At 69.9% G+C, this 57,671-nt stretch carries 47 protein-coding genes and 1 tRNA gene (2 of these 48 only partly in view); 35 read left to right on the top strand and 13 right to left on the bottom strand.

Annotation, left to right across the window (positions count from 1 at the left end; all coding sequences use genetic code 11):
• The 3 genes from AC0IYU_RS11230 to AC0IYU_RS11220 form a co-directional block, all read left to right on the top strand.
• On the top strand, positions 1–6,825 hold the 3' portion of the coding sequence (locus AC0IYU_RS11230) for a glycoside hydrolase family 94 protein (protein ID WP_472116521.1). 1,398 nt of this gene lie to the left of the window's left edge; 6,825 of the gene's 8,223 nt are visible here — the last part of the coding sequence; its start codon lies off the left edge, out of view; its stop codon occupies positions 6,823–6,825.
• Between the two features lie 95 nt (positions 6,826–6,920).
• Entirely contained in the window at positions 6,921–7,451 is a 531-nt protein-coding gene (locus AC0IYU_RS11225; protein ID WP_472116518.1) for a hypothetical protein, read from the top strand.
• Positions 7,452–7,628: 177 nt separating this feature from the next.
• Positions 7,629–8,879 carry an MFS transporter gene (locus tag AC0IYU_RS11220; protein WP_472116515.1) on the top strand — a complete coding sequence of 417 codons (1,251 nt, stop codon included), beginning with the start codon at positions 7,629–7,631 and terminating at the stop codon, positions 8,877–8,879.
• 15 nt (positions 8,880–8,894) lie between these two features.
• Here AC0IYU_RS11220 and AC0IYU_RS11215 read toward each other — a convergent pair whose 3' ends face one another.
• Positions 8,895–9,818 (bottom strand): LysR family transcriptional regulator, encoded by a 924-nt coding sequence (locus AC0IYU_RS11215; RefSeq protein ID WP_472116860.1) that lies wholly within the window; start codon positions 9,816–9,818, stop codon positions 8,895–8,897.
• Positions 9,819–9,867: 49 nt separating this feature from the next.
• Between AC0IYU_RS11215 and AC0IYU_RS11210 the strand changes: the two genes are divergently transcribed.
• Positions 9,868–10,404, top strand: coding sequence for a GNAT family N-acetyltransferase (locus AC0IYU_RS11210; protein WP_435483030.1), 537 nt, complete (start codon positions 9,868–9,870; stop codon positions 10,402–10,404).
• Here the strand turns inward: AC0IYU_RS11210 and AC0IYU_RS11205 are convergent.
• Both AC0IYU_RS11205 and AC0IYU_RS11200 read right to left on the bottom strand, forming a co-directional pair.
• On the bottom strand, positions 10,398–10,790 hold the full coding sequence (locus tag AC0IYU_RS11205) for a tautomerase family protein (protein ID WP_435483029.1): 393 nt from the start codon (positions 10,788–10,790) through the stop codon (positions 10,398–10,400). The genes AC0IYU_RS11210 and AC0IYU_RS11205 overlap by 7 nt on opposite strands.
• A 26-nt stretch (positions 10,791–10,816) precedes the next feature.
• Entirely contained in the window at positions 10,817–11,746 is a 930-nt protein-coding gene (locus AC0IYU_RS11200; protein WP_472116512.1) for a nitrilase family protein, read from the bottom strand.
• 125 nt (positions 11,747–11,871) lie between these two features.
• Here AC0IYU_RS11200 and AC0IYU_RS11195 point away from each other — a divergent pair, with 125 nt between their 5' ends.
• Entirely contained in the window at positions 11,872–12,372 is a 501-nt protein-coding gene (locus AC0IYU_RS11195) for a winged helix-turn-helix transcriptional regulator (protein ID WP_472116509.1), read from the top strand.
• On the opposite strand, the gene AC0IYU_RS11190 is transcribed toward AC0IYU_RS11195, so the two are convergent.
• The 6 genes from AC0IYU_RS11190 to AC0IYU_RS11165 form a co-directional block, all read right to left on the bottom strand.
• A complete protein-coding gene (locus AC0IYU_RS11190; protein WP_472116506.1) occupies positions 12,369–13,247 on the bottom strand; it encodes a hypothetical protein in 879 nt (292 codons plus the stop codon). The two genes, AC0IYU_RS11195 and AC0IYU_RS11190, sit on opposite strands and share 4 nt — an antisense overlap.
• On the bottom strand, positions 13,157–14,716 hold the full coding sequence (locus tag AC0IYU_RS11185; RefSeq protein ID WP_472116503.1) for a hypothetical protein: 1,560 nt from the start codon (positions 14,714–14,716) through the stop codon (positions 13,157–13,159). Before AC0IYU_RS11185 ends, AC0IYU_RS11190 begins: the two co-directional genes overlap by 91 nt.
• Positions 14,717–14,731: 15 nt before the next feature.
• Positions 14,732–14,804: transfer RNA gene (locus AC0IYU_RS11180), tRNA-Ser, on the bottom strand.
• 51 nt (positions 14,805–14,855) lie between these two features.
• Entirely contained in the window at positions 14,856–16,136 is a 1,281-nt protein-coding gene (locus tag AC0IYU_RS11175) for an AI-2E family transporter (protein WP_472116500.1), read from the bottom strand.
• Complete coding sequence (locus tag AC0IYU_RS11170; RefSeq protein ID WP_472116497.1) at positions 16,133–16,891, bottom strand: LytR/AlgR family response regulator transcription factor; 759 nt, start codon at positions 16,889–16,891, stop codon at positions 16,133–16,135. The genes AC0IYU_RS11175 and AC0IYU_RS11170 overlap by 4 nt, the downstream gene beginning before the upstream one ends.
• Positions 16,888–17,967 (bottom strand): sensor histidine kinase, encoded by a 1,080-nt coding sequence (locus AC0IYU_RS11165; protein ID WP_472116857.1) that lies wholly within the window; start codon positions 17,965–17,967, stop codon positions 16,888–16,890. The genes AC0IYU_RS11170 and AC0IYU_RS11165 overlap by 4 nt, the downstream gene beginning before the upstream one ends.
• Before the next feature lie 56 nt (positions 17,968–18,023).
• Here AC0IYU_RS11165 and argH point away from each other — a divergent pair, with 56 nt between their 5' ends.
• The 5 genes from argH to AC0IYU_RS11140 all read left to right on the top strand — a co-directional run bounded on the left by argH (position 18,024) and on the right by AC0IYU_RS11140 (position 26,987).
• Entirely contained in the window at positions 18,024–19,421 is a 1,398-nt protein-coding gene (gene argH / locus AC0IYU_RS11160) for an argininosuccinate lyase (RefSeq protein WP_472116494.1), read from the top strand.
• 22 nt (positions 19,422–19,443) lie between these two features.
• Positions 19,444–20,913 carry a rhomboid family intramembrane serine protease gene (locus AC0IYU_RS11155; protein WP_472116492.1) on the top strand — a complete coding sequence of 490 codons (1,470 nt, stop codon included), beginning with the start codon at positions 19,444–19,446 and terminating at the stop codon, positions 20,911–20,913.
• Positions 20,914–21,123: 210 nt separating this feature from the next.
• A complete protein-coding gene (locus AC0IYU_RS11150; RefSeq protein WP_472116489.1) occupies positions 21,124–22,356 on the top strand; it encodes an efflux RND transporter periplasmic adaptor subunit in 1,233 nt (410 codons plus the stop codon).
• Between the two features lie 12 nt (positions 22,357–22,368).
• Positions 22,369–25,539, top strand: coding sequence for an efflux RND transporter permease subunit (locus tag AC0IYU_RS11145; protein WP_472116487.1), 3,171 nt, complete (start codon positions 22,369–22,371; stop codon positions 25,537–25,539).
• Positions 25,539–26,987: an efflux transporter outer membrane subunit gene (locus AC0IYU_RS11140; protein WP_472116484.1), complete on the top strand. Its 1,449-nt coding sequence runs from the start codon at positions 25,539–25,541 to the stop codon at positions 26,985–26,987. The genes AC0IYU_RS11145 and AC0IYU_RS11140 overlap by 1 nt, the downstream gene beginning before the upstream one ends.
• On the opposite strand, the gene AC0IYU_RS11135 is transcribed toward AC0IYU_RS11140, so the two are convergent.
• Both AC0IYU_RS11135 and AC0IYU_RS11130 read right to left on the bottom strand, forming a co-directional pair.
• Complete coding sequence (locus AC0IYU_RS11135; protein ID WP_472116481.1) at positions 26,984–28,321, bottom strand: hypothetical protein; 1,338 nt, start codon at positions 28,319–28,321, stop codon at positions 26,984–26,986. The two genes, AC0IYU_RS11140 and AC0IYU_RS11135, sit on opposite strands and share 4 nt — an antisense overlap.
• Positions 28,322–28,356: 35 nt before the next feature.
• On the bottom strand, positions 28,357–28,896 hold the full coding sequence (locus tag AC0IYU_RS11130) for a hypothetical protein (protein WP_472116478.1): 540 nt from the start codon (positions 28,894–28,896) through the stop codon (positions 28,357–28,359).
• Positions 28,897–29,056: 160 nt separating this feature from the next.
• Here AC0IYU_RS11130 and AC0IYU_RS11125 point away from each other — a divergent pair, with 160 nt between their 5' ends.
• From AC0IYU_RS11125 to AC0IYU_RS11090, 8 genes are all read left to right on the top strand, one after another.
• Positions 29,057–29,632: an RNA polymerase sigma factor gene (locus tag AC0IYU_RS11125; RefSeq protein WP_435435218.1), complete on the top strand. Its 576-nt coding sequence runs from the start codon at positions 29,057–29,059 to the stop codon at positions 29,630–29,632.
• Between the two features lie 28 nt (positions 29,633–29,660).
• The gene (locus tag AC0IYU_RS11120; protein ID WP_472116475.1) at positions 29,661–30,422 is read left to right on the top strand and encodes an anti-sigma factor; all 762 of its coding nucleotides are present in this window, start codon (positions 29,661–29,663) and stop codon (positions 30,420–30,422) included.
• Between the two features lie 95 nt (positions 30,423–30,517).
• The gene (locus AC0IYU_RS11115; RefSeq protein WP_472116472.1) at positions 30,518–31,255 is read left to right on the top strand and encodes an SGNH/GDSL hydrolase family protein; all 738 of its coding nucleotides are present in this window, start codon (positions 30,518–30,520) and stop codon (positions 31,253–31,255) included.
• 305 nt (positions 31,256–31,560) lie between these two features.
• Positions 31,561–33,819, top strand: coding sequence for a type VI secretion system Vgr family protein (locus AC0IYU_RS11110; protein WP_472116470.1), 2,259 nt, complete (start codon positions 31,561–31,563; stop codon positions 33,817–33,819).
• Positions 33,819–34,940, top strand: coding sequence for a DUF2169 family type VI secretion system accessory protein (locus tag AC0IYU_RS11105; protein WP_472116467.1), 1,122 nt, complete (start codon positions 33,819–33,821; stop codon positions 34,938–34,940). The genes AC0IYU_RS11110 and AC0IYU_RS11105 overlap by 1 nt, the downstream gene beginning before the upstream one ends.
• A 2-nt stretch (positions 34,941–34,942) precedes the next feature.
• A complete protein-coding gene (locus tag AC0IYU_RS11100) occupies positions 34,943–35,284 on the top strand; it encodes a PAAR-like domain-containing protein (RefSeq protein WP_472116855.1) in 342 nt (113 codons plus the stop codon).
• On the top strand, positions 35,284–36,360 hold the full coding sequence (locus AC0IYU_RS11095) for a hypothetical protein (protein ID WP_472116465.1): 1,077 nt from the start codon (positions 35,284–35,286) through the stop codon (positions 36,358–36,360). Before AC0IYU_RS11100 ends, AC0IYU_RS11095 begins: the two co-directional genes overlap by 1 nt.
• Positions 36,357–36,617, top strand: a complete 261-nt coding sequence (locus AC0IYU_RS11090; RefSeq protein ID WP_472116462.1) for a hypothetical protein — start codon at positions 36,357–36,359, stop codon at positions 36,615–36,617. Before AC0IYU_RS11095 ends, AC0IYU_RS11090 begins: the two co-directional genes overlap by 4 nt.
• Before the next feature lie 9 nt (positions 36,618–36,626).
• On the opposite strand, the gene opgC is transcribed toward AC0IYU_RS11090, so the two are convergent.
• A complete protein-coding gene (gene opgC / locus AC0IYU_RS11085) occupies positions 36,627–37,769 on the bottom strand; it encodes an OpgC domain-containing protein (RefSeq protein WP_472116459.1) in 1,143 nt (380 codons plus the stop codon).
• Positions 37,770–37,941: 172 nt separating this feature from the next.
• Between opgC and AC0IYU_RS11080 the strand changes: the two genes are divergently transcribed.
• The 15 genes from AC0IYU_RS11080 to AC0IYU_RS11010 all read left to right on the top strand — a co-directional run bounded on the left by AC0IYU_RS11080 (position 37,942) and on the right by AC0IYU_RS11010 (position 53,837).
• Complete coding sequence (locus AC0IYU_RS11080) at positions 37,942–43,968, top strand: alpha-2-macroglobulin family protein (protein ID WP_472116456.1); 6,027 nt, start codon at positions 37,942–37,944, stop codon at positions 43,966–43,968.
• 51 nt (positions 43,969–44,019) lie between these two features.
• Entirely contained in the window at positions 44,020–44,670 is a 651-nt protein-coding gene (locus tag AC0IYU_RS11075; protein ID WP_472116454.1) for a hypothetical protein, read from the top strand.
• 14 nt (positions 44,671–44,684) lie between these two features.
• Positions 44,685–45,083: a VOC family protein gene (locus AC0IYU_RS11070; protein WP_472116451.1), complete on the top strand. Its 399-nt coding sequence runs from the start codon at positions 44,685–44,687 to the stop codon at positions 45,081–45,083.
• On the top strand, positions 45,080–45,637 hold the full coding sequence (locus AC0IYU_RS11065; RefSeq protein WP_472116448.1) for a hypothetical protein: 558 nt from the start codon (positions 45,080–45,082) through the stop codon (positions 45,635–45,637). Before AC0IYU_RS11070 ends, AC0IYU_RS11065 begins: the two co-directional genes overlap by 4 nt.
• Before the next feature lie 2 nt (positions 45,638–45,639).
• A complete protein-coding gene (locus AC0IYU_RS11060) occupies positions 45,640–46,023 on the top strand; it encodes a 2OG-Fe(II) oxygenase family protein (RefSeq protein WP_472116445.1) in 384 nt (127 codons plus the stop codon).
• A 16-nt stretch (positions 46,024–46,039) separates the two neighbouring features.
• Positions 46,040–46,264 (top strand): hypothetical protein, encoded by a 225-nt coding sequence (locus AC0IYU_RS11055; protein WP_472116442.1) that lies wholly within the window; start codon positions 46,040–46,042, stop codon positions 46,262–46,264.
• 80 nt (positions 46,265–46,344) lie between these two features.
• Positions 46,345–46,713: a SnoaL-like domain-containing protein gene (locus AC0IYU_RS11050; RefSeq protein ID WP_435483006.1), complete on the top strand. Its 369-nt coding sequence runs from the start codon at positions 46,345–46,347 to the stop codon at positions 46,711–46,713.
• A 104-nt stretch (positions 46,714–46,817) separates the two neighbouring features.
• Positions 46,818–47,735, top strand: coding sequence for a LysR family transcriptional regulator (locus tag AC0IYU_RS11045; RefSeq protein WP_435435204.1), 918 nt, complete (start codon positions 46,818–46,820; stop codon positions 47,733–47,735).
• A 144-nt stretch (positions 47,736–47,879) separates the two neighbouring features.
• Positions 47,880–48,587, top strand: coding sequence for a hypothetical protein (locus AC0IYU_RS11040; protein ID WP_472116439.1), 708 nt, complete (start codon positions 47,880–47,882; stop codon positions 48,585–48,587).
• A 63-nt stretch (positions 48,588–48,650) separates the two neighbouring features.
• Positions 48,651–49,976 carry an MFS transporter gene (locus AC0IYU_RS11035; protein WP_472116437.1) on the top strand — a complete coding sequence of 442 codons (1,326 nt, stop codon included), beginning with the start codon at positions 48,651–48,653 and terminating at the stop codon, positions 49,974–49,976.
• Position 49,977: 1 nt separating this feature from the next.
• Positions 49,978–50,700: a DUF2848 domain-containing protein gene (locus tag AC0IYU_RS11030; protein ID WP_472116434.1), complete on the top strand. Its 723-nt coding sequence runs from the start codon at positions 49,978–49,980 to the stop codon at positions 50,698–50,700.
• Positions 50,700–52,046, top strand: a complete 1,347-nt coding sequence (locus AC0IYU_RS11025) for an amidase (RefSeq protein WP_472116431.1) — start codon at positions 50,700–50,702, stop codon at positions 52,044–52,046. The genes AC0IYU_RS11030 and AC0IYU_RS11025 overlap by 1 nt, the downstream gene beginning before the upstream one ends.
• 63 nt (positions 52,047–52,109) lie before the next feature.
• Positions 52,110–52,691, top strand: coding sequence for a GNAT family N-acetyltransferase (locus AC0IYU_RS11020; RefSeq protein WP_472116429.1), 582 nt, complete (start codon positions 52,110–52,112; stop codon positions 52,689–52,691).
• Between the two features lie 49 nt (positions 52,692–52,740).
• Positions 52,741–53,019: a DUF2277 domain-containing protein gene (locus AC0IYU_RS11015; protein WP_472116426.1), complete on the top strand. Its 279-nt coding sequence runs from the start codon at positions 52,741–52,743 to the stop codon at positions 53,017–53,019.
• Between the two features lie 191 nt (positions 53,020–53,210).
• Complete coding sequence (locus tag AC0IYU_RS11010) at positions 53,211–53,837, top strand: LysE family translocator (RefSeq protein ID WP_472116423.1); 627 nt, start codon at positions 53,211–53,213, stop codon at positions 53,835–53,837.
• 76 nt (positions 53,838–53,913) lie between these two features.
• On the opposite strand, the gene AC0IYU_RS11005 is transcribed toward AC0IYU_RS11010, so the two are convergent.
• Positions 53,914–54,120 (bottom strand): hypothetical protein, encoded by a 207-nt coding sequence (locus AC0IYU_RS11005; RefSeq protein ID WP_435435199.1) that lies wholly within the window; start codon positions 54,118–54,120, stop codon positions 53,914–53,916.
• A 265-nt stretch (positions 54,121–54,385) separates the two neighbouring features.
• On the opposite strand from AC0IYU_RS11005, the gene pbpC reads away from it, so the two are divergent.
• Complete coding sequence (gene pbpC, locus AC0IYU_RS11000; RefSeq protein WP_472116420.1) at positions 54,386–56,656, top strand: penicillin-binding protein 1C; 2,271 nt, start codon at positions 54,386–54,388, stop codon at positions 56,654–56,656.
• Positions 56,657–56,690: 34 nt separating this feature from the next.
• On the top strand, positions 56,691–57,671 hold the 5' portion of the coding sequence (locus AC0IYU_RS10995; RefSeq protein WP_472116417.1) for a TPM domain-containing protein. It continues 462 nt past the right edge of the window; 981 of the gene's 1,443 nt are visible here — the first part of the coding sequence; it begins with the start codon at positions 56,691–56,693; its stop codon lies off the right edge, out of view.

Here is a 57,671-nt window from a genome sequence, read left to right as displayed (position 1 = left end):
GCATGGCCCGCGTCGGAAGCCCTGCTCTCGCTGGCCCAACGCATCATGGCCGAGTCGGTGCGCGTGCAGGCGCTGCCGCGGCTGGACTTTGCGAACGGCATCCCCGAGCGGCACCGCGCGCTGGTGGTCATGCCCACGCTGCTGGCTTCGGTGGCAAACAACGCGCAGCTGGTGCACCGGCTCGAACTGCACTGGCTCGCCAACCGCGAAGAGCATGCGCAGTTCGCGCTGCTGACCGACTGGGCCGACGCCGCGCAGGCCTCGCTGCCCGCCGACGGGCCGCTGCTCGACGATGCGCTGCAGCGCATCGCCGCGCTCAACGCGAAGTACCCGGTGGCGCCGGGGGCCGCGCCGCGCTTCTTGCTGCTGCACCGCCCGCGCAGCTGGAGCGACACCGAGCAGCGCTGGATGGGCTGGGAACGCAAGCGCGGCAAGCTCGAAATGCTGGTGCGCCTGCTCGCGTCCGGCGATGGCAGCGGCTTCTTGCCGCTGGCAGACGGCCTGCGCCTGGCCGCCGGCCGCACGCCCTATGTGTTGACGCTCGACAGCGACACGGGCCTGCCGCCCGGCGTCCTGCGCGACCTGGTGGCCATTGCCGCGCACCCGCTCAACGCACCCGAGATCGACCTGCAAAGCCGGCGCGTGGTCGCCGGCTTCGGCATCCTGCAGCCGCGCATCGTCACACCGTTTCCGATGCAGGACGAGCGCTCCTTCTTCCATTGGGTGTTCGCCGGCCAGTGCGGCCTCGACCCCTACGGCAGCGGCGCGTCCGACATCTACCAGGACGTGTTCGGCAGCGGCTCCTTCACCGGCAAGGGCCTGCTGAACGTGCGCGCGCTGCACGCCACGCTCGACCGCCGCCTGCCCGACGGCGCGGTGCTCAGCCACGACCTGCTCGAAGGCACCGTGGCGCGCTGCGCGATGGTGAGCGACGTGGTGCTGGTCGAAGACCATCCGCACCACGCCGGCGTGTCGGCCTCGCGCGTGCACCGCTGGGTGCGCGGCGACTGGCAGCTGCTGCCGCTGATGTGGCGCGCGCGCCGCTTCGGCCTCGACGCGCTGGGCCTGTGGAAGATGGCCGACAACCTGCGCCGCTCGCTGGTGGCGCCGGCCTCGCTCGCGCTGCTGGTGCTGGTGATCTTCACGCAGGCCATGCCGCTGGGCTGGGCGCTGGCGGCCGTGGCCTCGGCCCTCACGCTCGGGCCCATGCTCGGCGCGCTGGCCGGGCTGGTGCCCACGCGGCGCGCCATCGAGCTGCGCCACTTCTTCGACGTGGGCGCGGTCGAGCTGCTGCGCGCCATGGCCGGCGCGGCCTGGCAGTTCGTGCAGCTCGCGGCGCAGTCGCGGCTGCTGCTCGACGCCTGGTTTCGCGCGACGTGGCGGCTGGTCGTGAGCCGGCGCCACCTGCTCGAATGGACCACCGCGGCGCAGGCGCAGGCGCAATCGAGCCAGCGCCTGCTGCCCTTCCTGCGCAACGCCGCCGCCAGCAGCGTGTTGTGCCTGGCACTCGCCGTGGCGGCGCACTGGAGCGCGTACCCGGTCATCGGCGCGCTGCTGTTCGTGCTGTGGGCGCTGGCACCGGTCGCGGCCTGGTGGAGCAGCCGCGTCGAGGCGAAGCCGCCCGAACCGCTGAGCACCGCGCAGCGCACCTACCTGGAAACCGTTGCGCACGACACCTGGCGCTTCTTCGAGCACGTGGTGGGCCCCGACGACAACCACCTGCCGCCCGACAACCTGCAGCTGGAGCCACAGCCCACCATTGCACACCGCACCTCGCCGACCAACATCGGCATGTACCTGCTGGCGACCTGCTGCGCACGCGAGTTCGGCTGGATCGGCACCGACGCATTGCTCGCGCGCATCACGGCCACGCTCGACAGCGTGGACCGCATGCAGAAGCACCAGGGCCACCTGTTCAACTGGTACGACACGCAGACACTGAAGCCGCTGCCGCCCGACTACGTGTCCAGCGTGGACAGCGGCAACTTCGCGGGCCACCTGGTGGCCGTGGCACAGGCCTGCCGCGCCTTCGCCGCACAAGGGTGCGAGCCGCACGAGGCGCCCGCGCTCGAAACCCTGGCGCAACGCTGCGACGCGCTGCACGACGGCATGGACTTCAGCGGCCTGTACGACCCCAAGCGCCACCTGTTCCACATCGGCCTGCGGGTCGAGGAGAACGTGCTCGACGCCAGCTACTACGACCTGCTGGCCTCCGAGTCGCGCCTGCTGAGCTTCCTGGCCATCGCCAAGGGCGACGTGCCCCGCCGCCACTGGATGGCGCTGGGCCGGCCCTTCCTGCTGGTCGGCTTCGAGCCCAGCCTGAAGTCGTGGTCGGGCTCGATGTTCGAGTACGTGATGCCCGCGCTGGTGATGTCCGAGCCCACCAACGGCCTGCTGCAGGTGGCCAACACCGCCGCCATCGCCGAGCAGCAGGCCTTCGGCCGCGCGCAGAACCTGCCGTGGGGCGTTTCCGAATCGGCCTACTTCGCGCAGGACCACTCACTGGCCTACCAGTACTCGCCCTTCGGCGTGCCGCGCCTCGCGCTGCGGCGCACCCCGCCCACCGACCGCGTGGTGGCGCCCTATGCCAGCGCCATGGCCGCGCCGTTCGGCCCCGTGGCGGCGGTGGCCAACCTGGAGCGGCTCGAAGCGCTCGGCGCGCGCGGCGAGTTCGGCTTTCACGACGCGGTGGACTTCACCGCGTCGCGCCAGATCGAGGGCCAGGAATTCACCGTGGTGCGCAACTTCATGGCGCACCACCAGGGCATGTCGCTGGTGGCGCTGTGCAACGTGCTGTGCGCCGACGCGCCGCGCCGCTGGTTCGCCAGTGCCGCGCTGGTGCAGGCGCACGAGACGCTGCTGCACGAGCGCACGCCGCGCCAGATCATCGGCAGCGCCGACCCGCGCACGCCGCCCGAGCCCAGCCAGGCCGAGCTGGCGCCGCTGTTCCAGCCCCGCACGGTCGACCCGATGGCGGCGGGCTTCCAGCCCACGCACCTGCTGTCGAACGGCCGCTACACCGTGGCCCTCCGCGCCAACGGCGCCGGCGTGAGCCGCTGGCATTCGTTCAACGTGACGCGCTGGCGCGACGACCCGCTGCGCGACAGCTACGGCACCTTCTTCTTCGTGCGCGACGTCAAGGCCGAAGGCGAGGCCCAGGCCTTCACCTCGCTCACCGCCCTGCCCGCGCCGGGCGCCGACTGGCGCTACCGCACCCGCTTCCTGGCCGACCAGGTGCAGTTCGACGCCACCGGCCCCGGCCTGCAGGTGCGCACCACGGTGCTCATCAGCCCCGAGGACGACACCGAACTGCGCAACATCACGCTGCACAACTCGGGCGAACAGACGCGCACGCTGGAGCTGGTTTCGTACTTCGAGCCGGTGCTGTCGAACCCCAAGGCCGACGAGGCACACCCGGCCTTCGCCAACCTGTTCGTGGAGTCGCGCTGGGAACCCGCATGGCGCGCGCTGCTGCTGTCGCGCAAGCCGCGCCTGCACGGCGACGCGGTGGTGGCCGCCGCGCACTTCCTGGCCTCCGCGGACGCCACCGTGCTGTCGATCGACTGCATGACCGACCGGCGCGCCTTCATCGGGCGCAACCGCACGCTGGCCAACCCCGCGCTCGACGCCCAGCCGCTCACCGCCCGGGGCAAGCAGGTCAACGGGCTCGACCCCATCGCCTGCCTGCGCGTGCGGCTGTCGATTGCGCCGGGCACCACCGCACGGCTGAGCTTTGCCACGGCGGCCGACGACGACATCGAGGCGCTGATGCCCGGCATCGACCGCTACATGCAGCCGATGCACGTGGAGCGCGCCACCCGCATGGCCGCCACGCTGGCGCAGGTGCGCCTGCGCGACCTGAGCATCGCGCCCGCGCAGAACCTGGCGCTGCAGGACCTGACGACCATCCTCACGTACACCACGCCGCGCGTCATGAGCGACCGCGGGCTCATCGACCTGCGGCAGATCTGGCGCTTCGGCATCTCGGGCGACAAGCCCATCGTGCTGGTGCACATCCACTCGATGAACGGCATGGGGCTGATCAACACGCTGCTGCGCGCCCAGCCCTGGTGGGGCTTCGGCGGCGTGGCATGCGACCTGGTGGTGCTCAACAGCGAGCCCAACTCGTACCTGATGCCGCTGCAGCGCGAAATCGAAGTGCTGCGCGCACGCGTCACGCAGCAGACGCAGAACAGCTTTCCGCGCAACGACACGGCCGGCTTCTACCTGCTGCGCGACCAGGACGTGGTGCCCTCGGAGAAGGCCGCGCTCTCCAGCCTGGCGCGCGCGGTGTTCACGGCCGACGGGCGCCCGCTCGAAGTGCAGGTGGCTGCGCTGCACGAGGCCCGCAACAACGACGCGCCGGCCGCCGACGAGGCGTCTACGCCAAGGGGTGTTCCCCCGCTGCCGCGAGGCGTTCCCCTGCTGCCGCGTGCCGCCGCGGCGCCGCCGAACAGCGCACCCGAAGGCGACTTCGACGCAGACACCGGCGAGTACCGCTTCGAGGTCGGCATGGACCGGCGCACGCCGCGGCCCTGGATCAACGTCATCGCCAACGCGGCTTTCGGGTTCCAGGTGTCCGAATGGGGCACCGGCTTCACCTGGGCCGGCAACAGCCGCATGCACCAGGTCACGCCGTGGTCCAACGACCCGGTGCAGGACCCGGCCTTCGAGCACTACCTGCTGCAGGACCTGGCGTCGCGCGAGATGCTGCCGCTGACCCCCGCGGGCGGCACCACCGCCGGCGCGCGCCACCGCGTGCGCCACGGCCAGGGCTACACCGTGTTCGACCACCAGGCGGGCGCGCTCGCGCTGGAAACCACCTTCTTCGCGGACCGCGACGAGGCCGTCAAGCTGGTGCATGTGCGCGTGCACAACCAGGGCGCGGGCGCGCGCCGCCTGCGCGCACTGGCCATGGCGGAATGGCAGCTCGGCGACGCGCGCGGCACGCGGCGCACCGTGCGCTGCTGGAAGCCGGAAGACCAGCCGGCCGTGTTCGGCGAACAGCGCGAATCGGGCGCGGGCTTCGGCGGAACCACGGCCTTCCTGCTGCTGACGGGCCTGCAGGGCGCCACCACCGGCGCCACGCAATGGACCTGCGACCGCAATGAATTCTTCGGCGGGCGCGGCGGCGTCGAGGTGCCCGACACGCTCGCGCGCCGCGCCGGCAGCGGGCTGGACGCCTGCGCGGCCATCGGCGGCGAGTTCGTCGTGGCGGCCGGCGACACCGCCAGCTTCACCTTCATGCTGGGCCACGCGGACAGCGCCGAGGCCGCGCTGGACCTCGCGCAGCGCTGGCGCCAGCGCGACGTGCCCGCGGCGCTGGCGCAGGTGCGCGGCTTCTGGGACGAGCTGCTCGGCCGCCTGCAGGTGCGCACGCCCGACCCGCTGTTCGATGCGCTGGTCAACCGCTGGCTCGTGTACCAGACGCTGGCCTGCCGGCTCTGGTCGAAGGCCGGCTTCTACCAGGCCGGCGGCGCCTTCGGCTTTCGCGACCAGTTGCAGGACGCGATGGCTTTCGCCCTCACCGATCCGGCCCGGCTGCGCGATCAGATCCTGGTCAACGCCGCGCGGCAATTCCCCGAAGGCGACGTGCAGCACTGGTGGCACATGCCCGGCGGCGCCGGCGTGCGCACGCATTTCTCCGACGACCTGCTGTGGCTGCCGTATGCCGTGGCTCACTACGTCGAAGTGACGGGCGACGCCTCGCTGCTCGACGAGATGGCCGGCTTCATCGAAGGCCCGGCCATTCCCGACGGCGCGGAGGACGCCTACTACGCGCCGCAGCGCAGCGGCCAGATGGCCAACGTGTTCGAGCACGGCGCGCGCGCCATCGACCGCAGCCTGAAGACCGGCGTGCACGGCCTGCCGCTGATGGGCACCGGCGACTGGAACGACGGCATGAACCGCGTGGGCAACGAAGGCCGCGGCGAATCGGTGTGGCTCGCCTGGTTCTTGTGCAGCATGGTCGCGCAGTTCGCGCCGCTGGCGCAGGCGCGCGGCGAACACGAACGCGTGGCGCGCTGGACGGCCGCGCGCGCCGGCTGGATCGCCGCGCTGCACGACGCCGGCTGGGACGGCGAATGGTTCCGCCGCGCCTTCTTCGACAACGGCGCGCCGCTGGGCTCGTCGACCAACGACGAATGCCGCATCGACCTGATCGCGCAGGCGTGGTCGGTGCTGTCGGGTGCCTCGGACGATGCCCACACCGGCCCGGCGATGGCGTCGGTGAAGAAGCTGCTGCACGACGAACCGGCCGGCCTTCTGCGGCTGCTGACGCCGCCGTTCGCCAACTCGACCAACAACCCCGGCTACATCCAGGCCTACCCGCCCGGCGTGCGCGAGAACGGCGGGCAGTACTCGCACGGCGCGGTGTGGGCGCTGATGGCCCAGGCGCTGCAGGGCGACCATGACGCGGCGTGGCAGAGCTTCGAAGGGCTGAGCCCCGCGCACCGCGCGCGGCACCCCGAGCGCGGGCCGGTCTACGAGCTGGAGCCCTACGTGATGGCGGGCGACGTCTACGGCGCCGCGCCCTATGTGGGCCGCGGCGGCTGGAGCTGGTACACCGGCTCGGCCGCGTGGCTGCACCGCGCGGCGGTCGAGACCCTGCTGGGCCTGGCCGTGAAGGGCCGCCAGCTCTCGCTGACGCCCCGCGTGCCCGCGCACTGGCCGGGCTTCGAGATCGCGCTGCGGCTCGGCGCGCGCCAGTTCACGCTGCAATGGGGCAGCACGGAAGGCGCCGCCGCGCCCACGCACCACCTGGCGGTGGGCGAGTGGATCGACTGGCAGGCGCTGCCGGCCGATGCGGTGCTGCGGGTGGGATAAGAGGTGCGGGCCGCGGGGAGCGGGCTGGCCCTAGACTCGCAACCCCACCCGCCCCAGCAAGCTCGCACCGCAGCGCGGAGCGCGACCCCCCATTCATGAGCACCAAGATCCAGTTCCGCCGCAAGGTCATCGTCATCGTCCTGCTGTGCGTGGCCGTCGGCGGCGGCGTCGTGCGGCACTACGCCACGCCCGGCACCACCACGCGCGACATCGCCACGCTGCTGATGGTGCTGTGGGTGCCGATCATCGGCAACGTCATCGCCTGGCTCGTCAGCAAGCGCCCGCGCCGTGCGCCGCGCGCGGCGGCCGTCGCGCCGCCGAGCTTCGACACGGCCGGCGCCTTCACGCCGCACGCGCGCGTGGCGCTCACCTTCCGCAAGCCGGGCCTGCCCTCGCAGGACCTGCCGATCGCCCCGGGCGAATACCGCTGCGCGCTGGTGGTCGACAAGGAAGGCTTCTCGGCGCGCTGGGTGGTGCCTTTGGGCGAGGCGCTGGAGCGCGGCAAGCCCGCCGTGCTGGACGTGGAGTTCCTCTCCCCGGCGGTGGCACAGCCGAAGTTTGCGCAGGGCGCGCAATTTCGCGTGCTGATCGGCGAGGCCTTCATCGCCGACGGCCAGGTGCTTTGACGGCCATCGCCATCAATACCGACGGAAAAGGGGAACAAAGCCCCGATTGTTCGCAGCAGGGAAACTGACTACTGCTGGCGGACCCCTTTGTCGCCAAGGCGACGGCTCGCACACTCCAATGCCCTTTCACCGGCATCGGCGTGCACATGCATCGCCGACGCCCTTCAGGACAGTCCCATGATGAATTCACCCAGCAGCAACCCGTGCGCTGACGACCTGGCGGTGGCCTCGCCGGACGCCACGCCGTCGCCGGCCACGCGCTCCGCCTGGCTCGCCGTCGGCTCCATCGCCGTCGGCACCTTCGCGATGGTCTCCACCGAGTTCATGCCCATCGGCCTGCTGACCGACATCGCGCGCGGGCTCAACGTGTCCGACGGCACGGCCGGCCTGATGGTCACCATGCCCGGCGTGCTGGCGGCCTTTGCCGGCCCCGCGCTCATCGTGGCGTCGGGCCGGCTCGACCGGCGCACCGTGCTGATCGCGCTCACCACCTTGCTCATCGCGTCGAACGTGCTGGCCGCGTTCGCGCCCAACTTCGCCACCATGCTGGTCGCGCGCCTGCTGCTGGGCCTGTGCGTGGGCGGCTTCTGGACCTTTGCGCCGGCGGCCGCCACGCAGCTGGTGCCGCACGCCTCGCAGGCGCGCGCCATGTCGTACGTGCTGGCCGGCGTGTCGGCCGCCACCGTGCTGGGGGTGCCGGCCGGCTCGTTCCTGGGCACGCTGTTCGGCTGGCGCGCCTCGTTCGCCGTGACCGGCGCGCTGGCCGCGGTGGTGCTGCTGGTGCAGCTGTGGCTGCTGCCCGCGATGCCGCCGGCGCGCGCCATCGGCGCACGCGACCTGCTCACGCCGCTCACGCGCCGCATGGCGCAGGTGGGCCTGCTCGCGGTGCTGTTCTTCATTGCCGGCCACTTCGCGGCCTACACCTACCTCAAGCCGCTGCTGCAGCAGGTGTTCGGCCTGGCGCCGAATGCGGTGTCGACGCTGCTGCTGGTCTACGGCGCGGTGGGCTTCGTGGGCACCTTCCTCGGCGGCAGCCTGGTGGCGCGCAGCGTGCGCGGCACCACCCTGCTGGCGGCGCTGATGCTGGCCACGGCGCTGCTGCTGTCCACGCTGATCGGCACCGGCTTCGTGCCGGGCGCCGTGGTGGTCGTGATCTGGGGCGTGGCCTTCGGCCTGATCCCGGTGGCGCTCACCGGCTGGATGATGGAAGCCGTGCCCGATGCCCCCGAAGCCGGCCAGGCCCTGCTGGTGAGCGGCTTCCAGGTGGCGATTGCTTCCGGCGCACTGATCGGCGGCGTGACGGTCGACAGCTTCGGCATATCGAGTGCCATGGTGCTCAGCGGCGTGCTGGTGCTGATCGCAGCGCTGATCGTCGGCACGCTGGGCCGCGCGCGCGGCGGCGCACCGGTGGGCGTGATTCCGGAATGACCGCTCGGTGACGGGTCAGCGGCGGCCGGGCTTGCCGGCCGCCACGATCGCGTCGAGCACCACGCGCAAGGCCTTGTTGACCGGCTTGTCGCGCCGGATCACCACCGCCAGCGTGCGGTGCATGCGCGGGTTCAGGCGGCTGGTCTTCAGCCCCGGGTGGGCGCCGCGGCCCGCCATCGACATGCCGGGCACGATGGCGCAGCCGAGCCCCGCGGCCACCATCTCCTTCATCGCCTCCACGCTCCCCAGTTCCATCACCGGCTGCGGCTGAAGGCCGTCGGCGGCGAACCAGCGGTCGACCAGCTTGCGCGTGTTGGCTGCGGGCTCGAAGAGCACCAGCGGCACGCCGGCCAGGTCGCCCGGCGCGACCCTGGCCTTGAGCGGTGCGCGCTCCAGCGAGCTGATGGCGACGAACTCGTCATCGAGCACCGGCATCGCCGTCAACGAACGCCCCGCCGCCGGCAGCGTGACCAGCGCGAGGTCGAGGCTGTTCTCTTCCACCTTGCGCGCCTGGTCCTCGGTGTTGCCGGTGCTCACCACCACGCCCAGCCCCGGAAACTGCTCGCGCAGCGTGCGCAGCACACCCGGCAGGAAGTGCAGGCAGGCCGTCGCGCCCGTGCCCAGCCGCACGCGGCCGGTGACGCCGCTCGCATGGTCGGCCAGCGCATCGATGGCGTTCTCCACCGCGCTGTCGATGTGCGGCACATGGCGCAGCAACTCCATGCCCGCAGGCGTGGCCTTGGCGCGCTTGCCGACCCGCTCGATCAGCCGCACCGACAGCCGCCGCTCCAGCTGGCGCACCTGCAGGCTCACCGCCGGTTGCGACAGGCCGAGCCGGTCGGCCGCGGCCGAGAAGCTGCCCGTTTCGATGACCAGCCCGAAGGTGCGGAGCTGGTCGAGGTTGAGTGTCTTTTCCAAAGTATTTCTTATGCGGCGTATAGGTGAGCGAAGCTTCACTTATCAAAGGGGGATGGTCAAGATCGGGGCCATGTCATCACCAAGCCTCCAGCCTCCTGCCTCCACCGACGTCGAGATCGCCGACGCCGAGCCCCGCCACATGGCCGCCGTGCAGGCCATCTACAGCCACTACGTGCTGCACGACCTGTGCTCCTTCGAGGAACAGGTGCCCACGGTCGAACAGATGCAGGCGCGCCGCGACGAAGTGACGGCGCGCGGCATGCCCTACCTTGTGGCAACGAGAAACGGCGAGGTGGTCGGCTACGCCTATGCCACCGCGTACCGTGCCCGTTCCGCCTACCGGCACACGGTGGAAGACTCGGTCTATGTCGCGCAGGGCATGCACGGCCACGGCATCGGCCGGGCGCTGCTGCAGGGCGTGATCCGGCGCTGCACCGACAGCGGCTTCACGCAGATGGTGGCGTGCGTGGGCAACAGCGCCAACGCGGGCTCGCAGGGGTTGCACCGCAGCCTGGGGTTCGAACGGGTCGGCGTGCTGCGCGACGTGGGTTTCAAGTTCGGGCAGTGGGTGGACACGGTGCTGATGCAGCGCGCGCTGGCTCACTGAGCCTCGTTGTCCGACCACTCGGGGCTGTAGCCCCCGAGCGTCGGGTGGTACATCTCATCGCCCGAATGCTGCGTGAACTCGACATTGAGCCGGTCTTCGCGCAGCCCGAGGATGTCGATGCAATCGCGGCACAGCGCCTTGGCCACCTCGAGCCGCAGCTCGGCGGAACGGCCGCGGCGGATGTCGCACATCAGCACCGACACCGCTTCGGGTTCGCCGTCGACCATGCGCCATACGCCGCCCTCGCCCGTTTCGCGGATGGCGATGCTGATGCGGCGGATGTCCACGCTCATCAGCCGTGCGTAGGTTTCGCTGAGCTGCTTCGCGAGGCGCTTCTTGTCGGCCACCGGGTGCTGGCCGTTCACGTCGAGTTGAAGGTAGGGCATGTCGCAAGACTCCTGGTGTGGCTGCGCTATCTGGGAAGGGCCTGGCCGCCACGGTAACCCAGCATCGCGTCGTACAGGTCGGTGCGCCGGTCGCGGTGCAGGTCGTTGAACTGGTTCCAGATCGGCGCGCTGCGCGCGGCGCCAAGGTCCACGTCGGCGTAGAGGATGGTGTCTTCTTCGGGCCCGGCGATGCGGCCCACGGGCCAGCCATTGGTGCCGGCAATCAACGAGTTGCCCATGAAACCCGCGCCGCGTTCCTGCCCCACGCGGTCCGCCGTGGCGATGAACACGTTGTTCTGGTGCGCGGCCGCGATCGTCAGGTAGGCCGGCATGCAGGTGCCGCTGGCGTCGTACAGCGGCGGCGGCGTCCACACCCAGCCGGTCGGTATGCAGATGATGTCGGCGCCCAGTTGCGCGACGATGCGCGACGCCTCGGGAAACCAGATGTCCCAGCACACGAGCAGGCCGATGCGCCCGATCTTCGTTTCGAACACCGGGTAGCCCTCGTTGCCCGGCGTGAACCAGAGCTTCTCGTTGTTCCAGAGGTGCGTCTTGCGGTAGCGGCCGATGTAGCCCTCGGGACCGACGAGCACGGCGGTGTCGAACAGCTGCGGGCCATCCTGCTCGACCAGGCAGCCGACGATGTAGACCTTGTGCTGCGCCGCGAACGACACCCAGCCTTGCACGGTCGGCCCGCAGGGCACCGGCTGCGAATGCGCATAGGCCTCCTCCCGGGCGCTGAAGCAGTAGCCGGTGGTGGCGAGTTCGGGCAGCACGATGAGCATGGCGCCGCCCTCGACGGCGGCCGTCAGGCGTTGCTGCACGGCCTGCGCATTGCGCTCGAGGTTCTCCACGCCGACCTGCGGGTCGAACTGCACGACGGCCACGCGCACGGGGCTGGCGCGCAGGCCCGGGATGGCGTCGGGGCTGGTGGCGACGGTGGATGGCTGGGACACGGGTGGCTTCATGGAGATCGGGCTTTCAGGTTTCAATATAAAACCAGATCGATGCTAGTCATTTCAGTTTTACTTTGCAACCAAATGGCATTCAAGGTCTACACTCGCCCATCGAAGGAAAAGCCATGGCCCAGAGAAAAAGCCTGAAGAACGACGCGTGCCCGATGGCCCGCGCGCTCGACATCGTCGGCGACCAGTGGTCGCTGCTCATCGTGCGCGATGCCTTCGACGGCATGAAGCGCTTCGGCGAGTTCCAGCAGAGCCTGGGCATGGCGAAGAACATCCTGGCGGAGCGGCTGAAATGGCTGGTGCAGGAAGGCGTGCTCGACGTGGTGCCCGCCGCAGAAGGCTCGCTGTACCAGGCTTACGTGCTGTCGGCCAAGGGCAAGGCCCTGTTCCCGGTGGTGGTCGGGCTGCGCCAATGGGGCGAGGCGCACCTGTACGCCAAGGGCGAACCGCATTCGGTGCTGGTGGAGCGCGACAGCGGCAAGCCGGTGCCGAAGATCGTGCTGCGCACGCGCGACGGGCAGCCGCTGGATGCGGACCTGACCTTCGTGAAGAAGCTGCCGGCAAAGGCCGCGGCCCGGCCGGCCGCCAAGGCGGCCTCGAAAGCCAGTCCCGGCTAACGCGCCGCCAGGTCGTCCGGCATCAGCCAGTGCGTGTCCTGGCTCCAGCCGACGAAGGGCGGTGCCTGCTGGCCGTGTCCCTGCGCGGCAACCGCAAGGCCCGTCAACGCCGGCGCAAAGACGCGCCGGAAGTCTGAGCACTGCGCGTCCAGGTGCGCCGCCGCCCAGGCGAGGAACGCACCGACCTCCTGCACGCCACACTGCGAGAGAAAGAAGACCATCTGCCGCCAGGCATAGGCCGAATTCCTGATCTGGACCCGCCGCGCATGGCGGTGGTCGACGCGAATCTGCAACTGCGCGCACACCTGCGTGAAGCACCGGCGCGCCATGTCGGGCAACTGCGCCACAAGGCGCTCGCCCAGTCCGAGTTCTGCGAACAGCACGGCGAGGTTGTGGGTGGTAAGAATCTGCGCCTGCTCGATCACCATGCCGTTGCGCGCCGTGCCCCCACCGCCCGGTTGCACGCCCGCGCGCGCCGCACACAGGCGGGCCAGCGCATCGGGCTTGTCACCCGCGTCCTCGCGCGGCACGGGCATGGCGGCGAGCGCAGCGCAGTCGATGCCGTAGTACCTCGCGTACAGCTTGCCCTGCAGGAGGCCCGCCGACACTTTCGCCGCCGCCAGGAACCGGGGTGAGAAACGGCCCATGAAGATGTCGGCCGCCACCTCTTCGACCAGCGGCAGTTTCAAATCGGCTGCTTCGCCCAGGGTGCGCAGCTCCTGCAGCAGCTTGTTCGGAACGATGGCTTGAGGGAACGCGACCAGCGCCAGCTGCGATGCCTCGGTCAATGCCTGCAGCGCCGCACGGCGCGCGGCCTGGTCGTTCGCGCGGAAGCGCACGATGGCGGCAACCCACGGCAGCTCTTCGAACCGCACCTGTTTCTGCAGGTCGACGAGCAGCAGCGAGCGCCTGCGCCGGAACGCGCGGTCAACGGCGGCCTGGAGCCGGCGCAGCATCGGATCGGGCACGTCCGCAGCGCGCAACGCGGCGCTCCACGGGGGCAGCACCTGGCCAGCACCTCGCCCGAAGGGATGGTGCCGCGTTCGACCAATTCGGCCGCCGTTCCCTTGCGGGCGCGGCCGACCTTGCGCTGCAGCGTGGGCGGCAACCGCGTCCCCGCGCGCAAGCCGCTTGCGGCAGCTTCGCTCGCATCGATGGGCCGGATGACGGGCTCGATGTCCTCCAGCCCTTCATGGGACGGGAGGGCTTCGAGCCGCACGGCAACCTGGCGCGCGATCTGCTCGAAGGTGTCTGCGCTGGCGTGGCTGCGCTGCTGCCGCCATGCCGCGCGCTCGGCCGACGCCGGCGGCCCGCGCTTTGCGATGCAGCGCGCAAGGACGAGGCGAATGCGCCCCACCTGCTTGCCCGTCAACGACTCGGGCGCGTCGACGCAAAGCTGCAGGCCCGCGCGCAGCGTGGCGAAGCTGTCGCCTTCGCGCTCGGGCCTCGCGCACCGCGTGTGTGCGGCCCGCGCCTGCCGGCACTGCGCGAGCAGCGCCGACGCGCGCTCGCGCCAGCCCGGGGGATAGTGCGCGCAGGGCCAGCCCCCGGTGACGGTGAATTTGCCGCTCTCGGTGCGCAGCCAGGCGCCGTCGGCCGTGCGAAGCGCAACAGGCGCCTCATCGGTCACGGTGTCGAGCAGCAGCGCGACCATCCGGTCGTGGAGCGGTGCCCAGACGTCGACGGCTTCCTTCTGCGCCAGGATCTGCGCGTTGGGTTTCACTGCGCGCAGGCGCTGCATGGCCGTCGCCACGTCGTCCACCCACAGTTGCGCACCGAAGCTGGGTGCCTCCGGCAGTTCGGCCGGATAGAAGCGCAGCTTCGAGAACCAGGGAGAGAGTTGCTCGACCAGCGCCCACGCGGCGTCGGCCTGTCCGGCCTGCACGAGCCAGGCCACCACGAGCAACGCGCCTTCTTCCGGCACCTCGACGTCGAAGCAGCCGGACGCCAGCAACGCCTGGAGCTTCTCGAGCCCCATGTCCGTCAGAAAGAACGCGTTCAGCGCGAGCCGCGCTTGCGCGTCGGGCGCGCCGGGCGCCAGTCCGTCCCGCCATGCGCGCTCATGCGGCTTGAGCGGTCCGCCCGCCAGCAGCGCACCGGTGGCAAAGCCGCCGGTCACCACCTCCAGCGTGGCCCATGCGGGTGTGTCTTTCACCGGCGTGCGCGAGCCCGTTCGGACCGAGCCATCGCCGCGACCCTGAATCACAGCGGCCCATTGGCGCAGCCGATTCGCGGCGCCCGCGCGCACCGATGGGTCGGGATGCCCGCTCGCGGCCAGCGCACGGGCCAGCTGGAAGCCCGCGTAGCCACCGGGCGAATCGGTCGGGGTCGAGTCGTCGTCCATGGCCATGCGAATGAGTGGGTCCGGGGGCTGGGGTTGAACCAGCGCCTTCTCGGGTCAGCCGAGTGTTCTGCCACTGAACTACCCCGGAACAGAAAAAGAATTCAGGCGGGGCGCATTTCTATCACGCGCCCGGCACGAGCTACTCGCCCAGCAGCTCCCCGATCGGCCGCAGGTCTTCCACCCGGTCGCAGATCGCCTTGATCACCATGGTGATCGGAATGCCCAGCAGCAGGCCCCAGATGCCCCACAGCCAGCCCCAGAAGATCACGCCCACGAACACCGCCACCGGGTTCATGCGGCTGGTGCGGCTGGTGAGCCAGGGCATCAGCAGGTTGCCGATGAGCGTGTGGATGGCCAGCGACACGCCGCCCACCACCACGCCCATCTGCAGGCTGTTGAACTGCAAGAAGGCCACCAGCCCCGCGGCCACCAGCACGATGACCGAGCCGATGTACGGAATGAGGTTGGTCACGGCCGCAATGATTCCCCACACGGCCGCGTTCTCCACCCCGATGACCCAGAACGCCAGCCCCGTCGCCACGCCCACGACGACGCTCACCAGAATCTGGACCAGCAGGTAGCGCTCGATGTTGCGGGTGATGTCGTCCAGCACGTGCACCGTGACCTTCTTCTTCTGCAGGCTCGACCCGGTGATCTTGATGAGCTTGCGCCGGAAGGTGTCGCCCGAACACAGCGCGAAGTACGTGAGGAAGGCCACCAGCGTGAGCTGACCCATGGCGCTGAGCAGGCCGACGGTGCCGGTGAGCAGGTAGTCGCGCACGTTGAAGCCGGGCCGCTCGATGATGACGCGCGCCACGCCGCGGCGCGAGGCCACGCGGGCGGAGTTTTCCTCGGCCGCCTTCTCTAGCTGCGCAGCCGCCTGCTGCACGCTTTCGAGCGGCGTGGCGCTGGCGCCCTTGTCGCGGCGCATCGCCAGCCCGAGCTTCTGCGCGGCCACGGGCAGCGCATCGAGCAGCTGCAAGGCATTGCCCGACAGCGAATAGCCGGTCCAGCCGAGTCCGCCGAACAGGCCCACCAGGATGACCGCCGCGCCGATCCAGCGCGGCGTGCGCCAGCGATGCAGCAGGTCGACCAGCGGTGACAGCGCATAGGTCAGCAGCAGGCTCAGCATCAGCGGAATGAACACGGCCTGGCCCCACTGCAGCGCAAACACGCTGGCCAGCACGGCGAGCACCACCAGCGAGGCGCTGCGCACGTCGACCGGCATGTGCAGCAGCATGCGTTCACGCTCGGGGCTGGGCGGCTCGGGCGCCAGCACCTCGGGTTCGGGCACAGGCAGGGGCACGGGGGCGGGTTCTTCCGCGGCGGCCTGGTGCGGTTCGCCAGCCGGCGGCTCGCCTCCCTCGGCGTGGAGCTGCGGCACGTCGGCGGAGGCGCCGTCTTTCTTGTCGTCGGTCATCGCGCGTCCTTCAGCACTTCGCGCACGGCGGCGAGCTGCCGGCGCGACACGGCCACAGGTTCGGGAATGGCGTCGAGCCGCAGGGCCCAGCCCTCCGCGTCTTCGCCGTCGTCGTACTTCTCCAGCGCACGGATGGCCGAACGCGCGACCAGCGCGTTGCGGTGCACGCGCAGGAAGCGGTGCGGGTAGCGCTCCTCGAACTCGTTGAGCGAGCCGTCCAGGATGTGGCTGCGCGTGGCGGTGCGCACGGTGAGGTATTTGTATTCGGACTTGAGGTAGAGCACCTCGGACAGCGGCACACGCTCGGCGCGGCCGCGGTCCTGGATGAGCACGGTTTCCGGCGCGGCAGGCACGGCCGGCGGTACCTGCAGCGCGCGGCGCTCCTTCAGGAAGCGCTCGGCCTTCTGCAGCGCCTGCTGCAGCCGCTCGGCGCGCACGGGCTTGGTGAGGTAGTCGACCGCATCGAGTTCGAAGGCCGTCACCGCGTGCGCGGCATGCGCGGTGACGAACACCACCGCCGGCGCGTCGGCGCGGTGGCGCAGCGCGCGCGCCACCTCGATGCCGTCGACACCGGGCATGTGCACGTCGAGCAGCACCAGGTCGAGCGCCATGCTGGCCAGGTGCTGCTGCGCCTCGGCGCCCTGCGAGGCCTCGGCCACCACCTCCGCGGCGGGCGAGCTGCAGTCGCGCAGCAGGGTGCGCAGGCGGGAACGCGCCAGGGCTTCGTCGTCAACGATCAGTGTCTTGAGGATCATGGTTCAGCGGGGATGGCGATGCGCACCCGGTAGTTTTTCTGGTCCATGCCGGCGCTGAACTGCATCTGCATGTCGTGCAACAGGCGCAGCCGGTCGCGCACATTGGCCAGCGCGATGCCGTGGCCGCGCGGCAGCGGCTCGTCGGCCCAGCGCAGCGGCGGCAGGCTGTTGACCACCTCGATCACCACCATGCTGCCGCGCCGCTCGGTGCGAATGCGCAGCTTGGCGCCCTCGGGGCTGGGTTCCACGCCGTGCTTGATGGCGTTCTCCACCAGCGGCTGCAGCAGCAGCGGCGGCAGGCGCGCGCTGCTTGCGGCGGCGTCCAGGTCCCAGCGAATGCGCAGGCGGCTGCCGAAGCGCACCTGCTCGATGGCCAGGTAGCGCTCGGCCAGCGCGATCTCGTCGGCCAGCGTGCCCGACTCGCCCGGATCGGCCAGCGCCTGGCGGAACAGCTCGGCCAGGTCTTCGAGCATGGTCTCGGCCTTGGCCGGCTCCTCGCGAACCAGCGCAATGGCGCTGTTGAGCGTGTTGAACAGGAAGTGCGGGCGGATGCGCGACTGCAGTTCCTCGAGCCGGGCCGTGGTCGCCGCAGGCGTCTGGCCGCGGGCACGCAGCACCATCGCGGCCATCACCAGCCCCGCGAACAGGGCGCCGGCCAGCGCGCTGGCCAGCCATGGCGCGCTGGCGAGCACGCCTGTGAGGCGCAGCAGGCCGCAGCCGTACAGCGCCGCCAACGCGCCCAGCACGGCACCGGCTGTGTATTGCCATTGCTTGGGCAGGCGCCGCAAGGGCTTCTTGAGCCCGCAGGCGGCCACCAGCCACAGCAGCGTCGCGGGCAAGGCCCCGCCGGTGACGGTGGCCGTCTGCACCAGCCAATCGCCGGGGCCGGACACGCCGAAAAGCGTGGCAATCGCAACCACCGCCTCGACGAACACCACGGTGCGCAGCACCACCCCGATCTGGCAGGCGTCGAAGATGGAAGGCTCGGCGCGCAAGGGCGCACGCGTCTTTTCCGAAGACGGCGAGGACGGGGGGGTGGGCATGGCGTTGGCCGATAAAATCGCCGGGTTGCGCATCGCAGACATCTGATCCATCGGGTGACCAACCCATTATTGCCTCCTGGACGGCTCCCATGACCCAAAACCAACTCGACAAGAAATCCGAAGCCTGGTCGGCCCTGTTCTCCGAACCCATGAGCGACCTCGTGAAGCGCTACACCTCCAGCGTCTTCTTCGACAAGCGCCTGTGGCAGGCCGACATCGAGGGTTCGCTGGCGCATGCCGGCATGCTCGCCGCGCAGGGGATCATCGGCGTGCAGGACCACGCCTCGATCGAACGCGGGATGGCGCAGATTCGCGCCGAAATCGAATCCGGCGCCTTCGAATGGAAGCTCGACCTCGAAGACGTGCACCTGAACATCGAGGCCCGCCTGACCCAGCTGGTCGGCGACGCCGGCAAGCGCCTGCACACCGGGCGCAGCCGCAACGACCAGGTCGCCACCGACGTGCGGCTGTGGCTGCGCGGAGAAATCGACCTCATCGGCGACCTGCTGGTCGAGCTGCAGAAGGCCCTGGTGGACATCGCCGAGAAGAACGTCGAGGTGATCCTGCCCGGCTTCACCCACCTGCAGGTGGCGCAGCCCGTGAGCTTCGGCCACCACATGCTGGCCTACGTGGAAATGTTCAGCCGCGACGCCGAGCGCATGGGCGAAGTGCGCCGCCGCGTGAACCGCCTGCCGCTGGGCGCCGCCGCGCTGGCCGGCACCAGCTACCCGCTGGACCGCGAGCTGGTGGCAAGGACGCTGAACATGGACGGCGTGTGCCAGAACAGCCTGGACGCCGTGAGCGACCGCGACTTCGCCATCGAATTCACCGCCGCGGCCAGCCTGTGCATGGTGCACATCAGCCGCATGAGCGAAGAACTCATCCTGTGGATGAGCCAGAACTTCGGCTTCATCCAGATCGCCGACCGCTTCACGACCGGCTCGTCGATCATGCCGCAGAAGAAGAACCCCGACGTGCCCGAGCTGGCACGCGGCAAGACCGGCCGCGTGGTCGGCCACCTGATGGCGCTGATCACGCTCATGAAGGGCCAGCCGCTGGCCTACAACAAGGACAACCAGGAAGACAAGGAGCCGCTGTTCGACACCGTCGACACGCTCAAGGACACCCTGCGCATCTTTGCCGAGATGATCGGCGGCATCACCGTGAAGCCCGAGGCCATGGAGGCCGCCGCGCTGCGCGGCTACGCCACCGCCACCGACCTGGCCGACTACCTGGTGAAGAAGGGCCTGCCCTTCCGCGACGCGCACGAAACCGTGGCGCACGCCGTGAAGGCCGCCACCTCGCACAAGGTCGACCTGGCGGAGCTGCCGCTGGCCGTGCTGCAGCAGTTCAACCCGAGCATCGAGAAGGACGTGTACGACGTGCTGAGCCTGCGCGGCTCGCTGAACGCACGCAACATCCTGGGCGGCACCGCCCCGGCCCAGGTGAAGGCGCAAGTGGCCCGCCACCGCGCGCGCCTGGGCTGAACGCCTCGACGGCAGCCGCACCGTGTTCTATGCCATCCCGCTCGAAAACAGACCGAGCTGGCGCAACCCGCCGTGGATGACGGTGCTGCTCATCCTCCTGAACATGATCGTGTTCTGGGGGCCGCAGCGCAGCGAAGACAACGGGCGCGAGCGTGCCGCCCACTACTACGTGAACAGCGTGCTGCCCCAGCTGGAGCTGCCGCCGTTCGTGGAATGGCTCGAAAAGACCGACCCGAAGCGCGGCACGGCGGCCCGTCGCATGCTGCCGCACGAGGAGGCCTACCCCAGGCTGCTAGAAGGCCTCCAGAACGACAGCAAGTTCCTGCGCAAGCTGCAGGCCGACGAAGTCGTCACGCCCGCGAACCCGCAGTACACCGAGTGGAAGCGCGACCGTCGGCAGTACGAGGCCATGCTGCCCGCGCCCTTCACCGAGCGCTGGTCGCAGAGCTACGCCGCCGACGCCGAGTTCAAGCCCTGGACCTGGATCACCGCCGCCTTCCTGCACGGCAGCACCGGCCACCTGCTGGGCAACATGCTGTTCCTCTTCCTGTTCGGCTTTTCGGTCGAACTGGCGCTGGGACGCGGCACCTACCTGGCGTTCTACCTGCTGGGCGCCGCCGGCGCCTCGCTGCTGGCCGGCTGGGCCTATGCCGACAAGGGCACCTACGGCCTGGGCGCCTCGGGCGCCATCTCGGCGCTGATGGGCATGTACGCGGTGATGTACCGCCTGAAGCGCATCCGCTTCTTCTACCAGCTGTTCTTCTATTTCAACTACGTCACCGCGCCGGCCCTGCTGCTGCTGCCGGCATGGATCGTCAACGAGCTGATGCAGCACTGGCTGGGCGGCCAGGGCATCGCCTACATGGCCCACCTGGGCGGCCTGCTGACAGGCGCGGCGCTGATGGCAGGCGCCCTGATGCTGCGCCGCGTGCAGGCCCCCGAGACCGCCGCCGCCCCCGAGCCCGACCGCTTCGACGCGCACGTGGCCGCGGCCCAGAAGTACGGCGCGGCCATGAATTTCGACAAGGCCTGCGCCGAGTGGCGCGCCGCCGCCGCGCTGCGCCCCGGCGACACCGGCACGCTGCGCGCCTGGTTCCACACGGCCCGCCTGCAACCCGCGAGCGACGACTTCCACCACGCCGCGCGCCGCATCTTCCGCCTGCCGGCGACCGAGCCGGACACGCTCGCGCTGCAGCACGCCAGCTACAAGACCTACCTCGACCAGGCCAAGCCCGGCGCGCGCCTGAAGCCCGACGACATGGCCCGCCTGGCGCGCCGCTTTTCGCGCATCCGCCAGTTCGACGACGCCGACCGGCTGTGCGCCATCCTGCTGAAGACCGCGCCCGAGCATCCCGAGCTGGCCGACACGCTCTCGGTGTGCGCCAACGGCCTGCTGCACGCGGGCCTGCGCGACAAGGCCGTCGGGCTGCTGCCGCACCTGCTGCGGCTCGCGCCCAACGACATGGTCACGCGCGCGCTGCAACGCGCCTGAAGGCCATACACAGACGGGCAGACACGCAGACGGGCAGACGGCTGCGGCCGTCATGTCACGGGGCTGTCATGCGACCTCCACGCCATGGCACTGCAATTGCAGTAAACAGCGTGTAAAGCCGCCCCCGGCCCCCGCGCCTCGTTGAACTTGAGGGCGCCCACTCGCTCCATCCGGGGCAATCCCCGCTTCCCTACCTCCAGAACCTGTCTGATGCCTGACCAAACCCACTCCCGCTTCGCCCTGCTGTTCACGGCCATGGCCATCGCCGCGCTCGCAGCTTGCTCGCGCACCAGCGTGGAGACGCCAGGGACGGCCAAAGCCGCCGCCGCACCAGAAAAGGAGGTCGGCACCGTCACCCTGAAGCACGAGTCGCTGGCCCTGAGCACCGAACTGCCCGGGCGCACCATGGCCCCGGTGATCGCCGAGATCCGGCCCCAGGTCGGCGGCATCCTGAAGGAGCGGCTCTTTACAGAAGGCTCGCAGGTCAAGGCCGGCCAGGTGCTCTACCAGCTCGACCCGGCGCCGCTGCAGGCGGCCTACGCCAGCGCGCAGGCCAGCGTGCGCAAGGCCGATTCGGCCCTGGCCACCTCGCGCACCGTGGCCCGCCGCAACGCCGAGCTGGTGAAGATCGACGCCATCAGCCGCCAGGTATTCGACGAGTCGCAGGCCGCCGAGCAGCAGGCCGAAGCCGACCTCGCCGTGGCGCGCGCCGCCGAGCAGACCGCGCGCATCCAGCTGGGCTACACGCGCATCACCTCGCCGATCACGGGCTGGGCCGAGCTGTCGAGCGTCACGCCCGGTGCGCTGGTCACGGCCAACCAGGCCGCGGTGATGACCACCGTGCAGCAGCTCGACCCCATTCACGTGCACGTCACGCAGTCGAGCAGCGAGCTGCTGCGCCTGAAGCGCGAACTCGCCAGCGGCCGCCTGCAGCGCGCGAGCGATGCCGAGGCCCGCATCCAGCTGGTGCTGGAAGACGGCAGCAAGTACCCGCACCCCGGCCGCCTGACGTTCAGCGGCGTCACCGTCGATGCCGGCACCGGCAGCGTCACGCTGCGCGCGGTGGTGCCCAACCCCGACAGGCTGCTGATGCCCGGCATGTACGTGCGCGCCGTGCTGCAGGAAGGCGTGAACGCCACCGCCCTGCTGGTGCCGCAACAAGCCGTGACGCGCGCGCCCGACGGGAGCGCCTCCACGCTGGTGATCGACGGGGAGAGCAAGGTCGCCAAGCGCGCCATCCACGTCGGGCGCGCGGTCGGCACGCGCTGGCAGGTGCTCGACGGCCTGGCCGCGGGCGACCGCGTGATGACCGAAGGCTCGCAGCGCGTGAAGGTGGGCGACAAGGTGAAGGTGGTCGACCTGGGCGGCAAGGCCGCGCCCGGCCCCGTGGCCAGCGCGCAACCCGACGCGGCCGACGCCGCCACCTCCCCCGTGACGCGCTGAGGACCGACCCACATGGCGCAGTTCTTCATCGACCGTCCCATCTTCGCGTGGGTGCTTTCCATCGTCGTCATGCTCGCCGGGCTGATGGCCATCCGGACGCTGCCGCTGGAGCAGTACCCCGACATCGCGCCGCCGCGCGTGTCCATCAACGCCACCTACACGGGCGCTTCCGCCAAGACGGTGGAAGACTCGGTCACGCAGGTCATCGAGCAGCAGCTCAAGGGGCTGGACAACCTGCTGTACATGCAGTCGACCAGCAACTCCTCGGGCGTGGCGCGCCTGTCGCTCACCTTCAATGCCGGCACCAGCATCGACGTGGCCCAGATGCAGGTGCAGAACAAGCTGCAGCAGGCCATGTCGCGCCTGCCGCAGCAGGTGCAGAGCCGCGGCGTCACCGTCACCAAGGGCGGCAACGACTTCCTGATGATCGTGTCGATGTACTCCGGCGACGGCAGCGCCTCGGCGGTGGACGTGGGCGACTACATCTCCAGCAACCTGGTGGACATCATCAGCCGCATCGACGGCGTGGGCGAGGTGCAGACGCTGGGCACCGGCTACGCCATGCGCCTGTGGCTGGACCCCGACAAGCTGCGCAAGTACGCGCTGATGCCCTCGGACGTGAACAGCGCCATCACCGCGCAGAACGCGCAGGTCTCGGCCGGCCAGCTGGGCGCGCTGCCGGCCAATGCGCAGCAGCAGCTCACCGCCACCATCACGGCGCGCAGCAAGCTGAAGACGGCGGAGCAGTTCGAGAACGTGGTGCTGCGCGTCGCCCCCGACGGCGCCGTGGTGCGCCTGAAGGACGTGGCCCGCGTGGAACTGGGCGCGGAAAACCTCACGGTGCGCTCGCTGCTCGACGGCCGGCCCGGCGCGGGCCTGGGCGTGGTGCTGGCCGACGGTGCCAACGCGGTGCAAGTGGCCGAGGCCGTGAAGGCCAAGGTCGAGGAGCTCAAGCCCCTGTTCCCGAACCAGCTGCAGACCTTCGTGAGCTACGACACCACGCCTTTCGTGAGCGCGTCCATCGACGAGGTGGTCAAGGCGCTGCTGGAGGCCGTGCTGCTGGTGGTGCTCGTGATGTACGTGTTCCTGCAGAACATGCGCGCCACGCTGATCCCGGCGATTGCGGTGCCGGTGGTGCTGCTGGGCACCTTCGGTGTGCTGTCCATCGCGGGCTACTCGATCAACACGCTCACCATGTTCGGCATGGTGCTGGCCATCGGCCTGCTGGTGGACGACGCCATCGTGGTGGTGGAGAACGTCGAGCGCGTGATGCACGAAGAGGGCCTGTCGCCCAAGGAGGCCACGCGCAAGTCGATGGCCGAGATCACGCCGGCGCTGGTCGGCATTGCGCTGGTGCTGTCGGCGGTGTTCATCCCGATGGCCTTCTTCGGCGGCTCCACGGGCGTGATCTACCGCCAGTTCTCGATCACCATCGTCTCGGCGATGGCGCTGTCGGTGTTCGTGGCGCTCACGCTCACGCCGGCGCTGTGCGCCACGCTGCTCAAGCCGGTGAAGAAGGGTGAGCATGCGGTGCCGCGCCGCGGCCTGCTGGGCCGGGTCGACCGCTTCTTCGCGGCCTTCAACCGCGGCTTCGACCGGAGCGCCGACCGCTACGAAGGCATCGTGGGCGGCATCGTGCGGCGCGGCAAGCGCAGCATGGTGGTGTACCTGCTGATCGCGGGCGTGATGGCGCTGCTGTTCCTGCGGCTGCCCACCTCCTTCCTGCCCGACGAAGACCAGGCCTTCCTGCAGGTGCAGGTGAGCTTGCCGCCGGGCGCGTCGAATGCACGGCTGCAGCCGGTGGTCGAGCAGGTGCAGCAATATTTCAGCAAGCAGGCCGAGGTGCTGAGCGTGAACGTCATCACCGGGCAGAACGGCGACCAGAGCTCGGCGCGCGCCTTCGTCAAGCTCAAGGACTGGGGCGAGCGCACGGGCACCGGCCAGTCGGCGGCCGAACTGACGCGGCGCGCCAACAAGGAGCTGTCGACCATCCGCGATGCGCGCGTGTTCGTGCTGCTGCCGCCGGCGGTGCGCGGGCTGGGCGCCAATGCGGGCTTCAACTTTCACCTGAAGGACATCAACGGCCTGGGCCACGACGCGCTGGTGAAGGCGCGCGACCAGGCCGTCGAGCTGCTGGGCAGGCGGCCCGAGGTGGTCAATGTGCGCAGCAACAACCTGGACGACACGCCCGAGTTCGCGGTGGACATCGACGACGCGCGCGCCGGCGCACTGAGCCTGGCCACGTCGGACATCGACAGCACGCTGTCGAGCGCCATGGGCGGCACCTACATCAACGACTTTCTCGACAAGGGCCGCGTGAAGCGCGTGTACATGCAGGGCGACACCGACTTCCGCATGCTGCCCGCCGACATCGACCGCTGGAGCGTGCGCAACAGCCTGGGCCAGATGGTGCCGTTCCCCGCGTTCTCCAGCTCGCGGTGGAGCTACGGCTCGCCGCAGCTGCAGCGCTACAACGGCAGCCCGAGCTACGAGTTCGTGGGCGACGCGGCCGCCGGGGTGAGCTCCGGCGACGCCATGGCCGCGGTGGACGAGGTGATGAAGCAGATGCCGCCGGGCATCGGCTACGAATGGACCGGCGCTTCGTTCCAGGAACGCCTGTCGGGCGCGCAGGCGCCCATGCTCTACGCCATTTCGATCCTGTTCGTGTTCCTGTGCCTGGCCGCGCTGTACGAGAGCTGGTCGGTGCCGTTCTCGGTGATTTTGGTGGTGCCGCTGGGCATCGTGGGGGCGCTGCTGTTCACGAGCTTGCGCGGACTGAGCAACGACGTGTACTTCCAGGTCGGCCTGCTGACCACGGTGGGGCTGTCGTCGAAGAACGCGATTCTGATCGTCGAGTTCGCCAAGCAGCTGCAGGAGCAGGGCAAGGGCGTGGTCGAGGCCACGCTGCAGGCGGTGCGCCTGCGGCTGCGCCCCATCCTGATGACCTCGCTGGCCTTCGGCTTCGGCGTGCTGCCGCTGGCGCTGGGCACCGGCGCGGGCGCGGGCGGGCGCCAGTCGATCGGCACCGCGGTGCTGGGCGGCATGGTGGTGGGCACGGCGCTGGGCATCTTCTTCGTGCCGCTGTTCTTTGCGCTGATTCGGGGCTGGTTGGAGGGGCGTCGCAAGCCGCAGCCGAAGCCCGAGGCCACTGCAGGCACCACAGCCGAACAGGGAGGCCACTGATGAAGCGCGCCTTCCCCCTTCGCTCGGTCGCGCTCGCGGCCTTGGCGTGCGCCGTGCTCGCGGGCTGCGTGAACCTCGCACCTGAATATGCGGCGCCGGCCTTGCCCGTACCGCAGGCCCTGCCCTCCTCCGGCGTGGACGGCATAGACGGCGTGGGGGCCCCGACGCCGATCGACGTCGGCTGGCGCAGCTTCTTCGTCGAGCCGAAGCTGCAGGGCACGATCGAACTCGCGCTGGCCAACAACCGCGACCTGCGCGTGGCCGCTCTCAACATCGAGCGCGCGCGGGCCCAGTACGGCATTGCGCGCGCCGGCCTGTTCCCCACGGTGGACGCCGGCGCGGGCGGCAGCCGCTCGCGCACGCCGGGCAGCCTGTCGAACAGCGGCGAGCCGCGCATCGCCTCGCAGTACAGCGCCGACCTGGGCCTGACGAACTACGAGATCGACCTGTTCGGGCGCGTGCGCAACCTGAGCGAGGCGGCGCTGCAGAGCTACTTCCAGACCGACGCCACGCAACGCAGCACGCAGATCAGCCTGGTCGCTTCGGTGGCCACCGCGTGGCTGCAACTGGCCGCCGACGAACAGCGCCTGCAGCTGGCGCGCAACACGCTGGACAGCCAGCGCAAGTCCTTCGATTTGATCGAGCGCAGCCACCGGCTGGGCGCGCAGTCGGGCCTGGCGCTCGCGCAGGCGCAGAGCACGGTCGATGCCGCGCGCGCCGACGCGGCGGCCTTCGACAGCCAGGTCGAGCAGGCGCGCAATGCGCTCACGCTGCTGGTCGGCGCCACACCGCCGGCCGAGTTGCTGCCGGTGCCGCCCGCGTCCGACACGGCGGAACCCGCCGCGGCTGCGCAACTGCTGGTGCCGCCGCCCGGCCTGCCCTCGAGCGTGCTGCAGCAGCGACCCGACGTGCTGGCCGCCGAGCACGCCCTGCGCGCGAGCAACGCCGACATCGGTGCCGCGCGCGCCGCGTTCTTTCCGCGCATCGCGCTCACCGCGTCGGCAGGCACGGCGAGCAGCACGCTGTCGGGCCTGTTCTCCGGCGGCAGCAAGGCCTGGAGCTTTGCGCCTTCGGTCAGCGTGCCGATCTTCGACGGCGGTGCCAACCGCGCGAACCTGCGCGTGGCGCAGGCGCAGCAGAAGATCGAGATCGCCACCTACGAAAAGGCGGTGCAGACGGCCTTCCGCGAAGTGGCCGATGCACTGGCCGAGCGGCGCACGCTGGCCGAACGGCTGGCCGCGCAGCGCTCGCTGCTGGGCGCCACCTCGCGCAGCTTCGCGCTGTCGCAGTCGCTGTTTCGCAGCGGCGCGAGCAACTACCTCGACGTGCTCGACGCGCAGCGCGCGTACTACGCCGCGCAGCAGACGCTCATCAGCCTGCAGCTCACCGAGCAGACCAACCGGCTGTCGATCTACAAGGCGCTGGGCGGGGGCTGGAAGGAAAGCTAGGCCGAGGGCGCCGTGGTTGCAGCGTCGGCGGCAGGCGCCGGGCGCAACAGCCAGCGCACTTCCTGCGTCTGCTCGCTGGTCGGGTAGCGCGCCTCCATCGTGGCCAGGATGGGCTGCGCCATGTCGGCGCGGCCCAGGCCCTGCACCAGCGCGCGAGCGGCCAGCTCGTAGGCCTGCGGAATGGTCTCGTGGCCGCGAAAGCGCTTGTCGAAGCCCGAGATCAGCGCCAGCGTGGCGTGCGCATCGCCGCCGCGCCACTCGGCGCGCGCCATGGCAATCACCAGGGCCGCATCGTCGAGCGCGAAGGCCTTGTCCTTTTCCTTGCAGGCCTTAAAGACCTTGAGCGCTTCGGACGACAGGTCGCGCCGCATCAGCAGCGCAATGAAGCGCCGCGCGTGGTCGAGCATGGTGGCGCTCTTGTCGGGCATGAGCGCCAGCACGCGGTGGTAGCGGCGCTGCGCCGCCAGGTCGTCCGACGCGGCCGTGCGCTGCGCCTCGTAGGCGGTGCCCAGCGCGGCGGGCAGGTCGCCCTCGGTGACGAGTTGCGCCACCTCGGCGTCGATGCGCTGCGCGGCGATCTGCTCGGGCGTGCGGCGGTCCACGGGGCCGCCGCCGTCGAGCTCGCTGCCCGCCACGGCGTCGAAGCCGAAGGCCTCGTGGTGCTGGAACATCACGTAGCCCAGCAGGCTGGCCATCACCCAGCCGAAGTAGATGAAGGCGAAGTTGACGATCGGCAGCACGATGCGCCCGTCGAACATCGGCAGCACCAGCTGCAGCGCCACCTGCGCGCCCGTGCTCAGCAGGAACAGGAAGAAGCACAGCAGCGCGTACGGCCAGCCGATGGTGCGCATCGCGTCCATCACGTGGCCCGGGTTCATGGCCTGGAAGAAGCTGCCCGACTGCACCAGCACGATCACCGCCGCCGGGAAGGTGAACGACATGACAAAGAGGCCGACCGTGCCCAGGATGGGCGCGTAGTACGCGAGCCATCCGATCAGCAGCGCCTGCACCAGCGAGATGGCGAACAGCTTCCACGGCAGGTAGGTCCATTCGTCGCTGGACTCGCGGCCGAAGTCGGCCGAGTCGCGGATGCCGCGCGCGCCCAGCGCAATGACCTTGAAGCCGTAGCGGCTGGCCGCCAGCATGATGCCGATCTCGATCAGCGCCAGCGCCAGCATGTCGGGCAGGAAGAACACGCCCTCGAACAGCAGGCTGCAGAACGACAGCACCAGCCCGTAGGCCAGCGGCCGCATCTGGAACGGAAACGCGAAGAAGCTGTTCAGGCGGTGCCAGAACGGCGGAGGCGGCGGGAGCGAGTCCCGGGTGGCGAGCATGGCGGCGCCTGCTTTCTGTGTGGGTTCTTGAAGAGTTACTTGCGGAAGAAGTCGCTCTGGCTCATGGCGCCGCGCCCGCCCAGGCGCACCACGGTGCTGTCCTCGGCGTGCACCAGGCGCATCTGGCCGAGTTCGCGCTCCAGGCGCTGGTTGAAGCTGGTCTTGAGCTGGAGGGCCGATTCGCCCATCTTCAGCACGCTGGTGCCCTTGACCAGGGCGCTCTTGCGGTCGGGAGCGACTTCGACGGAGTCGATGTGATAGTCGTAGTCCACCGACAGGATGTTGCCGGTGCGCTCGCCGACCAGCGCCAGGTTTTCGAAGGTCTTGTGCACCCCGCGGCAGGCGCTGTCGCGGTCGTGGGTGTTGTCCTCGGTGCGCCCCATCACCGTGGTCCTGGTCTCTATCACGACCTTGCGGCTGAGCTGCTTGCACAGCCGGTCGGCGTCGCGCTCGACCACGGCGCGCGCCTCGCTCCGGTAGTAGTCGCGCACCATCGGCTCGTCGAGCTTGCGGCCGCCGACAAAGAAATACCAGGCGCCCACGCAGAGCGCCAAGACGATCGCAATTTGCTTCATTCCTTCTCCGCCCGCGCTGTGCGCCCCACTCGTTTTGCGGCGGAGTATACGTTTACAACTTGTGTTCACAAATGTTTGGACGGGGCGTCGGACGCCCTGAATCCGACCAGCGGCAACGCCCGTATATCTGGCATGCGCACCGATGCCCGACAATCCGCGGATGACTGCACCCAGCCCCGACGCCGAACTGATGGCGCTGATCGACAGGATCGGCCATCGCGACGAAGCCGCCCTGCGACAGCTCTACGACCGCACCTCGCCCAAGCTCATGGGGCTGGCGATGCGTGTCGTGCGGCAACGCGAATGGGCCGAGGACGTGATCCAGGAGGCTTTTCTGACGGTCTGGCGAGTCGCTGGCGACTATCGCTCGTCGCTCAGCCCGCCGCTGGCCTGGCTGGGGCTGATCGTGCGCAGCCGGGCCCTCGACCTGTTGCGCCGGCGCACCGCCGACCGGGCGCAGCTGACGCAGGAATTCGACGAGCTCATGGCCGACCAGATGGAGTCGGATGCGCCCAACCCGGTCGACACGGCCGACGCGAGCGAGCAGGCCTGGGCGCTGCATCAGTGCCTGGCCCAGCTCGAGGGCAAGCAGCGAGAAGTGGTGAGCCTGGCCTACCTGCGCGAAATGAGCCACGGCGAACTGGCCGAGCAACTCAAGCTGCCGCTGGGCACGGTCAAGACATGGATCCGGCGCGGGCTGGAAAAACTTCGCGTCTGCATGGGGCGCTTCGCTTGAGCGCGACGAAGAAGAAGACAGGCCTGCCATGAAACTCACCGCCCACCCCGAACTGCTCGAACTCCTCGCCGCCAGCCACGCGCTCGGCACCCTGCGCGGCGGCGCCCGCCGCCGCTTCGAAGCCCTGGCCCGCGAACAGGCGCCGGTGCGCGCCGCCGCGCTGGTCTGGCAAGGCCGGCTCGCCAGCATGACCGAGCTGCAACCCTCGGTCGTGCCCGACCCCGCCGTGTGGACCCGCATCCGCAACATGATCGACGCCGAGCAGGCCAAGGCCGTCATCGAGCGCCAGCGCGACGCGGCCCATGCCCGCGACGCCGCCAGGCCGCAGCCCGGCGGCTGGCTGCGCAGCCTGGCGCTGTGGCGCGGCGCCACCGCGGCCGGCGCGCTGGCCACCGTGCTGGCCGTGGTGGTGGGGCTCAACCTGCGCGACCAGCTGCAGAACGCGCCGGTGGTGCAGTACGTGGCCGTGCTGTCCGACGACCAGTCCGCCGCCTCGATGCTCGTGACCTTCGACCCCAAGAAGAAGCAGCTGTCGCTGCAGCGCGTGGGCAGCTACAGCGAGGGCGACGACAAGTCGCTTCAGCTGTGGGCCCTGGCGCCCGGCGCCGCCCCGCGCTCGCTCGGCGTGATGGACAAGGCCCCGGCGTTGCGCCTGGCGGCCTCGGAATCCGACGTGCAAGCCGTGCCGACCCTGGCCGTGACCCTCGAGGCCAAGGGCGGCGTGCCTGCGGGCAGCGGCCCTAAAGGCCCGGTGGTGTTCAAGGGCGCCCTCATCGAGAAGACAATCTAGGGTTGCAAGCCGCCTCGTGCCGACACCGGCCGCGCGGCCCCATGCCAGAAACCTGATTTTCCTCCGCCGTGTCCTCTGTCTTCCCGATGACTTCGATGAAAACCGCGTTGGCCGCAGCCGTGCTGCTCGTGGCGGCGCTTGGCGCGCACGCGCAGTCCGCCTCCTTCTTTCCCCAGGAATCCGAGACGGCCGCCGCCGAGGCTGCGTCCGCCCGCGACTACCTGGCCGCCAAGGAGCGCTGGCACAACGAGCTCGCCGCGTTCGCGCGCGCCGACCAGGAGCGCTTTCCGCCCCCCGGCGGCGTGGTGTTCGTCGGCAGCTCCACGGTGCGCATGTGGACGCGCCTTCAGCAGGACTTTGCGCGCGTGCCCGGCGGCGTGGTCAACCGCGGCTTCGGCGGCTCCACGCTGAACGACTGCAGCCTGTTCGCGCGCGACCTCGTGGTGCGCTACAAGCCGCGCCAGGTGGTGGTGTATGCAGGCGACAACGACCTGGCCGAAGGCCGCACGCCGCTGCAGGTGCTCGACAGCTTTGCCCGCTTTGCCAACGCGGTGCGCGCCGAGTTGCCAGACACCCGCATCAGCTTCGTGTCGGTCAAGCCCAGCCCGTCGCGCGAGCAGCTCATGCCGCAGATCCGCGAGACCAACCACGTGGTGTCGGCTTACCTGAACCTGCTGCCCAACAGCGAGTACATCGACATCTACACGCCGATGCTGGGTGCCGACGGGCGCCCGCGCCCGGAGCTGTTTCGCGGCGACAGGCTGCACATGACGGACGAGGGCTACCGGTTGTGGCACTCGGTGATCGCCTCCCACCTTCCCACGGCGCCCTGACGCGTTCGCACGCCTTCCGAGGCATCCAGAGGCGCGCCGAACCCTCGACAAAGCGCCACGCCATGCGCTTGCGCACCGAAACGCACGCTTTCGGCTTAGCGCCTCCCCACTGCAGGCTTTTTTTTCGGACCCGTCCTACGCCCGGGCTTTGCACCGCGCCGCTTTAATCGCATCACAGCGGTGCAGAACAACCGCGACTCAGAAAAAGCACCGGCAATGTCCGGCTGCCCAAACGATTCGGGGAGAGTTCTCACATGCAAGGTCCCGTGCGGCCCGTCCGCGTCCTCCGCGCTTCCTCGCCTGCCATGCCCATGATGGGCGACAGGCCCGCCCTCGAACCGGTGGGCGTGGACGGTGACGAAGGGCTCAGCCGTCTCTTCGCCTACACCGTCACCTTCGCCACGCCCGAGCAGCCGGGCTTCAACGACCGGCAGGCGGCCAACGTGCCCGTCAAGCAGCTCGTGGGCGAACCGCTCACCCTGCACATCGTGCTCGACGGACGGCCCGGCGCGAACGGCGGCGAGCGCCATATCTCCGGCCTGGTGACGCGCGTGCGCTTCTTGCGGCTGGAGAACCGCCGCGCGCTCTACGAGGTGGTGATCGAGCCCTGGCTCACGCTGGCCACGCGCAGCAGCGACCACCGCATCTTCCAGAACAAGACCGTGCTGGACATCGTGCGCGAGGTGCTGGGCGACTACGAATTTCCGCTCGAGGTGCGTGCGACGGGCACCTATCCGCCGCGCGACTTCCAGGTGCAGTACGGCGAGACCGACCACGACTTCGTGCTGCGCCTGATGCACGAGTGGGGCCTGTACTTTTTCTTCGCGCACACCGAGGACAACCACACGCTGGTGGTGGTCGACGAGATGGCGGCGCATGCACCGTTCGAGAACGCCGGCTACCGCACCGTGCCGTTCCACGCCGCCGAGGACACGGTGCGCGAGGAGCACTGCGACCGCTTCAATGCCTGCGAGTCGCTGCAGAGCGGGCGCTGGGTGACCGACGACTTCGACTTCGAGCGCCCGCGCGCGCGGCTGCAGCAGGTGAGCGCCATGCCGCGCAAGACCGCGCAGAACGAGCTCGAGCGCTACCGCTGGCCTGGCGACTACGCCGTCGAGTCGGAAGGCGAACAGCTGGTGCGCCGGCGCATGGAAGAGGACGGCAGCCGCGGCGAGCGTGCGAGCGGCTCGGGCAACCTGCGCGCCGTGGTGCCGGGCTGCCTGCTGACGCTGGAGCGCCACCCGCAGAGCGAGGCCAACCGCGAGTACCTGGTCACCGACGCCAGGCTGCACCTGCAGGAGCCCGGCGAGGCCTCGGGCCAGGAAAGCTTCGAATGCCGCGTCGACTTCGAGGCCATCGCCTCGGGCAAGGTGTTCCGCGCCGCGCCGCCTGCGGTGCCGCGCCCGCGCACCACGGGGCCGCAGACCGCCATCGTCACCGGGCCCGCCGGCCGCGAGATCTGGACCGACAAGTACGGCCGCGTGAAACTGAGCTTTCACTGGAACCGCTACTGCAGCAAGGACGAGAACAGCTCGTGCTGGGTACGGGTGTCCTCGCCCTGGGCCGGTAGCAATTTCGGCGGCATGCACGTGCCGCGCATCGGCCAGGAGGTGATCGTCGACTTCGAGAACGGCGACCCCGACCGCCCGATCGTGACGGGCCGTGTCTACAACGCGGACAACATGCCGCCGTGGAAGCTGCCGGACAACGCCACGCAGAGCGGCTTTCTCACGCGCAGCTCGGAGGACGGCAGCGAGGCCAACGCCAACGCCCTGCGCTTCGAGGACATGAAGGGCGCCGAGCAGGTGTGGCTGCACGCCGAGCGCAACCAGGACATCGAGGTGGAGCACGACGAGACCCACTCGGTGGGCCGCGACCGCAGCAAGAAGGTCGGGCGCAACCAGCTGGGCACCGTCGGCATGGCCTACATGCACAACGTGGGCCTGGCGAAATTGGTGAACATCGGCCTGGCCTATTCGTTCAACGTCGGCATGCTGCGCAATTCGGTGGTCGGCATGGTCGACAACACCCTGGTCGGCAAGACCCAGACCACCAAGGTCGGCGAGAAGTACCTGCTTTCGGTGGGCGGCAGCGGCGACAAGGGGGGCAGCCACATCGAGATGGACGGCGAGACGATCTCGCTGCGCGTGGGCGCATCGGTCGTGCAGCTCAAGGCCGACGGCTCCATCGCGGTGACCGGCAAGAAGATCAACATCACCGCCCAGGGCGGTGACGTGACGGTCAACGGCGAGAACATCTGGCTCAACCCGGTGGGCGGGCAGGCCGCGCTGCAGCCCTCGGCGGTGCCCACCGGGCCGCCGCCGGAGCCGCCCGGCAGCCCGATGGCCAGCCTGGGCGCTCTGATGGGCGGCAACCCGGGCGAGTTGCTCGGCAAGGTAACGCAGTTGGCGTCCATCGCCAAACAGGTCGCCGCGGGCGGCGGCGGCGCGGAGGCCGGCGGCGCGGCGGGCCAGGCGGCGCAATTGCTGGGCGTCGCCTCGGCGGCGGTGGCGGCGGACGTGGCGGGCAAGGTGGCCGGCAGCAGCGACGCAAAGGCGCTCTGATGGCCGCGCCGTCGATCCCGCCGCCCCGGCTGCAGCGCGTGCGCAACCAGACGCCGTTGCCGCACTTCCAGTTCGACAAGATGGGCAAGGGCCAGCGCTTTCACGACGTGGTGATCGCCTGCGGCAGCTTCGTGCTCGCCCCCGGCGTGCTGCAACTCGCCGCCGTGCAGCGCGGGCCGGTGTTCGCCGATGTGCCGTGGGCGCCGGAGCGCGCGGCGCTGTCGAGCTTGCGCGAGGCCACCGACGTGCTGCTCGCCAAGCCCGGTGCCGACGTCTATGTGACCGGCGCGGCGCGCGCGCTCGACTGGACGCCCCGGCCCGCCTGGGAAGCGAGCCTGCGGGTGGACCGGCAGGGCGAGGCGCTCGTCGACAAGACGCTGCGCCTGACCGGGCCGCGCCACTGGCTCTGGCACGACGACCCGGCCGGGCGGCGCCTGGGCGACCCCGCACCCGCCGCCGAGGTACCGCTGCGCTACGAGCTCGCGCACGGCGGCTGGTGGTTCGACGAAGGCGATGCCGACAACGCCGCGCCGCGCGTGCATGCGCCCAACCCGTCGGGCACCGGCCGCTTCGGCTCGGCCTGCCGCAACACCCACCCGCAGGCGCGCTACGACAGTGGCCGGCCCGCGCCCGGTCCGCAGATCGAATACCCCGCCACCCCCATTGCCCAGGGCAACCAGGACGGCGTCGAGGTCGCGGGCTTCGGCCCGATCGCGCGGCACTGGCAGCCGCGCGCCGCGCTGGCCGGCACCTACGACGACGCCTGGCGGCAGCGCTTCGCGCAGGCACCCTTCATGGACTACGCAGAAGATTTCGACGAGCGCTTCTTTCACTACGCGCCCGCCGACCAGGTCGTCGCGCAGGGCCTGGCGGGCGATGAGCGGGTGCGCATGGCCGGCTTCTTCGCGTCGGCGCCGGCGGTGGACATGCAGTTGCCCGGTGTGCGCATCGATGCCGTCTGCCGCACCGCGCAGGGTGTGGAAACCACCGAGGCGATGCGCCTGGACACGGTCCACGTCGACCTCGACCGCATGCTGGTGCACCTGACCTGGCGGCTCACGCTGGACCAGGCGCGCGACATCACCGGCGCCGACCTGTTCACCCAGGGAGCATTCGCTTGAGCATGGAAAAACACATCGCCGATGCCGAGGCGCGGTTCATGGTGGTCAACGTGACGCCCGACTTCTGCATCGTCGGCGACCAGGTCATTCCGTTCGACATCGTCGCCATCCTGCCGCCCGAGAAGGCCGCCTACGCCGACAGCGTATTCGCCCGCGGCGAGAAGGTGCTCATGATCGACAGCATCGTGCAGGGCGTGACCGGCAACGCGGGCACCGGCGTGCGCTCGGGCGTGTCGCTGGGCGCGGGCAACGTGCAGGTGGTGAGCGGCGCGCAGACCGTCTTCGTGGAAAGCCGCGCGGTGGCGCGCCACGGCGACCTGTGCGAGATGAACGGGGCCGCCTGATGGACGACCCGCCCTTCAACGGCAACGGCACCGTCGGGCGGCTGGTCACCTTCCAGGTGCCCAAGGGCCCGATGGTGCGACGCCCGCCCGACGCCTGCACCGCGCCCTACGAGCGCGCCAAGGCCGAGTTCGAAGCCAGGCCCTGGTACGTGCGCATGACCAGCGGCACCGACCGGCCGGCCGGTGCGGAGCCGACCGACGCGATGGGCCGCGCCAAGCAGTTCCGCGAGGAATGCCAGAAGTGGCCCGACGAGATTCCCAAGTCGATGATCGACGACAAGCGCCAGCAGCTGACCGACCACCTGACCGGCAAGTCGCCGCTGCCGCCGGAGCAATCGCTGAAACTGCGGCGCGACCTGGACTTCGTGGAGGATGTGTACACCCCCGGCCCGCGCTGGCAGTCGACGCTCTCGCCGCAGGAGCAGGGCTGGCTGGACGAGCGCAACCTGCGCTGGGGCAACACGATGGGCATCGCCTTCCTGGGGCCGATCTACGGCGGACCGGGCGCGCTCACCCGCATGCTGGGCGGCTCCGAGCAGGCGGTGGCCAGCGTGAACGAGCTGGCGGGCAGCCTGGTGGGCGTCGCCCGCACCCGCACTTTCGGCCGGCTGGCGGCCGAGCGCCGGGCGGCGTCGGGCGAAGCCATCACCAACTCGCGCGAAACGAACCGCGGAGCGCCGCTGGAGCCGCGAAGCCCCGCGGCAGTGGCGCGCGGCGGCACGGTGATACAGCGCAAATACGCACCGCTCGACTGGGACGCGGTGGTGCCCAAGAGGGGGGCGTACAAGGGCGAGAAGCGCGAGGACCATGTGCGCCGGCACAATCAGGACGTGCCCGGCAAGGAGGATCACGGCGTCTTCTACAAGGACGGCGTGGCCACCACCAACCGCGCCTGGGAGCGGGCGCAGGACCTCGGAATTTCGCCCGACGCCAACGGTACGCTCAGGGTGCCGATGAACGAGATCGTGGGACGCGCAGGCGGCAGCGCCGCGGCCACCGGCGAATTGTTCTACGGGGTCGAGATGAGACTCGTGCCCGGCACCAACCAGATCATCACTTCCTACCCCGTCAAATGAGAAAACTCTATTGGTCCAGCACCTGCGCGAACTGCCGCCAGGGCCGCCTCGTGTTCCAGAACGACACCACCAACGAGCGCGTGTACGTGCATTGCGAGGAATGCGAATGGGGCTGGCTGCACCCCGAAGGCCTGGGCGACGTGGCCCAGGGCTTCCTCACGCTGTTGAGCGACTTCGAGACCACCGATGCGACGCTGGAAGACATCCAGCGCAGCGAGTGGCGCGACCACATCGCGGGTTCGTTCGAGGAAGCGTAGAACCCCGGATCACGCGGCCGCCGGCTGCGACGGCATGTCGTCCGCCGGCGGCGGAAGGTCGGCGCCGCGCGTGAAGCGCGCCACGCCGTACATCCCCGCGAACACCGCCGCCAGCAGCAGGCCGTCGCCCCACCAGGGCCGCGCGGTCTGGCTGTCGCCGTAGAAGGCCAGCACCAGCAGCACCGCCACCAGGTGCGCGCAGAACACCGGCAGCGAGGCCGAGCCCATCGCCTCCAGCCAGTGCATGCGCGGCAGGCGGCGCATCAGCCAAGGCCCGAAGCGCACCGCCAGGATGCCCAGCGCCAGCAGGTTCACCAGCCGCAGCGGGCCCAGCTGCCACTTGTCGAACAGCAGGTTCAGTTCGACGTCGCCGCCGAACGGCGCCTGCCCGTTGATGCCGTGATGCCGCCAGTACAGCCCGTACAACGCAACGCCGGCGGCCAGCACCAGCAGCCACCACGGAAAGCGCAGCGGCTTCGCCTCGGGGCCGTTGCGGGTGGCGCCGATGCAAAGCCCCGCGAACCACAGGAACTGCCAGGCGTAGGTGTTGAACGCGCCCATCTCGTGGAACGGCACCGGCACGCCCAGGTAGTGCACGGCCAGCCCGTAGACCCATTCGCTCAGGCCGAACTGCGCCGCCGCCCACACGGTGGCGCTCACCACCATCACCCAGTTCCAGCCATGGCGCATGGCGAAGGCCAGCACCCAGGGGCTCAGGAGCATGAAAAAGATGTACATCGGCAGGATGTCGAGCAGGGCCGGCTCGTAGATCAGCAGCAGCCCGTACAGGAAGCCGTCGCGCGGCTCGGCCAGGTAGTAGGACACCAGGTTCTTCACCGCCGGCTGGTCGATGTGCAGGCCCACCGCGGCGATCACCGTGAACAGGAACAGCAGGATCGCCGCCTGGCAGAGATAGACCTTCACCACGCGCCGCCAGAAGGCCTTGCGCATCGAGTCCACCCCGCGCGCAAAGCCGATGCGGCTGTAGACCAGCCCGGCCACGAAGGCCGACAGCAGCACGAAGCCCTCGGCGGCCGACACGAAGCCGAAGGGCTGGCCCAGCGGGTCGGTCAGCCGCGTGGGCAGGTGGGTGACGGTCATCAGCACGAGCATCAGCCCGCGCAAGGCGTCTATTTCCCAGTAGCGTTTCATCGGTCGGCGGCAAGGTCTTGGTGGCGGTCCGCGCGGCGCACGCAAGACAGCGCCCGATTGTAAGAAGAGTGGCGTATGCCCAGCCCGCAATCGGTCGACATATGACCCTTGGCACTGCCGAACTGACGTGCAAATCGGCTACGCTGCGCGCTGCCCCAAGGAGGAGTTCCCCGTGACCCGTTTCGTTCCCACATGGCTCTTTGCCGCCGGCGTGCTGCTGGCCGGCCCGAGCTTTGCCCTTCAGATCACCAGCCTGAGCCCGCAGGGCGAGGTGGCACGCGTGCGGCAGATCGTCGCCAAGTTCGACCAGGCGGCCGTCAATTTCGGCGACCCCAAGGCGCCCGCGCCGCTCTCGGTGAGCTGCTCCGACGCGCAGGCCGGCAAGGGCACCGGCCGCTGGACCGACGCCAAGGCCTGGGTCTACGACTTCGAGAACGACCTGCCCCCGGGCGTGCGCTGCACGGTCACGCGCGTTCCCACCTTCAAGCCCAGCGCCGGCGGCGAGCTGACCGGCCCGGAGCGCTACCAGTTCAACACCGGCGGCCCGTTCGTGCGCAGCTACATGCCGGGGAGCTACAGCCGCATCGACGAACAGCAGATGTTCATGCTCGAGCTCAACGGTGCGGCCACGCTGGACAGCGTGCGCCAGAACATCTGGTGCGCCGCCGACGGCGTGGGCGAGCGCATTCCGGTCAAGCTGCTCGACGGCGACCAGCGCGCCGGCCTGCTCAAGGCCTTCGGCCGCGACAAGGCCGCCGAGAAAGACCCGCTGCGCTTCGTCACCCTGCAGTGCAACCGCACGCTCACGCCGGGCGCCAAGGTGCAGGTGGTGTACGGCAAGGGCGTCGCCACGCCTTCGGGGGTGGCCAACAACGTGGAACGCCGCCTCGAGTTCCAGGTGCGCGAGCCCTTCGCGGTGTCGTTCACCTGCGAGCGCGAGAACGCGCAGGCCGCCTGTTTGCCGCTGCGTCCGATGCAGCTGACGTTCAACGCGCCGGTCACGCGCAAGCTGGCTTCGCAGATCCAGCTCAAGGGCGGCGACAAGACGGTCAAGGCCCAGCTCGAAAACGACGGCGGCACGCAGAGCGACGACGACGTGGTCAACGGCGTGTACTTCGGCCCGCCGCTGGCCGAGAGCACCCAGTTCAGCATCGAGCTGCCCTCCAAGTTCGAGGACGCCTCGGGCCGCCCGCTGGCCTCGCCCGGCAGCTTTCCGCTGAAGGTGGCGACCGGCATGATGCCGCCGCTGGCCAAGTTCGCCGCCTCGCCCTTCGGCGTGGTCGAGCGCCTGGCCGAGCCCGACACCCCGGCCATGATGCCGGTGACGGTGCGCCGCGTGGAGCCGCAGCTGATGGTGCAGGCGCTCACGCCCGGCAAGGTGAGCGACATGAACCCGAAGACCGACGCGGAAATCATCGCGTGGTTCCGCAAGGTGCGCCGCTACGACAGCTACAGCATCTCGCGCGAACAGGCGCGCAAGGACGTGAAGGGCCCGCTGCCCCCCGTCATCGACAAGGACGACCGCACCTCGCTGCAGACTCGCATGCTGTCGCTGCTGGCCGGCCAGCCGGGCGTGAAGGCGCTGGACATGCCCAAGTCGGACGGCGGCGACCCGCGCCCCTTCGAAGTCATCGGCATTCCGCTGACCCCCGGCTTCCACGTGCTGGAAATCGCCTCGCAGAAGCTCGGTGAAGCCCTGCTCGACGAGCGCTACAACGCCGGTCGCACGATGTACGTGCGCACCACCGCGCTGGCCACCAACCTGGCCGTGCACTTCAAGCTGGGCCGCGAGAACTCGATGGCCTGGGTCACCACGCTGGACAAGGGCAAGGTCGTGGCCGGCGCCGAAGTGCGCGTGTCCAGCTGCGACGGCAAGGCCGTGGCCACCGGCACCACCGACGCGAACGGCATCGTGATGCTGAACGGCGTTTCGCCGCAGGCGCCGTCATGCAACGGCCCGAACGAGTACGAGCAAGGCGCCTGGTTCGTCAGCGCCCGCGCCAAGGACGACAAGGGCGTGGAAGACCTCGCCTTCACCTGGAGCGACTGGCAGCGCGGCATCGAGCCCTGGCGCTTCAACGTGCCGACCAACCTGCAGCCCGAGCCCGACCGCATCGCGCACACCGTCTTCGACCGCACGCTGCTGCGCGCCGGCGAAACGGTGTCGATGAAGAGCCTGATCCGCACGCAGACCAGCAAGGGCTTCGGCCTGCCGGACCAGCGCCCCGACACGCTCGTCATCACCCACACGGGCAGCGGCCAGCGCTTCACCCAGCCGCTCGCCTGGCGCAAGACCGCCACCGGCGGCCTGAGCGCGGAGAACAGCTTTGCCATTCCGCCGGCCGCCAAGCTCGGCGTGTACGAGGTGATGCTGCGCACCGGCGCCGGCAAGGACGCCGACGGTGACGGGGACAGCGACGGCGAAGACGGCGGCTACAGCCGCAGCTTCAGCACCGGCATGTTCCGCGTCGAGGAATTCCGCCTCCCCGTGCTCGAAGGCCGCATCTCGCCCACCGAGAAGAAGCCGCTGGTCGCCGCGACCAGTGTGCCCACCGACGTGCAGATCAACTACGTGGCCGGCGGCGGTGCGGCCAACCTGCCGGTGCGCGTGTCGGCCATGGTGCGCGGCAAGGCCCTGAGCTTCTCCGACTACGACGCCTTCAGCTTCAACCCGCCGCGCGCCACGCAAGGCGACGGCAGCGAGGCCGCGGCGCCCGCGTCGGACTCGAACACCGGCGAGGAAGACCTCAACAGCGTGAACGACACCCGCGTGATCGCCGACAAGCTGCCCGTCACCCTGAACAAGGACGGCGCCGGCAAGGTCACCGTGGACAAGGTGCCCAAGGTGAAGTCGGCGCGCGAGCTGCTGCTCGAAGCCACCTACGCCGACCCGAACGGCGAGGTGCAGACCATCCGCAGCACGCAGACGCTGTGGCCCGCATCGGTCATTGCCGGCATCAAGACCGAAGGCTGGGTCTCCACCAGCCAGAAGCTGAAGTTCCAGGCGCTCGCGCTCGACCTCACGGGCAAGCCCCAGGCCGGCGTGACGCTCAACGTGCGCGCCGTGGCGCGCATCACCACCACCAGCCGCAAGCGCATGGTGGGCGGCTTCTACACCTACGACAACAAGACCGAGACCAAGGACATCGGCACCGTGTGCAGCGGCAAGAGCGATGCGCGCGGCCTGCTGCTGTGCGAGTCGGAGCTGAAGGAAGCCGGCGAAGTGGAGCTCATCGCCAGCGCCACCGACGGCGAAGGCCGCGAGGCCAAGGCCGTGAGCTCGGTCTACGTGACCAAGCAGGGCGAGCTGTGGTTCGGCGGCGAGGACAACGACCGCATCGACGTGCTGCCCGAGAAGAAGAGCTACCAGCCCGGCGAGGTCGCCAAGTTCCAGGTGCGCAGCCCCTTCCGCTTCGCCACCGCGCTGGTGGCGGTGGAACGCGAAGGCATCATCGAGACGCACGTGGTGCAGCTCGACGGCAAGGACCCGACCGTCACCCTGCAGGTCAAGCCCGAGTGGGGTCCGAACGCCTACATCAGCGTGCTCGCGCTGCGCGGGCGCCTGCGCGAAGTGCCGTGGTACAGCTTCTTCACCTGGGGCTTCAAGTCGCCGCGCGACTGGTGGACGGCCTTCTGGTACGAAGGCAAGGAATACGTGGCGCCCACCGCCATGGTCGACCTGAGCAAGCCGGCCTACCGGCTCGGCATGGCTGAAATTCGCGTCGGCACGCGCGCCCACCAGCTCGACGTGACCGTCACCAGCGACAAGCCCAGCTACCCCATCCGCAGCAAGGCGCAGGTCACCATCACCGCCAAGCTGCCCGACGGCAAGCCGGCCGCTGGCGCCGAAGTGGCGCTGGCCGCGGTCGACCAAGCGCTGCTGGAGCTGATGCCCAACGACAGCTGGAACCTGCTCAACGCCATGCTGCAACGCCGCAGCTGGGGCGTGAGCACCTCCACCGCGCAGATGGAAATCGTCGGCCGGCGCCACTACGGGCGCAAGGCCGTGCCCGCGGGCGGCGGCGGCGGCAAGGGCCAGACGCGCGAACTGCTCGACACCCTGCTGGTGTGGAACCCGAAGGTGGTGCTCGACGCCAACGGCCAGGCCGTGGTGACGGTGCCGCTGAACGACGCGCTCACCACCTTCAAGATCGTGGCCGTGGCCGACTCGGGCACCAGCCTGTTCGGCACCGGGCAGACCAGCATCCAGGCCACGCAAGACCTGCAGATCATCAGCGGCCTGCCCCCGCTGGTGCGCGAGGACGACCAGTTCCGCGCCCAGATCACGCTGCGCAACACCACGCAAAAGCCGATGAAGGTGGAAGCCACGCCGCGCGCCACCCTGCTCACGCTGGAGCCGCAGACCGTGGACATCCCGGCCGGCGAGGCGCGTGAAGTGGCATGGACCGTGACCGCGCCCGCGCAGCTCGCGCAGACACGCGCCGAAGCCATCCTGTGGGAGATCGAGGCGAAAGACACCCTCGGCGGCGCACGCGATGCGCTCAAGGTGCGCCAGCGCATCGTGCCCTCGGTGCCGCTCACGGTGCAGCAGGCCACGCTGGTGCAGCTCGACGGTCCGTTCACGCTCGACGTGGCGCCGCCGGCCGACGCCCTGCCGGGCCGCGGCGGTCTCAAGCTGGCCCTGCAACCGCGGCTGGCCGAAGGCCTGCCGGGCGTGCGCGACTGGTTCGCCAACTACCCCTTCATCTGCCTCGAACAGAAGACCAGCAAGTCGGTCGGCCTGCGCGACGCGAAGATGTGGCAGGGCGTGCTCGCAACGTTGCCCACCTACCTGGACAGCGACGGCCTGGCCAACTACTTCCCGCCGCGCGACGGCGAGGCCAACCGCGGCAGCGACATCCTCACGTCGTACCTGCTCGCGGCAACGAACGAAGCCGCGCAACTCGACCCCGCCTTCGCGCTCGCCGACGACCTGCGCGCGCCGATGGAGTCGGGCCTGATCGCCTTCGTCGAAGGCCGCATCACGCGCGAGTTCTGGAGCCCGCGCAAGGACCTGGACGTGCGCAAGCTCGCCGCGCTCGAAGCGCTCTCGCGCTACGGCAAGGCCAAGGGCAGCATGCTCGGCAGCATCACCATCGCGCCGAACCAGTGGCCCACCAGCGCGGTGATCGACTGGCTCAACATCCTGAAGCGCGTGAACGACGTGCCGCAGCGCCAGCAGCGCCTGGACGAGGCCAACAACGTGCTGAAGGCGCGCCTGTCGTACCAGGGCACCAAGCTGATCTTCAGCACCGAGCAGGACGACTACTGGTGGTGGCTCATGACCAACGGCGACGTCAACACCGCCCGCCTGCTGCTCAGCGTGATGGACGACCCGGCCTGGAAGGACGACATCGGCAAGCTGGCCAACGGCTTCATCGGCCGCCAGCAGAACGGCGCCTGGCACACCACCACCGCCAACCTGTGGGGCGGGCTGGCGCTGGAGAAGTTCAGCAAGGTGTTCGAGAGCACGCCGGTGGCCGGCGTCACGGCCGCCACGCTGGGCGCGGTGAAGGCGCAGGTCGACTGGAGCCGCGTCGAACGCGTGAAGACCAGCGACGCGGCCGGCGCGCCCAACCAGACCACCTTCTTCGGCGCGCCCGCCTCGCCGGGCAACCTGAAGAACAACACGATGTTCCTGCCGTGGGCGGCGTCCCCTTCGGGCGCCCCGGTGCGCGACACGCTGCTGGTGACGCAGCAAGGCACCGGCAAGCCGTGGCTCACGCTGCAGTCGATTGCCGCCGTGCAATTGAAGGCGCCGTTCGCGGCCGGCTACGCGCTCAAGAAGACCATCACTCCGGTCGAGCAGGCCACCGCGGGCAAGTACACCCGCGGCGACGTGCTGCGCGTGACCGTCGAGGTGAACGCCAGCGCCGACATGACCTGGGTTGTCATCAGCGACCCGATTCCGGGCGGCGCCACCATCCTGGGCGGCGGCCTGGGCCGCGACTCGCAGATCGCCACGCAGGGCGAGAAGAAGTCGGGCGCGGGCTGGCCGGCTTTCGAGGAGCGCAGCTTCGAGGCCTTCCGCAGCTACTACGAGTACCTGCCCAAGGGCGTGGTGAAGATGGAATACACCGTGCGCCTGAACAACGTCGGCGACTTCGCGCTGCCGCCCAGCCGCGTCGAGGCGATGTACGCGCCGGAGATGTTCGGCGAGACGCCCAATGCGCGGGTGAAGGTGGAGGCGGCGAAGTAAGCCGCACGCCACACACGACACGACACGACACGAAAAAAAGGGAGAACCCACATGGGACTGGCCATCAGCGTCGGCACGCTTGCCGACTTTCTGCAAAACGACCCCGAAGGCGCCGAGTGGTTCGAGGGCGACTTCGAAATCGTGAACGCCGTGCTGGCGGCGGCAGGCCTGCCGCCGCACGTCGAGCCGCGCGAGCTGCCGCCGCTGGACTCGCGGGCCTCGCTCGACGGGTTTCCGTATTCGTTCATCCACTACCTGCGCCGCGCCTATGCGCATTGCGTGGTGTCGCCCGGCTGGACGGCGACGCCGGTGGAAGAAGGTGACGAGCCGTCGGAAGACCCGGCCGTGCAGGAAGCGCTCGACATCGCGGAAAGCCACCTGATCTGCCACTCGGACGCGGAAGGCTTCTACGTGCCGGTCGACTTCGAGGAAGTGCTGTTCTCCGAATCCGAGTCGGAAGACGAGGCGCTGACCGGCGGCATGCTCGGCTCGTCGTACCGGTTACGCGACGAGCTGGTGCAGGTCGCGCCCGCGCTCGGCATCGCGCTGACCGACGGGCAACTGTCGGACGCGGAAGCGGCGCGCATCGCCGCGCTGGGCGAAGGCGACGAAGGGTTGTTCCGCGAGTACGCGGCGTGGCTGCTGCTCCACGAATCGGCTCGGCTGAGCATTGCGCACAAGACGGCCATCGTCTTCTCCTGAGCGCGCCCCGCCCCATGACGACCCGCCGGCTGGCCACCGTCACCCTGCTCGTGCGCGACTACGACGAAGCCATCCTCTTCTTCACCGAGGCGCTGCGCTTCGAACTTGTCGAAGACACGCCGCGCGGACCGGGCAAGCGCTGGGTGGTGGTCGCACCCACGCACGGCGGGGGCGCCGCGCTGCTGCTGGCCAAGGCCGTGACCGACGAGCAGGCGGCCGGCATCGGCAAGCAGGCCGGTGGCCGGGTCTTCCTGTTTCTCCACACCTCGGACTTCACCGGCGACCACGCCCACATGACGTCGCATGGCGTGCGCTTTCTCGAAGCGCCGCGCCATGAGCCGCACGGCACGGTGGCCGTCTTCCAGGACCTCTGCGGCAACAAGTGGGACCTGATCCAGCCGAGCGACACATGACCCGCAACCGCATCTTCTTCCCGGGCAACCCCTGGCCCGAAGGCCACGCGGTCGACGAGTTCCAGTGGAAGGCCAGCGTGCGCGACGGCCAGGTGTGGTTCGACCTGCATCTGCAAACCGCGGCCTGCGACGCGGAGCGCGAGATCGAAGAGGCCGGCGGGGAAGAAGACGAAGAAGATTTCGCTTCGGACTGGGAGGCCCCCGGCGTGTGGACCAACTACCACCGCTGCACGATCTCCTCGACGAAATGGCCCGGCTACCGCGGCTTCGCGGTCGGGCCTGTGGACGGCTACAGCCTCGAAAGCCTCGACGGTTTCGAAGCCACCGTGGACGACCCGCCGCCCGCGGACCAGAGCGCCAACGCCTTGCACATCTACCTCTTCAGCCATGGCGCGGTGGCACGCCACCGCATCCGGTTCGAACGCATCGCGGGCACCGCATGCTTCAACATCACCTGGACCGGACGCATCGCGCTGAGCTTCGGCGGCGAACCCGACTACGACCGCGAGTTCACCGCCACGCTCTTCGGCATCGAGGCGCCCGCCCCGGCCTGACGATGCGCTGGCTCGCGTCATTGCACAGCTACTTCGCGCAGGCCTTCCGCTGGCAGCGCGGCCGCCAGGGCACGGGCTACGACAAGATGCTGCTGGCCACCGCGCGCTGGCCGCTGCCCTTCGACAGCTACCTGCTGCGCTACCCCGAAGGCTCGGAGATTCCGCCGCACACCGATCCGGTGCAGGCCGGGCGGCACTACCGGCTCAACATCGTGCTGAAGTCGCCGCGCGCGGGCGGCGAGTTCGTGTGCGCCGACCCGATCTTCGAGACGCGGCGCATCAAGCTCTTCAGGCCCGATGCCTGCGAGCACAGCGTGACGCGGGTGGTCGGCGGCAGCCGCTATGTGTTCTCGCTGGGCTGGGTGCGCCCGGCACGGTCCCGCTGATCCCAAGGATCCCTCGATGGCCTACCTGCTGCCCCTGCTTTTCTTGCTTCCCCTGGGCGCTGTCGTGCTCTTCGGCGGCTATCTGCTGCGTGCGATCCTGCCCCGGCAACATGCGCTGCAATCACGGCTCACCGACGAAGCCATCGCTGACTACGTCGGCCTCGCCATGAAGAACGTGAAAGGCATCCTCGGCGTCCTCTTGGTCATCTACTTTCTGGTGGTCGGCTTTCTCTACGGCTGACCGCGCTGCAGGCAGTGTCGAACGCCCTCTGGCGCACGCATCGGCCTAAACTGCCCCTCCCTCTTCTTCAGGAGAAAGCCATGACCACGATGGAAATCGCGAACCAGCTCGTCGCGCTGTGCCGGCAAGGAAAGTTCCAGGACGCCAGGGCGCTCTACGCCGACGACGCCGTGAGCGTCGAGGCGGGCGCGCCGCCCGGCGGCCAGCGCGAGGCCGTGGGCCTGGCGGCCATCGAGGCCAAGGGCAAGTGGTGGACCGACAACCACGAGGTGCACTCGGCCAAGATCACCGGCCCGTGGCCGCACGACGACCGCTTCATCGTCGGCTTCGAATTCGACGTGACCATGAAGCCCACGGGCCAGCGCTTCACGATGGAAGAAGCGGGCCTGTACACGGTGAAGGACGGGGCCATCGTGCGCGAAGAGTTCTTCTATTCGATGGGCGGCTGAGACCGGCGCGCGCGGCGTCGGTTGCGGCAACCGCGGGTGCCGGCCCACCCGCCACGGCACACTCCCGGGCACGAACCCCGGCAAAATGCCCCGCAGGTGCCCTCATGAACACAAGATTTGTCGAAGCCTTTCTCTGGGCCGCCAGGCTGGGCAGCTTCCGCGCGGCCAGCGACCGGCTGCACATCACGCAGGCGGCGGTGTCCAACCGCGTCGCCTCGCTCGAAGAAGACATCGGCGCGCGCCTGTTCGAACGCGACGCGCGCGAGCTGCGGCTCACGCCGGTGGGCGTGCGGCTCATGGACTACGGCGAGCGCCTGCTCGAGCTGCGCCGCGAGATCGTCTCGCTCGGCCGACCGCGCGAAGACCTGCTGGGGCTGGTGCGCATCGGCGCCATCGAGACCGTCGTGCACACCTGGCTGCTCGGCTTTCTGACCAACCTGCGCTCCACCTACCCCGGCATCGAGGTGCAGCTGACCTCCGAGACCACGCTGGCCCTGCACCGTGGCCTGCGCGAAGGGGCGCTGGACATCGCGCTGCAGACCGACCACATCGCCGGCGCAGGCATCGTGAGCACGCCGTGCCTGCCGATGCCCATGGGCTGGGTCGGGCCGCAGGGCGCCGAAGCGACGCAGACGGTCGACCAGCTGCTGCGCCAGCCCGTGCTGACCATGAGCCCCGGCTCGCAGCCGCACGAGGCGCTGAAGAACCTGTACCGCGCGGCGGGCATTCCGCTGGGCAAGGTGCACTGCGTGAGCTCCATCTCCGCGCTGGCGCGGCTGGTGAAGTCGGGCTTCGGCAACGCGCTGGTGCCGCTGCCGCCGGTGTACGAGTACGTGGCCAGCGGCGACGTGCGCATCATCGAATGCGATGCGCTCATCTCGCCGCAGCGGCTTGTGGTGAGCCACCTGGAGGCGGCCGACTCCGACGCCATCCGCCTCGTGGCCGAGCTGGCATGCCGGGCGTCGGACCAGTTCACGGCCTCGGCAATCGCACCAACCTGGAGCGGCACTTCAGAGGGTTAACCCTCGAAATCGTGCATTTCCGCCCCACGAAGGGGCCAGTAATTCTTGTGCCTGTCGCCCACAAAAACTCGTTTGTGACAGCGGCACCCTGCGACGGAAGATCGCGCCTTCAAATTTCGAAGGCCCGCCCGCTCCTCCGCCGCCATGACCACACCCGTCTCCAACCTCGACGCTTCTTCCCTTCCTGACAACGACATCGACGCAGCGGCCGTGAACGGCCTGCTGTTCGTCGCCTCCGACGTCGACGCCGCCGACGACGCCGACTTCAACCGCTGGTACGACCGGGAACACGTGGAAGAGCGCGTGCGCATTCCGGGCTTCCTGTCGGGCGCACGCTACTCGTCGCTGGAGGGCGGGCGCAAGTACCTGGGCCTGTACCGCACCGAATCGCTGGCGGTGTTCCGCTCGGCGGGCTACCGCGCCGCGTTCGAGAAGCAGACGCCGTGGTCCATCGCCAACCTCGATCGCATGCGCCAGCCGATCCGCCGCGTGTGTGCCGTGCGCGCCGTCACCGGCTTCGGCAGCGGCAGCCATGCGGTCGTGCTGCCGCTGCCCCTGAGCACCGATGCCGAGGCGCTCGCTGCCCATGCCGCACGCGTGGGCCGGGCGCTGGCCGAGCAGGCAGGCTTCGTGCAGTCGTACCTGCTCGTGCCCGACACCGCGCTGAGCACGCCGCTGCCGCGCGAAGCCACTGAAGGCCGCGTGCTGCAGCCGATGCTGGTGATCGAGGCGAGCAACGCCGCCGCCGCGCGCACCGCGCGTGCCACGGCTGCCACCGCCTTCGACACCGACCCCGCCACCGGCTGGCTGCTCGCGCTCGGCTGGAAGCTGGGTGCGGCCGAGCTGCGCTGATTTTTTCCGCCTTTCCGCCCTTCCGCCTTGTCCCTCCGACTTCACCGAACAAAGGTATTTCCAATGACCGAACATGTTCTTCCCGCTGCGCCCCCGGCAGCCAAGCCCGGCGCCCCCGGCTCCCCCAAGATGGGCCGCCTGGCCATGGCCAGCTCCATCGGCACCACGCTCGAGTGGTACGACTTCACGGTCTACAACATCATGGCCGCGCTGGTCTTCAACGCGGTGTTCTTCCCGTCGTTCGACCCGCTGACCGGCACCATCCTGGCCTTCTCGACCTATGCGGTCGGCTACATCTCGCGCCCGCTGGGCGGCGTGGTGTTCGGCCACCTGGGCGACCGGCTGGGCCGGCGCTTCGTGCTGGTGGCCACGCTGGTGATCATGGGCATTTCCACCGGTCTGATGGGCTTGCTGCCCACCTATGCCACGTGGGGCATCTGGGCGCCCGTGGCGCTGGTGGCGCTGCGCTTCGTGCAGGGCGTGGCGCTCGGCGGCGAATGGGCCGGCGCGGTGCTGCTGTCGATGGAACACGGCAAGCCCGACGAGCGCGGGCGCAACGCCTCGTTCACGCAGGTCGGCCCGTCGTGCGGCACGCTGATCGGCACCGGCTTCATCGCCATCGTGTCGGCCTGGCTGAGCCCGGAAGAATTCCAGGCCTGGGGCTGGCGCCTGCCGCTGATCTCCAGCGTCGCGCTGGTGCTGTTCGGCCTGTGGCTGCGCCGCGGCGTGGACGAGACGCCCGTGTTCCTCGAGATGGAGCAGAAGAAGGCCACCGCCAAGACGCCCATCAAGGAAGTGTTCACGCAGCACTGGCGCAGCCTGCTGGTGGCCGGCGGCTCGCGCATCGGCTCCGACGTGCTGTACGCGCTGGTGGTGGTGTTCACGCTGACCTACGTGACCACGGTGCTGCACCTGTCGCGTCCGCTGGCGCTCACCGCCACCATGATCGGCGCGGCCTGCAACGCGATTGCGGTGCCGTGGTTCGGCGGGCTGTCCGACCGCATCGGCCGCCGTCCGGTCTACATCGCCGGCGCGCTGCTGGGCATGGTGTGGGCCTTCGTGTTCTTCGTGCTGATGGACAGCGCGCACCCGGTCGCCATCTGCGCGGCGGTGGTGGTCGGCCTGCTGATCCACGCCATGATGTACGGCCCGCAAGCCGCCTTCGTGACCGAGCAGTTCCCCGGCCGCGTGCGCTACGCGGGCGCTTCGCTGGCCTACACGCTGGCGGGCATCCTGGGCGGCGGCTTCGCGCCGCTGATCATCGCGAGCCTGTTCAAGTCGTGGGGCAGCACGCTGGCCGTGTCGCTCTACGTGGTGGCCGCGCTGGGCCTGACGCTGATCGCCCTGGTGGTGGCCCGCGAAACCGCCAAGCGCCCGCTGGAGACCTGAGATGAGCATGCAACGACTGCACTTTGCCTGCGAGCGCCTGGCCGCCGACGGCACGCGCTCCACCGCCCTGCACACCGTGGCGCCCCGCGCGCTGGTGGTGGCGGGCTGGACCGGCCGCGACGTGGCCGCCATCGAGCACCACATCGAGGAACTCGCGGCCATCGGCGTGCCGCGCCCGTCGAGCGTGCCGCTGTACTACCGCGTGGCCGCCCAGTTGCTGACGCAGTCGCCCGACATCGAGGCGCTGGGCGACCAGAGCTCCGGCGAGGCCGAGCCCGTGTTCTTCTTCTCGCAGGGCGAGTGGTGGCTGAGCGTGGGCTCCGACCACACCGACCGCAAGGTCGAGAGCTACTCGGTGGCCGTGTCGAAGCAGATGTGCGCCAAGCCCGTGGCCGGCACGGCCTGGCGCTGGGCCGACGTGCAGGCGCACCAGGACACCATCGAGCTGCACTCGCGCATCCTGGAAGACGGCCGCTGGGTCGACTACCAGCGCGGCACGCTCGCATCGATCCGCCCGCTGGCCGCCCTGCGCGACGGCATGCCCGGCATGGGCGCAGAACCCGAGGGCCTGTTCATGACCTGCGGCACGCTGGGCGCATTGCCCAACGCCAGGGGCGAAGGCATTCGCCCCGCCACGCAGATGGAAATCGAGCTGCACGACCCGAAGCTGCAGCGGCGCATCGTGCATCGCTACGCGGTGCAGGCACTGCCGGTGGTGGCGTGATGAACAGCAACGACATCACCATCGCCGCCCTGCGCGCACGCATCGCGCGCGGCGAGCTGTCGCATGAAGCGCTGATCGACCAGGTGCTCGACGCGGCGGCGCTGCCCGCCGCCGAGCATGTGTTCACGCGGCTCTACGCCGACGGTGCCCGCGCCGCGGCGCGCCATGCCGACGCGGCACGCAAGGCCGGCATCGAACTCGGCGCGCTGGCCGGCCTGCCCGTGACGGTGAAAGACCTCTACGACGTGGCCGGCGAGACCACGCTCGCAGGCTCCGCCGTGTGCGTGGGCGAACCGGCGGCCCTGCATGACGCCGTGGCCGTGGCCCGGCTGCGCACCCAGGGCGCGGCCATCGTCGGCAAGACCAACATGACCGAGTTCGCGTTCTCGGGCGTGGGCATCAACCCGCACTACGGCACGCCGCGCAACCCGGCGGATGCAGGCACGCCGCGCATTCCGGGCGGCTCGTCGTCGGGCGCGGCCGTGTCGGTGGCGCTGGGGCTGGCCGTCGCCGGGCTGGGCTCGGACACGGGCGGCTCCATCCGCATTCCGGCCGCGCTGTGCGGCCTGGTCGGCTTCAAGAGCACGCAGTCGCGCGTGCCGCGCACCGGCGCCTTCGAGCTGGCGCGCTCGCTCGACACCGTCTGCGCCATGGCGCGCTCGGTGGAAGACTGCCTGACAGCGGACGCGGCGATTGCCGATGCACCGCTCGCCGTGCGCCGCCGACCGCTGCAGGGCATGCGGCTGGCGGTGCCGCGCACGCTGATGTTCGATGACATCGAGCCCGCCGTGGCGCAGGCCTTCGACCGCGCGCTGCAGTCGCTTTCCGCAGCCGGCGCGCAGATCGTCGACATCACGCTGGCCGAGCTTGCGGAGATCGCGACCGTCAACGCGCCCGGCGGCTTCTCGCCCGTGGAAGCATCGGCCGTGCACCGCGAGCGTTTCGCAAGCAAGCGCGACGGCTTCGACGCCCGCGTGGCCGCGCGCATCGCGCTGGGCACCGAAGTGCGCGCCGCCGACTACATCGCCATGCAGGACCGCCGCCGCGACTGGACCGGCCGCGTCGCGCGCGCCATCGAAGGCTTCGACGCGCTCGTGTGCCCGACCGTGCCCATCGTGGCGCCGCCCATCGCGGCGCTGGCGCAGGACGCAGCCTTCTTCAAGGCCAACGGCCTGCTGCTGCGCAACACCTTCGCGATCAACCTGTTCGACGGCTGCGCGTTCAGCCTGCCGTGCCATGCGCCGGGCGAACTGCCGGTGGGGCTGATGCTGTCTTCGGTGCGCGGCGACGATGCGCGCCTGGCCGCCGTGGCGCTGGCCGCCGAGCGGGTGGTGCGGCCCGCCTGACGCAAGGAGGGGCTGGCGGCACCCGGTGACGGCGCCATGCCGTCATCGGCTATCTTCGGTTTCATGTCCCTCGCGCAACCTTCACTCACCGGCCCTCGCCTGCTGCTGCGCCCGCTGCTCGGGTCCGACGCGGCAGCACTCTTGAATGCTGCCGCCGACGGCGAGCTCTGGAACCTGCCGTTCACCGTCGTGCCCTCGGCCGCCACGGTCGACGCCTACATCGGCAACGCCCTCGCGGGCCGAGACGCGGGCACGGTGATGCCGTTTGCCACGGTGCTGCGCGAAACGGGCGAGGTCATCGGCTCCACGCGCTTCTGGAAGATCGACCGCCTCAACCGCAAGCTGGAAATCGGCAGCACCTGGATCGCCGCGTCGTGGCAGAAGACCTTCGTGAACACGGAGGCCAAGTTCCTGATGCTGCGCCATGCGTTCGAAGAACTGCGGTGCGTGCGGGTGCAGTTCACCACCGACGAGATCAACGCAAAGTCGCGCGCGGCGATCCTGCGGCTGGGCGCGAAGCAGGAAGGCATCGTGCGGCACGAGCGGATCATGCCGGACGGCCGCAAGCGCAACTCGGTGCGTTTCAGCATCATCGACGACGAGTGGCCGCAGGTGAAGCAACAGCTGCAGGAGCGGCTTGGCTAGACTGGACGGTGCAGCGCCGCGCTGCTTCATGTCGAAACGGAGAGCGCCCATGTGCCGCAGCATCAAGACCCTCTACAACTTCGAGCCCCCTGCCACCGAGCAGGAAATTCGCGCGGCTGCCCTGCAGTTCGTGCGCAAGCTCAGCGGCTTCAGCGTGCCGTCCCGCGCCAACGAGGAAGCCTTCGAGCGCGCGGTCGACGAGATGAGCTCCGTTGCCGCGCGGCTGCTCGAGTCGCTGGTGACCACGGCACAACCCCGGGATCGCGAGACCGAGGCCGAGCGCAGCAAAGCCCGCAATGCGGTGCGATTCGGAGCTGCTGCCGGCTGAAGCGCCGGGCGCCGTCCAGGGCACACCCGCTGCGCGTCCAGCGCACAGGCAAGCACCCGGCGGCGCATGCGAGCGCCTTGGCCACAAGTGCGCCTTCAACATAAGCTGCGTTGACGGCCGGAGCAATAGCTGGCACCGTCCACCGGCCAAGATACGGCATCTCTCACACCGAACACCAGGAGCACACCCCCATGCCCTTCGAACTCTGGCTCGCCTTCGCCGCAGCCTCCGCGCTGATGCTCGTCATTCCAGGGCCCACCATCCTCACGGTGATCAGCTACTCCATGTCGCATGGCCGCCGCGCCAACGTGCCCCTGGTGGCTGCCGTGGCGCTCGGCGATTCCACGGCGTTGGTGGTGTCGCTGTTGGGCCTGGGCGCGCTGCTGGCCACTTCGGCCTTCTGGTTCACGGTGGTCAAGTGGGTGGGCGGGCTGTACCTGATCTATCTCGGCATCAAGCTGCTGCGTGCGGGAGTGTCGCCCGCCGAGATCGCAAAGCCGGCCGCGCCCGTGTCGCGCCTGCGCCTGTTCGCCAACACCTACCTGGTGACGGCGCTCAACCCCAAGGGCATCGTGTTCTTCGTGGCATTCCTGCCGCAGTTCATCAGCCCGGCGGCCGATGTCACGCGCCAGCTGTGGGTGCTGGCCGTCACCTTCGTGGTGCTGGCTGCCACGAACGCCACGCTGTATGCGGTGTTCGCAGGCTCGGCGCGCAAGCTGCTTTCTTCGCCGCGCGCGCAGAAGCGATTCAACCTGGCGGGCGGTTCGCTGCTGAGTGCCGCGGGTGTCTGGGCACTGATGGCGCGCCGACCGGGCTGACAAGCACCCGCGCCGCAAAGAAAAAAGGCCGCGAAGCTCTTTGCTTCGCGGCCTTCTTGCCTGTGGTCCGCCGCAATCAGTTGCGGTTCGGATTGTTCGGGTTGCGGTCGTAGCGGTTGGGCACGCCGTCTCCGTCACGGTCCCGGTCGGCACGGTTGGGCACGCCGTCGCGGTCCCGGTCGCCGTAGCCACCGCGCGGCGGTGGCGGGCGGTCGTAAGGCACGGCCACGCAGCCTGCGAGGAAGGCCGAAGCGGCCAGCAAGATTGCCAAAGTCTTTGTCATGTGAGTTCTCCTTGGAGTGTTTGTGGAACCGGGCATCGCCTCCTGCGAGCCGGCATTGCATTGAAGGCCACGCCGGTACGCATCGGGTTTCCGGATGAAGGCCCTTGCGTGAAGTTCGTTACCGTGTGTGGAACCTGGTGCGAACTTTGGCGTGAAGTTCTTTCACGCCGAGGCAGCCTTCGGCCCGTCCCCGAGTAGGCGCGGTTCCCGTGGGCCATCGCAGAGAATGTCGACGGCCCCACCTCCGGACACCCACCTTTCCTCGATGCAGCTCGCGCCCTTCCTTCCTACCCGCAAGATCCTCGCCTCGGCACTGCTGGCCGCGGTTTGCATGCACCCGGCCTGGGCCATTGCGGCGTTCGTGAGCTTCGAGGACGTGAAGCGCGAGTTCCGCTCGTCCGACACCGCCGTGCTCGACCGCAACGGCGAACTGCTGCAACGCGTGCGCACCGACGCCACCGTGCGGCGCGGCCAGTGGACCGCATTGGCCGACGTGTCCCCGGCGCTGCGCACGGCCATGGTGCTGAGCGAAGACCGGCGCTTCTACGAACACAGCGGCATCGACTGGCGCGCCGTGTCGGCCGCCGCGTGGGGCAACCTGTGGAACACCCGCACGCGCGGCGCCTCGACCATCACCATGCAGCTGTCGGGCCTGCTCGACGACTACCTGCGCCGCAACTCGGGCGGGCGCAGCTTCACCCAGAAGATCGGCCAGACCGTGGCGGCCGCGCAGCTGGAGCGCAGCTGGCGCAAGGACCAGATCCTGGAGGCCTACCTCAACACCGTGCCGTTCCGCGGCGAGATCGTCGGCATCGACGCGCTCTCGCGCACGCTGTTCGGCAAGGCGCCCAGCGGCCTCGATGCACGCGAGGCCGCTGTCGCTTCCGCACTGGTGCGCGCGCCCAATGCCAAGCCCGCCGTGGTGGCGCAGCGCGCCTGCGAGGTGCTGCGCGTGATGGAGCCGCAGCACAAGGTCGACTGCGAGGCGCTGGACATGTTCACCAGCGCGGCGGTGCAGCGGCGCGCCTTCGATGCGAATGAAGGCATTGCGCCGCATGCGGCGCGCCGGGTGTTGCGGGAAATAAGGGATGCGGATGCGGGGGCAGCCCCCACCCCGGCCCCGCCGCAGCGGGCGAAGGAGAAAGACAACGACAAGGACCCCGGGGTCCGGACGAGCCTGCGCGCACCGCTGCAACGCTTTGCGCTCGACACGCTGCAGCGGCACCTGCGCGAGCTGCGCGAGCGGCATGTGGAAGACGGCGCGCTGGTCGTGCTCGACAACGCCACCGGCGAGGTGCTCGCATGGGTCGGCTCCTCGGGCCCGCTGAGCCAGGCGGCCGAGGTCGACGGCGTGACCGCGCTGCGCCAGCCGGGCTCCACGCTCAAGCCGCTGCTCTACGGGCAGGCCATTGCCGAGCGGCGCATCACGGCGGCCTCGCTGATCGAGGACTCGTCGGCGCAGATCAGCACCGCCAGCGGCCTCTACATTCCGCAGAACTACGACCGCCGCTTCAAGGGCCCGGTGTCGGCGCGCACCGCGCTGGCCGCCTCGCTCAACGTGCCGGCGGTGCGCACGTTGGTGATGGTGTCGCCCGAGTCGTTCGCGCGCGAGCTGCGCGCCGCCGGGCTGCCGCTGCGCGAAAGCGGCGACTACTACGGCTACAGCCTCGCACTGGGCAGCGCCGAGGTGTCGCTGCTGTCGCTCACCAACGCGTACCGCATGCTGGCCAATGGCGGGCGCTACGGCACGACGACCATGACGGTGCGCACGAGCACACCCTCCGACAAGACCAAGGCCGCAGCGCCGCCGCTGCTCGATGCGCGCGCCGCCTTCATCGTCGGCGACATCCTCTCCGACCCCAACGCGCGCACCCGCACCTTCGGCCTCGACAGCATTCTGTCCACCCGCTTCTGGACGGCCGTGAAGACCGGCACCAGCAAGGACATGCGCGACAACTGGGCCGTGGGCTGGTCGCAGCGCTACACGGTGGGCGTGTGGGTGGGCAACGCCAGCGGCGAATCGATGTGGGACGTGAGCGGCACCAGCGGCGCCGCGCCGGTGTGGGCCGAGGTGATGCGCTTCCTGCACGCGCGCGAACCGAGCCGCGCGCCCGCGCCACCGCCCGGCCTGGTCGAGGCGCGCGTCGAGTTCGGCCCCGGCGCCGACGGTGCCCCGCTCGAAGCGGCGCGCGCCGAATGGTTCCTGCAGGGCACCGAGCAGCCGATGTTCGCGCTGGACACCGGCATGGCCGCGGACACCGGCTTTGCGCGCATCACCGCGCCGTCGGACGGCACCATCATCGCGGTCGACCCCGACATTCCGCCGCTGCGCCAGCGCGTGCGCTTCGAGTCCGAAGGGCGCGGCGTGCAGTGGCGCATCGACGGCAAGTTCTTTGCGCGCGGCAACAGCGCGCAGTGGCTGCCCTGGCCGGGCCGGCACGTGATCGAGCTGGTGGACGCCACCGGCAAGGTGGCCGACCAGCGCCGCATCGAGGTGCGCGGCGCGGGCGTGGTGACGAAGAGCGCGCGGCGCTGAAAAGAACCAGCCACAACAAGGGAGAGATACGCGAATGAATGCTCGTCGATGGCCGGCAACGGCACTGGTGTCGCTTTCCCTGTGCCTGGCGCTGCTGGTTTGGGCCGTGCCCGCGCAGGCCAGGCAGGTGCCGGTGCCCGCGATGAAGTCGCGCGTGGTCGACCTCACGAGCACGCTGAAGGCGGACGAAGCCGATGCGGTGCGCGGCGACATCGCCACCCTCGAATCCGACACCCGGGCGCAGCTGGCGGTGCTGATCGTGCCGACCACGGGCGAAGACACCATCGAGCAGTACGCCACCCGCGTGTTCGCGCAATGGAAGCTCGGGCGCAAGGGCGAGGACGACGGCGTGCTGCTGCTGGTGGCGCTGAAGGACCGAAAGATGCGCATCGAGGTGGGCGCCGGGCTGGAAGGCACGGTCACCGACATCCAGGCCGCGCGCATCATCGACCGCGAGATGACACCGCGCTTTCGCAACGGCGACTTCGCCGGCGGCGTGCAGGCTGCGGTGCAGGCGCTGTCGCAGCTGATCAACCCGCAGACGCTCGCGCCGCCCATCGACGCCAGCGGGCAGTTGCCGATCGAGGTCACATCAGACAGCGCACCCGAGCCGGCCTCGCGCGGCGCGCACGTCACGGACGAAGGCTGGGCGCTGTTCGGCGTGCTGGCCTGGAGCCTGGTCGTGGGCGTCTGGTACGGACGCGGCGTGGCCGGCAACGCACGCGGCCGCGCGGCGCTGCAGCAGGCGCCCCGCAAGCGCAAGGGCAAGCTCCAGGGCAAGGCCCGGCGCCCCGAGCTGCTGGCCGAAGCCGTCGCGTCGGTCGCGCCCGAGGCGCCCAGGCGCAAGCCCAGCTGGCGCGTGGCGCTGCTCCTGCTGGGGGCCGGCGCGGTGGGCGGCGCCGCGGCGCTGGCCAGCCCCATGATGGCGGCGTTCCTGGCCATGCCGGCCCTGGTGGCCTGCGGCATCGGCTACGCCTGCGGGCGTTCGCGCGCGGTGAGTTATGTGCTGGGAGGC

Source organism: Variovorax sp. AC103 (assembly GCF_979254005.1).
This window is presented reverse-complemented; position numbering and strand designations above follow the sequence as displayed.

Coding starts and splice junctions, on each gene's coding strand:
- AC0IYU_RS11225 (WP_472116518.1), top strand. CDS start 6,921: ATGAGCACCAAGATCCAGTTCCGCCGCAAGGTCATCGTCATCGTCCTG.
- AC0IYU_RS11220 (WP_472116515.1), top strand. CDS start 7,629: ATGATGAATTCACCCAGCAGCAACCCGTGCGCTGACGACCTGGCGGTG.
- AC0IYU_RS11210 (WP_435483030.1), top strand. CDS start 9,868: ATGTCATCACCAAGCCTCCAGCCTCCTGCCTCCACCGACGTCGAGATC.
- AC0IYU_RS11205 (WP_435483029.1), bottom strand. CDS start 10,790: ATGCCCTACCTTCAACTCGACGTGAACGGCCAGCACCCGGTGGCCGAC.
- AC0IYU_RS11195 (WP_472116509.1), top strand. CDS start 11,872: ATGGCCCAGAGAAAAAGCCTGAAGAACGACGCGTGCCCGATGGCCCGC.
- AC0IYU_RS11185 (WP_472116503.1), bottom strand. CDS start 14,716: ATGGACGACGACTCGACCCCGACCGATTCGCCCGGTGGCTACGCGGGC.
- AC0IYU_RS11175 (WP_472116500.1), bottom strand. CDS start 16,136: ATGACCGACGACAAGAAAGACGGCGCCTCCGCCGACGTGCCGCAGCTC.
- AC0IYU_RS11170 (WP_472116497.1), bottom strand. CDS start 16,891: ATGATCCTCAAGACACTGATCGTTGACGACGAAGCCCTGGCGCGTTCC.
- AC0IYU_RS11165 (WP_472116857.1), bottom strand. CDS start 17,967: ATGCGCAACCCGGCGATTTTATCGGCCAACGCCATGCCCACCCCCCCG.
- argH (WP_472116494.1), top strand. CDS start 18,024: ATGACCCAAAACCAACTCGACAAGAAATCCGAAGCCTGGTCGGCCCTG.
- AC0IYU_RS11150 (WP_472116489.1), top strand. CDS start 21,124: ATGCCTGACCAAACCCACTCCCGCTTCGCCCTGCTGTTCACGGCCATG.
- AC0IYU_RS11145 (WP_472116487.1), top strand. CDS start 22,369: ATGGCGCAGTTCTTCATCGACCGTCCCATCTTCGCGTGGGTGCTTTCC.
- AC0IYU_RS11140 (WP_472116484.1), top strand. CDS start 25,539: ATGAAGCGCGCCTTCCCCCTTCGCTCGGTCGCGCTCGCGGCCTTGGCG.
- AC0IYU_RS11135 (WP_472116481.1), bottom strand. CDS start 28,321: ATGCTCGCCACCCGGGACTCGCTCCCGCCGCCTCCGCCGTTCTGGCAC.
- AC0IYU_RS11130 (WP_472116478.1), bottom strand. CDS start 28,896: ATGAAGCAAATTGCGATCGTCTTGGCGCTCTGCGTGGGCGCCTGGTAT.
- AC0IYU_RS11125 (WP_435435218.1), top strand. CDS start 29,057: ATGACTGCACCCAGCCCCGACGCCGAACTGATGGCGCTGATCGACAGG.
- AC0IYU_RS11120 (WP_472116475.1), top strand. CDS start 29,661: ATGAAACTCACCGCCCACCCCGAACTGCTCGAACTCCTCGCCGCCAGC.
- AC0IYU_RS11115 (WP_472116472.1), top strand. CDS start 30,518: ATGAAAACCGCGTTGGCCGCAGCCGTGCTGCTCGTGGCGGCGCTTGGC.
- AC0IYU_RS11110 (WP_472116470.1), top strand. CDS start 31,561: ATGCCCATGATGGGCGACAGGCCCGCCCTCGAACCGGTGGGCGTGGAC.
- AC0IYU_RS11105 (WP_472116467.1), top strand. CDS start 33,819: ATGGCCGCGCCGTCGATCCCGCCGCCCCGGCTGCAGCGCGTGCGCAAC.
- AC0IYU_RS11100 (WP_472116855.1), top strand. CDS start 34,943: ATGGAAAAACACATCGCCGATGCCGAGGCGCGGTTCATGGTGGTCAAC.
- AC0IYU_RS11095 (WP_472116465.1), top strand. CDS start 35,284: ATGGACGACCCGCCCTTCAACGGCAACGGCACCGTCGGGCGGCTGGTC.
- AC0IYU_RS11090 (WP_472116462.1), top strand. CDS start 36,357: ATGAGAAAACTCTATTGGTCCAGCACCTGCGCGAACTGCCGCCAGGGC.
- opgC (WP_472116459.1), bottom strand. CDS start 37,769: ATGAAACGCTACTGGGAAATAGACGCCTTGCGCGGGCTGATGCTCGTG.
- AC0IYU_RS11075 (WP_472116454.1), top strand. CDS start 44,020: ATGGGACTGGCCATCAGCGTCGGCACGCTTGCCGACTTTCTGCAAAAC.
- AC0IYU_RS11070 (WP_472116451.1), top strand. CDS start 44,685: ATGACGACCCGCCGGCTGGCCACCGTCACCCTGCTCGTGCGCGACTAC.
- AC0IYU_RS11065 (WP_472116448.1), top strand. CDS start 45,080: ATGACCCGCAACCGCATCTTCTTCCCGGGCAACCCCTGGCCCGAAGGC.
- AC0IYU_RS11060 (WP_472116445.1), top strand. CDS start 45,640: ATGCGCTGGCTCGCGTCATTGCACAGCTACTTCGCGCAGGCCTTCCGC.
- AC0IYU_RS11055 (WP_472116442.1), top strand. CDS start 46,040: ATGGCCTACCTGCTGCCCCTGCTTTTCTTGCTTCCCCTGGGCGCTGTC.
- AC0IYU_RS11050 (WP_435483006.1), top strand. CDS start 46,345: ATGACCACGATGGAAATCGCGAACCAGCTCGTCGCGCTGTGCCGGCAA.
- AC0IYU_RS11045 (WP_435435204.1), top strand. CDS start 46,818: ATGAACACAAGATTTGTCGAAGCCTTTCTCTGGGCCGCCAGGCTGGGC.
- AC0IYU_RS11040 (WP_472116439.1), top strand. CDS start 47,880: ATGACCACACCCGTCTCCAACCTCGACGCTTCTTCCCTTCCTGACAAC.
- AC0IYU_RS11035 (WP_472116437.1), top strand. CDS start 48,651: ATGACCGAACATGTTCTTCCCGCTGCGCCCCCGGCAGCCAAGCCCGGC.
- AC0IYU_RS11030 (WP_472116434.1), top strand. CDS start 49,978: ATGAGCATGCAACGACTGCACTTTGCCTGCGAGCGCCTGGCCGCCGAC.
- AC0IYU_RS11025 (WP_472116431.1), top strand. CDS start 50,700: ATGAACAGCAACGACATCACCATCGCCGCCCTGCGCGCACGCATCGCG.
- AC0IYU_RS11020 (WP_472116429.1), top strand. CDS start 52,110: ATGTCCCTCGCGCAACCTTCACTCACCGGCCCTCGCCTGCTGCTGCGC.
- AC0IYU_RS11015 (WP_472116426.1), top strand. CDS start 52,741: ATGTGCCGCAGCATCAAGACCCTCTACAACTTCGAGCCCCCTGCCACC.
- AC0IYU_RS11010 (WP_472116423.1), top strand. CDS start 53,211: ATGCCCTTCGAACTCTGGCTCGCCTTCGCCGCAGCCTCCGCGCTGATG.
- AC0IYU_RS11005 (WP_435435199.1), bottom strand. CDS start 54,120: ATGACAAAGACTTTGGCAATCTTGCTGGCCGCTTCGGCCTTCCTCGCA.
- pbpC (WP_472116420.1), top strand. CDS start 54,386: ATGCAGCTCGCGCCCTTCCTTCCTACCCGCAAGATCCTCGCCTCGGCA.